Origin of the sequence: Christiangramia portivictoriae DSM 23547 (assembly GCF_000423045.1) — a bacterium.
In the GTDB taxonomy this organism is placed as follows: domain Bacteria; phylum Bacteroidota; class Bacteroidia; order Flavobacteriales; family Flavobacteriaceae; genus Christiangramia; species Christiangramia portivictoriae.
In genome coordinates, this window is sequence record NZ_KE383972.1 from 1 (window position 1) to 57,671 (window position 57,671).

Annotated in this window: 58 protein-coding genes, 1 tRNA gene and 3 pseudogenes (1 of these 62 running past the window's edge); 14 read left to right on the plus strand and 48 right to left on the minus strand. The window is 38.2% G+C overall.

What is annotated here, in order from left to right; genetic code table 11:
• Both G529_RS16430 and G529_RS15890 read left to right on the plus strand, forming a co-directional pair.
• On the plus strand, positions 1–681 hold a 681-nt coding region (locus G529_RS16430; RefSeq protein WP_211220666.1), incomplete at its 5' end, for a T9SS type B sorting domain-containing protein.
• A gap of 11 nt (positions 682–692) precedes the next feature.
• The gene (locus tag G529_RS15890; protein ID WP_245566926.1) at positions 693–1,619 is read left to right on the plus strand and encodes a PorP/SprF family type IX secretion system membrane protein; all 927 of its coding nucleotides are present in this window, start codon (positions 693–695) and stop codon (positions 1,617–1,619) included.
• A gap of 85 nt (positions 1,620–1,704) precedes the next feature.
• Here G529_RS15890 and G529_RS0112470 read toward each other — a convergent pair whose 3' ends face one another.
• Positions 1,705–2,892, minus strand: a complete 1,188-nt coding sequence (locus tag G529_RS0112470) for a response regulator (protein ID WP_026915848.1) — start codon at positions 2,890–2,892, stop codon at positions 1,705–1,707.
• A gap of 174 nt (positions 2,893–3,066) precedes the next feature.
• Here G529_RS0112470 and G529_RS0112475 point away from each other — a divergent pair, with 174 nt between their 5' ends.
• The 3 genes from G529_RS0112475 to G529_RS0112485 are packed head-to-tail and all read left to right on the plus strand — an operon-like array spanning position 3,067 to position 8,870.
• Entirely contained in the window at positions 3,067–6,153 is a 3,087-nt protein-coding gene (locus tag G529_RS0112475; RefSeq protein ID WP_026915849.1) for a membrane protein, read from the plus strand.
• Positions 6,153–7,322 (plus strand): Ig-like domain-containing protein, encoded by a 1,170-nt coding sequence (locus tag G529_RS15895; RefSeq protein ID WP_051201444.1) that lies wholly within the window; start codon positions 6,153–6,155, stop codon positions 7,320–7,322. The genes G529_RS0112475 and G529_RS15895 overlap by 1 nt, the downstream gene beginning before the upstream one ends.
• On the plus strand, positions 7,323–8,870 hold the full coding sequence (locus G529_RS0112485) for a glycoside hydrolase family 2 TIM barrel-domain containing protein (protein WP_026915850.1): 1,548 nt from the start codon (positions 7,323–7,325) through the stop codon (positions 8,868–8,870).
• 200 nt (positions 8,871–9,070) lie between these two features.
• Here the strand turns inward: G529_RS0112485 and G529_RS0112490 are convergent, their stop codons facing one another.
• The 3 genes from G529_RS0112490 to G529_RS0112500 form a co-directional block, all read right to left on the minus strand.
• Positions 9,071–10,267 carry a glycosyltransferase gene (locus G529_RS0112490; protein ID WP_026915851.1) on the minus strand — a complete coding sequence of 399 codons (1,197 nt, stop codon included), beginning with the start codon at positions 10,265–10,267 and terminating at the stop codon, positions 9,071–9,073.
• 78 nt (positions 10,268–10,345) lie between these two features.
• Positions 10,346–11,596, minus strand: coding sequence for an oligosaccharide flippase family protein (locus G529_RS0112495; protein WP_026915852.1), 1,251 nt, complete (start codon positions 11,594–11,596; stop codon positions 10,346–10,348).
• 22 nt (positions 11,597–11,618) lie between these two features.
• A complete protein-coding gene (locus G529_RS0112500; RefSeq protein ID WP_026915853.1) occupies positions 11,619–11,930 on the minus strand; it encodes an STAS domain-containing protein in 312 nt (103 codons plus the stop codon).
• Positions 11,931–12,147: 217 nt separating this feature from the next.
• Between G529_RS0112500 and G529_RS0112505 the strand changes: the two genes are divergently transcribed.
• Entirely contained in the window at positions 12,148–14,133 is a 1,986-nt protein-coding gene (locus tag G529_RS0112505) for a tetratricopeptide repeat protein (protein WP_245566927.1), read from the plus strand.
• A 414-nt stretch (positions 14,134–14,547) separates the two neighbouring features.
• On the opposite strand, the gene G529_RS16555 is transcribed toward G529_RS0112505, so the two are convergent.
• The 11 genes from G529_RS16555 to G529_RS0112560 all read right to left on the minus strand — a co-directional run bounded on the left by G529_RS16555 (position 14,548) and on the right by G529_RS0112560 (position 25,827).
• Positions 14,548–14,715, minus strand: a complete 168-nt coding sequence (locus G529_RS16555) for a hypothetical protein (RefSeq protein WP_157514649.1) — start codon at positions 14,713–14,715, stop codon at positions 14,548–14,550.
• Positions 14,716–14,858: 143 nt separating this feature from the next.
• A complete protein-coding gene (locus G529_RS0112515) occupies positions 14,859–15,404 on the minus strand; it encodes an alpha/beta hydrolase family protein (RefSeq protein WP_026915855.1) in 546 nt (181 codons plus the stop codon).
• A 114-nt stretch (positions 15,405–15,518) separates the two neighbouring features.
• On the minus strand, positions 15,519–17,987 hold the full coding sequence (locus G529_RS0112520) for a DUF4114 domain-containing protein (protein ID WP_026915856.1): 2,469 nt from the start codon (positions 17,985–17,987) through the stop codon (positions 15,519–15,521).
• A 102-nt stretch (positions 17,988–18,089) separates the two neighbouring features.
• Positions 18,090–19,169 carry a mannose-1-phosphate guanylyltransferase gene (locus G529_RS0112525; RefSeq protein WP_026915857.1) on the minus strand — a complete coding sequence of 360 codons (1,080 nt, stop codon included), beginning with the start codon at positions 19,167–19,169 and terminating at the stop codon, positions 18,090–18,092.
• 126 nt (positions 19,170–19,295) lie between these two features.
• Positions 19,296–20,015 carry a LytR/AlgR family response regulator transcription factor gene (locus G529_RS0112530; protein WP_026915858.1) on the minus strand — a complete coding sequence of 240 codons (720 nt, stop codon included), beginning with the start codon at positions 20,013–20,015 and terminating at the stop codon, positions 19,296–19,298.
• A gap of 11 nt (positions 20,016–20,026) precedes the next feature.
• On the minus strand, positions 20,027–20,347 hold the full coding sequence (locus G529_RS0112535) for a histidine kinase (RefSeq protein WP_026915859.1): 321 nt from the start codon (positions 20,345–20,347) through the stop codon (positions 20,027–20,029).
• Positions 20,344–21,378 (minus strand): sensor histidine kinase, encoded by a 1,035-nt coding sequence (locus G529_RS0112540; protein ID WP_026915860.1) that lies wholly within the window; start codon positions 21,376–21,378, stop codon positions 20,344–20,346. The genes G529_RS0112535 and G529_RS0112540 overlap by 4 nt, the downstream gene beginning before the upstream one ends.
• Positions 21,375–22,502, minus strand: coding sequence for an FIST signal transduction protein (locus G529_RS0112545; RefSeq protein ID WP_026915861.1), 1,128 nt, complete (start codon positions 22,500–22,502; stop codon positions 21,375–21,377). The genes G529_RS0112540 and G529_RS0112545 overlap by 4 nt, the downstream gene beginning before the upstream one ends.
• Positions 22,499–24,871 (minus strand): PAS domain S-box protein, encoded by a 2,373-nt coding sequence (locus G529_RS0112550; protein WP_026915862.1) that lies wholly within the window; start codon positions 24,869–24,871, stop codon positions 22,499–22,501. Before G529_RS0112550 ends, G529_RS0112545 begins: the two co-directional genes overlap by 4 nt.
• A complete protein-coding gene (locus G529_RS0112555; protein ID WP_026915863.1) occupies positions 24,858–25,412 on the minus strand; it encodes a heme NO-binding domain-containing protein in 555 nt (184 codons plus the stop codon). The genes G529_RS0112550 and G529_RS0112555 overlap by 14 nt, the downstream gene beginning before the upstream one ends.
• A 1-nt stretch (position 25,413) precedes the next feature.
• Positions 25,414–25,827, minus strand: coding sequence for a response regulator (locus G529_RS0112560; protein WP_026915864.1), 414 nt, complete (start codon positions 25,825–25,827; stop codon positions 25,414–25,416).
• Between the two features lie 413 nt (positions 25,828–26,240).
• Between G529_RS0112560 and G529_RS0112565 the strand changes: the two genes are divergently transcribed.
• From G529_RS0112565 to G529_RS0112575, 3 genes are read left to right on the plus strand one after another with little or no spacing between them, the layout of a single operon-like run.
• Entirely contained in the window at positions 26,241–26,597 is a 357-nt protein-coding gene (locus G529_RS0112565) for a DNA-binding transcriptional response regulator (protein ID WP_026915865.1), read from the plus strand.
• The gene (locus G529_RS0112570) at positions 26,594–27,646 is read left to right on the plus strand and encodes a HEAT repeat domain-containing protein (RefSeq protein WP_026915866.1); all 1,053 of its coding nucleotides are present in this window, start codon (positions 26,594–26,596) and stop codon (positions 27,644–27,646) included. Before G529_RS0112565 ends, G529_RS0112570 begins: the two co-directional genes overlap by 4 nt.
• Positions 27,636–29,087 (plus strand): glycosyltransferase family 2 protein, encoded by a 1,452-nt coding sequence (locus G529_RS0112575; protein WP_051201445.1) that lies wholly within the window; start codon positions 27,636–27,638, stop codon positions 29,085–29,087. Before G529_RS0112570 ends, G529_RS0112575 begins: the two co-directional genes overlap by 11 nt.
• Here G529_RS0112575 and G529_RS0112580 read toward each other — a convergent pair.
• Entirely contained in the window at positions 29,084–30,328 is a 1,245-nt protein-coding gene (locus G529_RS0112580) for a YaiO family outer membrane beta-barrel protein (protein WP_026915868.1), read from the minus strand. The genes G529_RS0112575 and G529_RS0112580 overlap by 4 nt on opposite strands.
• A gap of 135 nt (positions 30,329–30,463) precedes the next feature.
• Between G529_RS0112580 and G529_RS0112585 the strand changes: the two genes are divergently transcribed.
• From G529_RS0112585 to G529_RS0112600, 4 genes are all read left to right on the plus strand, one after another.
• A complete protein-coding gene (locus G529_RS0112585) occupies positions 30,464–31,357 on the plus strand; it encodes an alpha/beta fold hydrolase (protein WP_026915869.1) in 894 nt (297 codons plus the stop codon).
• A 44-nt stretch (positions 31,358–31,401) separates the two neighbouring features.
• Positions 31,402–32,247, plus strand: a complete 846-nt coding sequence (locus tag G529_RS0112590; RefSeq protein ID WP_279324115.1) for an aldo/keto reductase — start codon at positions 31,402–31,404, stop codon at positions 32,245–32,247.
• A gap of 67 nt (positions 32,248–32,314) precedes the next feature.
• Positions 32,315–32,388, plus strand: a tRNA-Pro gene (locus G529_RS0112595).
• Between the two features lie 131 nt (positions 32,389–32,519).
• A complete protein-coding gene (locus G529_RS0112600; protein WP_026915871.1) occupies positions 32,520–33,236 on the plus strand; it encodes a glycosyltransferase in 717 nt (238 codons plus the stop codon).
• A 1-nt stretch (position 33,237) separates the two neighbouring features.
• Here G529_RS0112600 and G529_RS0112605 read toward each other — a convergent pair whose 3' ends face one another.
• From G529_RS0112605 to G529_RS16740, 16 genes and pseudogenes are all read right to left on the minus strand, one after another.
• The gene (locus G529_RS0112605) at positions 33,238–33,807 is read right to left on the minus strand and encodes a PepSY domain-containing protein (protein WP_026915872.1); all 570 of its coding nucleotides are present in this window, start codon (positions 33,805–33,807) and stop codon (positions 33,238–33,240) included.
• Between the two features lie 131 nt (positions 33,808–33,938).
• Positions 33,939–34,166 (minus strand): PLDc N-terminal domain-containing protein, encoded by a 228-nt coding sequence (locus G529_RS16860; RefSeq protein WP_035696114.1) that lies wholly within the window; start codon positions 34,164–34,166, stop codon positions 33,939–33,941.
• A gap of 58 nt (positions 34,167–34,224) precedes the next feature.
• Complete coding sequence (locus G529_RS0112620; RefSeq protein ID WP_084509788.1) at positions 34,225–35,163, minus strand: M23 family metallopeptidase; 939 nt, start codon at positions 35,161–35,163, stop codon at positions 34,225–34,227.
• A gap of 52 nt (positions 35,164–35,215) precedes the next feature.
• Positions 35,216–35,968 (minus strand): class I SAM-dependent methyltransferase, encoded by a 753-nt coding sequence (locus G529_RS0112625; RefSeq protein ID WP_026915875.1) that lies wholly within the window; start codon positions 35,966–35,968, stop codon positions 35,216–35,218.
• A gap of 76 nt (positions 35,969–36,044) precedes the next feature.
• Positions 36,045–36,695, minus strand: a complete 651-nt coding sequence (locus tag G529_RS0112630) for an ATP-binding cassette domain-containing protein (RefSeq protein WP_026915876.1) — start codon at positions 36,693–36,695, stop codon at positions 36,045–36,047.
• Positions 36,696–36,983: 288 nt separating this feature from the next.
• Positions 36,984–37,718, minus strand: coding sequence for a flavodoxin family protein (locus G529_RS0112640; protein WP_026915878.1), 735 nt, complete (start codon positions 37,716–37,718; stop codon positions 36,984–36,986).
• A 70-nt stretch (positions 37,719–37,788) separates the two neighbouring features.
• Positions 37,789–38,316 carry a hypothetical protein gene (locus tag G529_RS0112645; protein WP_157514651.1) on the minus strand — a complete coding sequence of 176 codons (528 nt, stop codon included), beginning with the start codon at positions 38,314–38,316 and terminating at the stop codon, positions 37,789–37,791.
• Positions 38,317–38,407: 91 nt separating this feature from the next.
• Positions 38,408–38,737, minus strand: a complete 330-nt coding sequence (locus G529_RS0112650) for a hypothetical protein (RefSeq protein ID WP_026915880.1) — start codon at positions 38,735–38,737, stop codon at positions 38,408–38,410.
• Positions 38,738–39,066: 329 nt separating this feature from the next.
• A complete protein-coding gene (locus tag G529_RS0112655) occupies positions 39,067–40,101 on the minus strand; it encodes a serine hydrolase domain-containing protein (protein WP_026915881.1) in 1,035 nt (344 codons plus the stop codon).
• Positions 40,102–40,212: 111 nt separating this feature from the next.
• Complete coding sequence (locus G529_RS15900) at positions 40,213–40,866, minus strand: DUF6624 domain-containing protein (RefSeq protein WP_157514653.1); 654 nt, start codon at positions 40,864–40,866, stop codon at positions 40,213–40,215.
• A 419-nt stretch (positions 40,867–41,285) separates the two neighbouring features.
• Positions 41,286–41,726, minus strand: a complete 441-nt coding sequence (locus tag G529_RS0112665; protein WP_026915882.1) for a hypothetical protein — start codon at positions 41,724–41,726, stop codon at positions 41,286–41,288.
• Entirely contained in the window at positions 41,726–42,307 is a 582-nt protein-coding gene (locus G529_RS0112670; protein ID WP_026915883.1) for a carboxypeptidase-like regulatory domain-containing protein, read from the minus strand. The genes G529_RS0112665 and G529_RS0112670 overlap by 1 nt, the downstream gene beginning before the upstream one ends.
• Before the next feature lie 97 nt (positions 42,308–42,404).
• Positions 42,405–43,703: a hypothetical protein gene (locus G529_RS0112675; RefSeq protein ID WP_157514655.1), complete on the minus strand. Its 1,299-nt coding sequence runs from the start codon at positions 43,701–43,703 to the stop codon at positions 42,405–42,407.
• Between the two features lie 193 nt (positions 43,704–43,896).
• A complete protein-coding gene (locus G529_RS15905; protein ID WP_051201448.1) occupies positions 43,897–44,565 on the minus strand; it encodes a hypothetical protein in 669 nt (222 codons plus the stop codon).
• A gap of 97 nt (positions 44,566–44,662) precedes the next feature.
• Positions 44,663–45,016, minus strand: a complete 354-nt coding sequence (locus G529_RS0112685; RefSeq protein WP_157514657.1) for a hypothetical protein — start codon at positions 45,014–45,016, stop codon at positions 44,663–44,665.
• Between the two features lie 385 nt (positions 45,017–45,401).
• Positions 45,402–46,469 (minus strand): annotated as a pseudogene (locus G529_RS16740) (serine hydrolase domain-containing protein).
• 481 nt (positions 46,470–46,950) lie between these two features.
• Here G529_RS16740 and G529_RS15915 point away from each other — a divergent pair.
• Positions 46,951–47,910: pseudogene (locus G529_RS15915) on the plus strand (IS110 family transposase); the annotation flags it as partial.
• 60 nt (positions 47,911–47,970) lie between these two features.
• On the opposite strand, the gene G529_RS0112700 reads toward G529_RS15915, so the two are convergent.
• The 16 genes and pseudogenes from G529_RS0112700 to G529_RS15930 all read right to left on the minus strand — a co-directional run.
• Complete coding sequence (locus tag G529_RS0112700) at positions 47,971–48,585, minus strand: hypothetical protein (protein ID WP_026915886.1); 615 nt, start codon at positions 48,583–48,585, stop codon at positions 47,971–47,973.
• Positions 48,586–48,745: 160 nt separating this feature from the next.
• On the minus strand, positions 48,746–49,147 hold the full coding sequence (locus G529_RS0112705) for a hypothetical protein (protein ID WP_026915887.1): 402 nt from the start codon (positions 49,145–49,147) through the stop codon (positions 48,746–48,748).
• Positions 49,148–49,403: 256 nt separating this feature from the next.
• Positions 49,404–49,985 (minus strand): outer membrane beta-barrel protein, encoded by a 582-nt coding sequence (locus G529_RS0112710; RefSeq protein ID WP_026915888.1) that lies wholly within the window; start codon positions 49,983–49,985, stop codon positions 49,404–49,406.
• Positions 49,986–50,190: 205 nt separating this feature from the next.
• On the minus strand, positions 50,191–50,622 hold the full coding sequence (locus G529_RS0112715; protein WP_026915889.1) for a DUF1801 domain-containing protein: 432 nt from the start codon (positions 50,620–50,622) through the stop codon (positions 50,191–50,193).
• Positions 50,623–50,923: 301 nt separating this feature from the next.
• Positions 50,924–51,280 carry a helix-turn-helix domain-containing protein gene (locus tag G529_RS0112720; RefSeq protein WP_026915890.1) on the minus strand — a complete coding sequence of 119 codons (357 nt, stop codon included), beginning with the start codon at positions 51,278–51,280 and terminating at the stop codon, positions 50,924–50,926.
• Positions 51,281–51,284: 4 nt separating this feature from the next.
• Positions 51,285–51,578: pseudogene (locus G529_RS16435) on the minus strand (type II toxin-antitoxin system HigB family toxin).
• A gap of 239 nt (positions 51,579–51,817) precedes the next feature.
• Complete coding sequence (locus G529_RS0112725; protein WP_157514588.1) at positions 51,818–52,315, minus strand: hypothetical protein; 498 nt, start codon at positions 52,313–52,315, stop codon at positions 51,818–51,820.
• A gap of 198 nt (positions 52,316–52,513) precedes the next feature.
• Entirely contained in the window at positions 52,514–52,987 is a 474-nt protein-coding gene (locus G529_RS0112730; protein WP_026915891.1) for a hypothetical protein, read from the minus strand.
• Between the two features lie 164 nt (positions 52,988–53,151).
• Positions 53,152–53,892: a DUF6090 family protein gene (locus tag G529_RS16270; protein ID WP_051201451.1), complete on the minus strand. Its 741-nt coding sequence runs from the start codon at positions 53,890–53,892 to the stop codon at positions 53,152–53,154.
• A gap of 229 nt (positions 53,893–54,121) precedes the next feature.
• Positions 54,122–54,592 carry a hypothetical protein gene (locus G529_RS0112740; protein ID WP_026915892.1) on the minus strand — a complete coding sequence of 157 codons (471 nt, stop codon included), beginning with the start codon at positions 54,590–54,592 and terminating at the stop codon, positions 54,122–54,124.
• Between the two features lie 730 nt (positions 54,593–55,322).
• Positions 55,323–55,469 carry a cytochrome c oxidase assembly factor Coa1 family protein gene (locus G529_RS16745; protein WP_245566943.1) on the minus strand — a complete coding sequence of 49 codons (147 nt, stop codon included), beginning with the start codon at positions 55,467–55,469 and terminating at the stop codon, positions 55,323–55,325.
• Positions 55,470–55,477: 8 nt separating this feature from the next.
• Entirely contained in the window at positions 55,478–55,735 is a 258-nt protein-coding gene (locus G529_RS16750) for a hypothetical protein (protein WP_245566928.1), read from the minus strand.
• A 28-nt stretch (positions 55,736–55,763) separates the two neighbouring features.
• Entirely contained in the window at positions 55,764–56,141 is a 378-nt protein-coding gene (locus G529_RS0112750; protein WP_169513794.1) for a hypothetical protein, read from the minus strand.
• A gap of 158 nt (positions 56,142–56,299) precedes the next feature.
• Positions 56,300–56,623 (minus strand): type II toxin-antitoxin system PemK/MazF family toxin, encoded by a 324-nt coding sequence (locus tag G529_RS0112755; protein WP_026915894.1) that lies wholly within the window; start codon positions 56,621–56,623, stop codon positions 56,300–56,302.
• The gene (locus G529_RS0112760; RefSeq protein ID WP_026915895.1) at positions 56,614–56,859 is read right to left on the minus strand and encodes an AbrB/MazE/SpoVT family DNA-binding domain-containing protein; all 246 of its coding nucleotides are present in this window, start codon (positions 56,857–56,859) and stop codon (positions 56,614–56,616) included. The genes G529_RS0112755 and G529_RS0112760 overlap by 10 nt, the downstream gene beginning before the upstream one ends.
• A gap of 317 nt (positions 56,860–57,176) precedes the next feature.
• Positions 57,177–57,671, minus strand: the 3' portion of a protein-coding gene (locus G529_RS15930; RefSeq protein ID WP_245566929.1) for a hypothetical protein. Its footprint extends 249 nt past the window's final position; 495 of the gene's 744 nt are visible here — the last part of the coding sequence; its start codon lies beyond the right edge, outside the window; its stop codon occupies positions 57,177–57,179.

Consider the following 57,671-nt stretch of genomic DNA (forward strand, 5'->3'; position numbering starts at 1 on the left):
TGTGATCCGACTTCAGATAGTGAGAATTGTATGCAGATGACTAACCTCAGTGTTTTAAAATCTGTAGATGATCAATTCCCAGCAATGACTCAGGAAATTGTATTCACCATAAAAATCACTAATAATGGTTCGGCAAGGGCCTCAGATATTGTGATCGATGAACAAATTCAAAGTGGATTCGAGTTCCTCGAAGCCATCACCACACATGGTAGTTATAATATGCTTCAGGGTGAATGGAGACTGGATGAATTGGATGTAAACGAATCGGCAGAGTTGATCATAAAGGTAAAGGTGAAAAATGCTGGGAGCTTTACAAACGTAGCTCGTTTGAAGAGCTTGCAACAGATGGATGAAAAATCTGATGATAATATGTCCATGGTCGAGATCGATCCTATGTGCGTGGAAATCTATAATCAATTCTCCCCGAACGGAGATGGTATGAACGATGTTTTTAAAATTAACTGTATAGAGAATTTTCCTAATAACGTGTTGAGAGTCTTCAACAGGTATGGTAACAAGGTATTCGAGAAACGTGGCTACAGGAATAGCTGGAACGCAACGAGTAATACCGGTTTTAGTATTGGCAGCGATAATAGTGTGCCAAATGGAACCTACTTCTACGTCCTGGAACTCGGTGATGATACGCCAACGCTTAAAGGATGGATACAAATAATCAGATAAAAAATACAGTTATGAAATCTCTATATATAAAATCAATACTTTTAATTATAAGCATGATGGCTCTAAGTCCTGTAATTGCACAGACTGAGCCACAGTTTAGCAACTATATGTACAATGTTCAGCAATTCAATCCTGCGATGGCAGGAGAGCTGGAGCAGGCAGAAATTACCGGGTTTTTCCGGAGTCAATGGACCGGATTGGAAGGGGCTCCGGAGTCACAGTGGTTATCTTTTGGAATGCCCATTTCAAACAATAAAATGGGCCTTGGTCTCAACCTTGTGAATGATAAAATTGGACCAGCTTCTTACAAGTCATTTTCATTAGTGTATGCATACAGGATTCGATTAAATGAAAGAATCTCTCTTTCACTGGGTGTAAATGCCGGTGGTTCCTTATTGGATATAGACTTTACAAGAGGAAATTTTGAGAATCCTGGAGAAATTGCGCAGAATAACTTTAGTAATGAGTTCTATGCTAGAGTAGGTGCAGGTGGAATAATCTCTGCGGAAGACTGGTTCCTTGGTTTTTCTGTTCCAAATTTCTTTGGTCAGGATTTCTATGATGATGAAGTACGAAACGTTGTGGCAGATAAAATACAGTATAATCTATTTGCAGGATATCACTACGATCTGAACAGGACAGTGACCCTCAGACCTTCATTGCTAGCGAATATTGTGGAAGGCAATCCGGTTACCTTAACGGCTAATGCAAATGTGCTGTTGTACGACCGCTTCAGCATTGGTCTTGGTTATCGTTATGACGAAGCGATGACCGGGATGCTGGGTTTTCAAATTCTTGATAACCTTTTTGCGGGCTATTCTTATGATTATGCGACGAATGATTTTAGCGAATATCACAATGGCTCACATGAAATAGTTTTAAAGTTTAAGTTCAACAGATCTGGATTTCAATCCAGCCGGGCGTTGAATTCATATTAAATTGAAAGTTTACAGTAGGGAAAATAGCCGTCCAAAATGCTACACACATCTGGGCGGCTATTTTATTTATGTTTACCACACGCATTTACGCGACTTGGTGATTTACGTCTCTCAACTTGCTTGTTTTTTGGCTACCTCCAAAATTATAACTCCAGTATATACTCATTAATTGAAAACCTATCTTTAATGAATCTTTCATGGACAATTTTGATCCATCTTCATGAACCCATCTTTTTAAAGGTTGTTCGCAAATGATTTGCTGAGCTTTGTTTTTACCAAAATGTTTCTTCATTCGCATGAATATCTCCACATCAAACAGCCATTTGGTAAGAAAAGGTTTATCGAAGGCGATCGGGATCAATTCTTTTCTCATGATCTTCGCTCCACACTGAGTATCCTTAAAGGGCATTCCCAGGATGGATACGATGATGAAATTGATCGTCATACTAATGATCTGTCTCGCGCTCTCTTTTGCGATCGTAGCGCCCATTCTGCTAATCCTTGAACCATTTACAATCTGAAAATCTGTAGTTTCGATGGTCTTTACCAGATCATCGAAATCCTGAAAATCTGTGGATAGGTCGGCGTCCAGAAAACCTACATAATCCAGGTCCTCGAAAGTTGAAAGATGCAATAAACCAGCTCTAACTGCTTCAGCCTTACCGCCATTCTCAGGGCAGTCATAGATACTAATATAATGTTCTCTGCCTTCCTGTAGTTTCTCCAGTACCTGCATGGTGTTATCTGTGCTTCCATCATTCACAAAACATAAATGATAACCTGAGGTTTTTTCAAGAAACGAGATAAATTCCGCAGATTTCAATCTGTTTTCTTCATTATAACACGGGATCACCACCCCAACACATCTATTCTGAATGATACTGTTTCCCAAAGTCTCTTTATGTGCAGATTCGCTATGACCAATCAATCTCTTTACTCTCGCGCAAACCTCTACAAGACTTAAAGGTTTTTTCATAAAATCCTGAATACCCAGTTCAAATCCCTGAACGATCATATTCTCGTCTGTATTTCCTGAAAGTACCATAATAGGTGTTTCATCTTTCATATCGTTTCTTAGCACATTTACGATGTCCAATCCGTTCGAATTGGGCATGTTGATGTCAATGATCAGAAGATCTGGCTGGAAACTTTTAAAGATCTCAATAGCCTTTTCAGCCTGAGTGGTCGTTCTAACCTCATATCCTTCATCCTTTAATCTTTTTTCAAGAGGCATCAGGACTAATTGCTGGTCGTCTACGGCTAAAATTTTCATGGTGATTGGTTTTAGATTATAGTTCAAATTTAAACCGTAACTGCTTTCATTTTCAGCATATTAGATAAGTCGGTTTATTGCCATAGACGAATGGTAAAAAACTATCGATGAATGAGTTTGACACTGCTGAAAGCTACAGTAATTTTATTTTGAATAAATTACCATGGTATTCGCATGAAAGAAACCACGAACAAATATCTGATCGCAGCTCTCATTATAGGAGTTGTATTTCATTGCTCGACCATATTCTTCACTTTGGAGAATACCTATGATGCTCTCATTCATTTATTTTTCGCAGAGCATTATGCTAATAACTGGTTTGAGCCCTGGAATTATAAATGGTATACTGGATTTACAGTGATGGGCTATCCGCCACTGGTACACCAGGCGATTGGTTTGTTTTCTTATGTTGGGGGATTAAAATTTGGAATGTTCCTGGTTGCCATTATTGGAGTCATTCTTTTTATAACCGGGATCTATCGCTTCGCACTGTTGATGACCGGTCACAGGAAAGTTGCGGGCTATGCAGCGCTACTGGCGGTTTTTTCCTCTTCATTTGTTGAAACCCTGCATATATTTGGTCAACTGCCCAGCATTATTGGGGTCTCCATATTGATGCATTCCCTGCCAGAGATATATCTCTACATCAAGACCGGAAGGCGAAAATATTTTCTAAGAGCATTGTCCTTATTAGCGGTTACCGTTACTTCTCATCATGTAACCCCTATCTTTGGGATGGTCTTTTTTATATTTCCATTAATAGGAATGGTCATCATGGATGTTTCTAAAGAAAAAGTGGGAGCGTTTAAAGAGATCACCTTTAAAGTGTTTCTGGATACATTTCTGAAACTGTTCTGGAGGATCGTAACATTTGGAATGTCTTCGCTGGCAGCCATTATTATCTGTATTCTGCCTTACTGGATAAATACCAAAAAGAACCCTATTACCCAGGTGCCCATCCCGCATGGGAGCCGAGACAATTTTATTGAAGTTACTTCCAGCGGACTCGTATTTTTCGTCATTCCCTGGGGAATTATCTTTTTTCTGTTTCCCTACATTTTCTACCGTTATTACTCCAAACGCTATCTTTTCTTCGGATTATCCTTTACCATATTATTTATACTAGGAACCGGAGGAACGACGCCCATTCCAAGAATGGTGCTGGGAGATACCGCCTTCAATATTCTTACGCTGGATAGATTTACACTTTGGGGATCTATCATGGCACTACCTGTATTTGGTGAATTTGCCTACAGATTTTCTGAAGGAGATCTGAAGGCATTGATACAACAAAAATTTGGTGCAGTGTATCACCGCGTTATTGGTGCTTTTTTAGTAGGCTTATTTTTGTTCATTTCTGTCTTTACGCTAAGCCTGGGATATTTCAGGCCCATGCAGCCACAGAGTATCAAGATGCTGCCCATCGTGAACTTCCTCAACCAGGATCAACATGACCACTGGCGATTCCTCACCCTTGGCTTTGGAGATCAAATGGCCTGGCTCTCTGCACAAACCAGGGCGCTTACCGTTGATGGGAATTATCATTCTGCCCGCAGATTACCTGAACTTACAACTCGTGCCGTGGAACGCCTTGAAAATTCAAAATTTCGTGGCGTGGAAGGGATTGGTTCTTTACAGCAGTTTCTGGCAGTTCCGGAAAAATACAATTTGAAGTATATTTTTTCCAACGATAAATTTTATGATCCCTTATTATATTTCAGCGGCTGGCAGCGTTTACAACAACTGGAGAATGGGATCATGGTATGGGAAAAACTGAATATTCCGCCACTTTCCAAGATCATAGGATACGAAGACGTTCCTAAGTTCTTAAAATTAATGTGGGGAATCATTCCTATACTTACCGTACTCATCGCGATTTTCATCAACTTGCAATTGATCTGGTTTCATACAATTAAGACCGGTAATCCCGGCAAACCAGATTTCCTGAATTTTAAAATTTCCTATAAAAGATTCAGACCAGCAGTTCTACATCTCAACCAGGTGTATGCTTTGGTCCTGAGTGTGGTCATCCTGGTCTCCCTGTATTATATTTATCTGGATAATCAGGATCAGTATTCGGAAAGGAATGTGGTACAAGCTTATTATGATGCGATAGACTTTAAGGAGTTTGAGCGTGTTCATTCTTACCTGGACCCTGCTGGAAATAAGACAATCGCCCAGTTTATGCTCGAGGTAGCGGTAAGTGACGGCATTCTAAGTAGTTATGCCAAACTTGATAGCATACATGTGGATGTAAACCGTATCAACGATTCTACAGCCGTTGCTAATGCATTTACCAGCTGGGTCACACCCATTGATATTATAGAGCAAACTGAAGTTCACCAGCTAAGGAAGATTGATGATCGATGGTTTATCGCCCCGAAGGAACAGGATAAGGATCTGCCACCAGACCAGTTATTTTCAGAAAATCAAACGAAGTTCTACAATCATGGCAGACGCAAGATAAGTACCCAGCAAACCTATCATGAGGATGTGCTGAAACAACCAGTGCTCGAGGTACTTTCCGCTAAACTGGTACGGTTTAAGAACAGGTATGCCATCGTGGGTGAAATCCAGAATGTAGATCATGTTCCTGCAGATGTAGTGATAAAAGGAACTTTGTACGACAAAAGTAATGTTGAACTCGCCAGTTATAATGCGCGACAGGTCTTGAAACATAAGTTGATGCCTAAGGAAATTAGTAGTTTCAGGGTGGATTTCGAAGGAATTGCTTGGCTGGCAAAGGACTCTAAAATTCCTGAAACTTTTGATCCAGACCAGTTTACACCCCTGGAACTGGACGATATTCCGGTGACCTTTAACCTGCAATGTGCGGGGAATGTTGCGATTACCGATCTCTATAAAAGTACCAGTATCAATGAAATGAAACTTAAAAATAACATGCTTAAAGGCAGTATTTTTAATTACGGAGTTCAGGAAGTGACCATTCCTCAAATGCTGATCTCATATTATAAGAATGATCAATTGATGTGGGTAGAGCATGTGTATCTTGAAAACGGTATCAGAGTGCAGCGAAAACAGGATTTTGATCTTGAACTTAAAGATATTTCTGGTCTGGAATTGATCGATGACTCCATGGACAATATCTTCGTGAATGGTTTGCCAAACCTGGATATTGCACGAAAGGTCGTACCCGAAAGAGTACAATCCCAGCAGCAATTATCAAATTTGAACATGAACGGGTCTGGCTTTACATCCATTAAGCTGGAAATGAATAATTATGTAGGAAATCCGAAATAATGAATGTAAAATCATTGCTTATTCTCCTTTTTTTCTTCGGAATCTCTTCTGAAAACGCTCCTGTGGTTACTTCGGAAGTCATTCCTGACCTAAGCACGGCTGGAGATGCAATACAGTTCACTTTTGATACAAATTCTGCTGAAGCATTGCTAATTCTGAAGAACGCCTACGGAAGTACAGCAATCAAAGCTGAAGCTACCGATAATTCAGTATTTAAAGTGCCGCAATTTATGGCTGATAAAAGCGGCATCCTGAAGTGGAAATTTTTAGATCAGAAAAATCTAAGGTCTGGAGAGATCAATATTATACCTCGCAACACTCCAAAGGTGATCGAGACTTATTTTGGTCCGCGTAGTATTCAGGCTGGTTATGATGACTTTTCGATGCTGGTTAGTATTCCAACAGATTCCCTGGACAATCCACTGGCAGATGGCACTGCAGTAAGTATTTCAGAGTATTTCCAGGGGAATTTGGTTGAGCAGGAGGTTAAAATGAACCATATGTTTGCCTGGAAGAATGTGACTACCCGGGAAAAAGCGGGTAAAATTACTGTAGCCACTTCCGCAGCAGGCGTCGCAGGTAAAGAGATGATTAGCAATGTATATCCTTCTCTGGCTTCAGATTTCAGTATTACTACAGTTTCAGAACATTTATTTGCCGATGGAAACCAGGTACTGCAATTAATAACGTCTACGATTACCGATGAATTCGGCAATATTGTTAGCGATGGTACTTCCGTAGAATTTGTGGCAGAGACCAGAAATGAGCTAAAATTGAAAACAAGTGCCAATACGGTGAATGGAGTGGCCACCGCACAATTACTTCATCCTGAAGTGCCTGGCACCTGGAAAATACAGGCGAACGTCACCGGTATGGCTATTTCCAATAAGGTGAGTGTCGAATTTAAACCTGTTTTAACCGAAATCCCATACAACATTAACGATCGCGAGATTAAAGTGGGACCGCTAAAAAGTTATATGAACCAGTTGCTACCAGATGGAGCAGATGTCTATTTACTACTGCAGCTGGAAAAAAATGGCAATTACCGGGAGAAATTACCCACCCGTGATGGGAAAGTTAGCTTTAGCATTCCAAAGACGATCGATCTTCACGATATTCGCGAAATTGTAGTGGAATCTATGGGAGTCCAACAAAAACTGGAACTTTAAATGCGTGCTAAACTGAACAAAAATTTATATCGTGCGATCCTGATCCTCACATTTCTGGCGGTCAACGCGATGATTATTTTTGGAATAAGCAGCGTGTGGGGTTTTCTAAATACCGGAGCCAGCAGGTCCAGCATGTTACATACTGAAATTAAGAGCAGACGTATGTATTTGCCTGAAGTGGTCTGGGATACCAGTGCATACAAAGGAAGAACCATGGAAGCCCAGAGTTTACAAGAGATCGAGCGAGACTATTTAAATGGATGGTATGTAAAGAATCTGGCTTTACAGTCCAATAAACCTTTTGGAATTGAAGATTATTATACAGATTCTGCGAGGGTAAATCTATATAACATTATTGATTTCAACGAAAGTCGTGAACTGTCCTTTACCACCACTACCACAAATCATTATCCCAGGCTTTTGTTTTACAGTGCAGACGGGCAACTGGTGGTTTTCAAAGACCGGAAAGTGAGAAGTTTTCGGCAAAGCTTTATAAGTGAGGAATTGATCGATGAGGAGGTTGATACTGCCAGCTACAAGGTAATGATGCTTCTGGAAGATGGATTCTGGAGGGTGCGGCATATTCAGCAAATCACCTCAGATTTTAAAAGTGAAGAGGTCGCAGCAACCCCGGGCTGGCATATTCAGGATGACGAGTTTTATGTACAAAACCAGAAATTCCAGATCAAGGGTATGAATTACTATCCTCAGGATACTCCGTGGGATATGTATGGAGATAATTTTAATCTTGAAGTAATTACCAGTGATTTTAAAGTCCTCAAGAATCAAGGCCTGAATACCCTACGACTTTTTGTGCCTTACGAAGATTTTGGAAAAGCAGGTATTCTTCCTGCAAAGCTTGATAAGCTGCGAAAGGTTATGGACGCTGCCAACTCCAACGATCTTAAAGTGATCCTGACACTTTTTGATTTTTATGGAGATTATTCAGTGTTGGATTGGACGCTTACACAAGAACATGCACGTCAGGTCATAAGGGCGACCAAAGATCATCCAGCTTTACTGGCCTGGGACCTTAAAAACGAGCCAGATCTGGATTTCGAAAGCAGGGGTGAGCAACTGGTCAAGGCATGGCTAAAGGAAATGGCTTCCCAGGTAAGGAGGATGGATCCCGGGCACCCTATAACCATAGGCTGGTCCAGCGCTAAGACAGCTGAAAATCTTTTAGAAACGGTCGACCTGGTTAGTTATCACTTCTATGAACCCATGGAAAATTTTGAAACGTCCTACCAGGCGTTACAGGAAAAGGTTTCCAAGCCTGTAGTGGTTCAGGAATATGGTCTGTCTTCTTATAATGGTCTCTGGAATCCATTGGGTGCAGATGAGACAGAGCAGGCCGACTATCACCAGTATATGCAGAAGCAGTTTGCCAGTTCAAACATTCATTATGTATCGTGGACCTTGTACGATTTTCCAGAAATTCCCAGCGATGTGGCTGGATCATTGCCATGGCGAAAGAAAAAACAAACGGCTTTCGGTTTTATTGATATAGATGGAAACAGGAAGCCATCGTTTGAATTTCTTCAGTAAAACTATTGTATGATTGTGGAGGTCACAAATCCTTCAGTTTAAGCCAAATCTGTAAATTTAAGTATCATATGATAATCATGAAAATTCAGCAGCCTTAGCGTAGCGGGAAACATGTTATTCCGAAGAAATAAAAAAAGGATAGAAATTGCTTCCTATCCTTTTTCATCTAACCAATAACCAATAACCAATAATCAACCTATTCAAACAAAATTTAAATTCATTTTAGAGCGAAAGAGCTTCTGGAATTCATCCAGATACAACTGGGCAATTTTCTCCATGGGTAAGCTGCAGGCCGCATCATAATTAACTTCTCCAATAGTTCTTCTATGCAAGTCGTTTTCGATGATATTTTCGATGGAGCTTGCCAATGAATCCACATCTCCCGGTTCAAAGAACTCTCCAACATAACCTTCTTCTTCTACTAGTAGTGCCAGATCTCCAAGATTGGGCATAACCACTGCTTTTCCATAGGAGCCTGCCTGGTGCAGTACTCCGGAACTACCGGTGGTGGAAGTATATGGGAAGGCTACCAGGGTGCTTTCGCCAAAGATTTTAGGAACATCTTCTTCTTCAACATAACCGGTAAACGTAAGATTTTCCACATGTTCATATTTTTTCATCACTCCGGCAAGATATCCTGGTGTATTCGGGCTATCTGTCCCGGCGATTACGATTTCCATTTCCTGGTCTGTTCTAGCTCTTAATTTCTCAACAGCTTCAATTAGGATGTCAACTTTTTTGTAGGTACCAAATTTGCCAAAGGTCATGATCTTTTTAGGTCCTGCAGGCAGATCAAAATTTGGCTGTGGCGGAGTTTCAAAAGAACCGTGTGGCACCTGTATCACATTTTCTGCTTTATATTTATCTCTGATCACATCTACATATTTTCCAATGGTAAGAGCTACGGTATCTGCCTGCAGCAGTACTTTAGTAAGCCCTGTTCCCATCATGTTATATATTTTCTGAAGAAACCTGTTCTGTGTGAAACCAGCATTACCAAGGTCTACCTGCTCCAAAATGTTATGTAATAGCACGATCGTAGGAATACCTTTGATTCTGAAAAGCATTGGCAATAATAATCCTAATGCTGCCGGGATCTTTTTGTCGCCGAATTTCATGAACTGAAGATTGAAAAGTATGGCATCAGGCTTCTGCTTTACCACATTTTTATAGATGGTATAAACATTTTTATAACTATTAAAAGTCCAGCTTTCCTTTACACTTACTTTGCATTGATCTGTATCAAAGTCTATTTGCTTTGGCTCCTCTGTATGATCTGTGATTAATACCAGTTCATCAACTTCAGGCTTTTGAGCAAATTGTTTAGCAAGATGATAACCATATTCATTTAAAGTTACTTTGCTGGGCGGGTAAGCGGTGATTAGTGCAAGTTTCATAATCGTGGTTTTAATTAGATTCTTTGTAAAGATCTCATCTTTATATCTTTACCTGTGAAATTTTCGTTCGGTTGAAGTTTAGTTTCGACGAACAGATCGTTTCATGTGATAAAGAAAATAGAGGCCCTGTACGATTAACAGTAGTGTCATTACCAGGATCTGTGCTTCCACAACCATTTCCAGGCTTTCATGTTGGATATAGATCGCAGTTAGCTGAAGCAATCCAAAAACTCCGGAGAGCAGTACTGGAAGGTATTTATCAAGTGAAAGAAAGTAATACACAAAAACGTTAGCAATGGCAAATAAAGAACTTGCCAGGGCGTACTTCCATAACAGGGAGGCTACTTCTACATACGCTTCCCCAAAAAGTAAATTGATGATTAGGCTTGGAAACAATGCATTTACAATTACGATCGCAAATGCCAGAAAAGTGATCATTCCCAGGTATTTGAAAAATAATTTGCTGGTGTCCAGCCCCTCCTTTTTTTGCTTTACAACCTCCGGCAGTAAAAGCATCACGAACATCCAGGCTACGAAATATACAGCTCTTCCAATAAGTGCGAGTGAAGAGTATAAACCTGCTTCATGAGCATCAAAAAAATGTTTTACCAGCAGGATATCGCCATTGTTGATAAGGATTTGGGTAAGCTCATAGAAAGCGGTCACTACAATGAATTTTCTAAGATGCTTAAGTTCGGCACTGCTAATGGCGGGAAGTACTTTTTCAGTAAGTCTTTTATAGGGTAATAGACCCGGTAGCAGGCTTATCAGTATTCCAAACGCCACCAATTCTGAACTGCGAAATGGTAACAATAGAATAAAAGCCAGCGTGAGAAGTAGCCTGCTTAGCATTTCCCCCTGGTAAGTGATCGATAATTTTATAAAATCCTGTGCTCCCTGGTAATAACCCCGGTTTACGCTCATTAAAAAATACACCGGAACTCCCATCCCAAAAATCCTGAACATTGCGGCAGATCCTGTATTGAAAAAAATTTGCAATTGTGGGGCTGCAAGAATGATGATTGCTCCCAGGATTGCCCCAAGAACGATACTCCATTTTCTACTGTATTTTAAAAATGCCTCCTTTTTAAGACCATCGAATGTACCTATAAACTTTGCGACGCTTAGTTGCAAGGTCATCGCCACGAAAGACAGGATCAATAAAAAAGTAATTAGGATCGCCGCATCGGCAAAGGCTTCAGGACCAAGCAATCTCCCCAAAATTAGGTTGTAAAGATAATTTCCAGCGTTGACGATCAACGCACTGATCATAAAAACCTGGGTGGGCTGCAGTGCGATGTTGAATTTGTATAATTTTAAGGTGATCATGGTGGTTGTGGTTTATTGGGTTCTAGGCGCTCAACTGGAAATAATTAAAGTCAAAAAGATTACAACCAGAATTTAGAAAGGCTACCTGTAGACTGGGATTGCTGGCTCCTTTAAAGGTTAGGTATTTTCCTTCAGCAGTGGCGTAAATTAGCAGTTCATAGAAAGCATAGACGCCGGTAACATCCAGTTTTTCCAGCAATGAAAGGTTAATGATTACTCTGGATTTTAGCTTCAGCATTATTTGAAAGTATTTCTTAACTTGTTCAGCGTTGTAGGATAAAACCTTGCCGTGTAGTTCAAATACTCCTTCGTTTTCATAGATATTCAGCGACATAATTTCAGATTTTCGGTTCTTAATAATAGCTAAGATCGCTTCTAAATCAGGGAAATAAGGTCTGGCTTCGATGAATGGCAGGTTGCTGTAGATGAATTATCGAAGATGTGTTTGTAACTTGCTTTTAAAGAATCTAACCACCCAGATCATGAATTTCAGATGTTTATTAGTTGCGCTTATAATGCTTTTTCTCCATTCAAATTCCAAAGCTCAGGAGATGGAGGAGGGGTTTGGTTACCTGGAAAATGGAGAATTTAGCGCGGCTGAAACTTTCTTTGCAAAGATTCTTAAATCTTATCCTGAAAATAAGACAGCCCGTCTATGTTATGCCAGGGCGGTAGGTCTTCATGATGATCCCTCCACGGCCAGGGATCTTTTCAGCGACTTACTCAAAGAATATCCAGATGATCTGGAGGTCCAGCTCAATTATGCCGAATCTTTACTCTGGAATAAGGACTACCAGGAGGCAGAAGTCTATTATAAGCAACTGGTACAGGAGCATCCTAATAATTTTGGAGTCTTGCTGGGTTATGCCAATACTCTTAGTAATTTAAAGAAGTATGAAAAGGCACTCGGGCTGGTTAATAAATCTCTGCAGGTATCGCCTCAGAATCCCAACGCTATGTTGTCCAGGAAGTACATCAGGCTGGGTTACGCCAATCAGTTTTTAACCAATAGAAATTATGAGACTGCGATTCGCTATCTGGATGAAAATCTTGATGAGAATGATCAGGATCAGGAAAGTCTGCTTAATAAGGCAAACGTTTATTTGATTCAGAAGGACGGAGCAGGAGCTAGGGAGGTTTATAAGAAACTGGCGCTTACAAAAAGCGACAGTATCATGGCCCTTAACGGGATATCCCTTTCCTACCATATTGATGGGGAAGAGAAGGAGGCTTTAATTTATGCTGAAAAAGCCTATGACCTGGCAGAAACTTCAGCAGAGCAGGAGCGTTTACTGGATGCTGAAGAGCGCTACGTTCAGGCTTTAATCTGGAATAGAAAATTTGCTCAGGCAGAAGATCTAATTTCAGAATTAAAACAAAAATATCCTGAAGAATCCCGAATTCTGGCCTTGGAAGCGAGCATGGGAATGTATACTGGAAATTTTAGAAACAGTATTGAAAATTATAAAGCCATTCTCGCCCTGGATTCTGCTTCTTTCGATGGAAACCTGGGAATTGCGAACGCGTATTTTGCGAATTCTGAAATTTTAAAAGCCAGAAATGCTGCTGAAAGAACACTTGAGTTTTATACGAATCAGCAGGATGCACAGCAGTTTCTTACCAAACTGAAGAATACTTACAGACCCTTAGTGGAAGAAAATATAAGTTACTCATTTGATAACGGGGATAACGAAGCGGTGGCTTCCATGACCAGCCTTGTCCTGCCTCTTAGCACGAAGCTGGAAGTATCTGGTGCCTACACTTTTAGAGAGACCATGAATTCAAATTCAGATCTCGAAGCGACCTCTAACCAGTTTAATCTTTCGGCACGGTATCGATGGAGTCCGGGACTCTTGCTAAGAGCCAATGCGGGTTTTGTAAAAGCGAATTCCTCCCAAACAGAATATACCAATGCCGTAGGCGAGATCGCTGCGGGTCTCAAACCCTTTGTAAGAGATGATCTGGAGATCGGTTATCGCCGGGATATACAGGACTTCAATGCTGAATTACTGAACAGGCAAATCGCCGGAAATCATTTCTTTCTAAACAATAATTACGCTACCAGATATGGACTTGGTTGGTACTTACAATATCTGCATACCGAGCAAAGTGACGATAATACTCGCGACCTTCTTTTTACCTCTTTCTATTACAGTTTTTTAAAGAAGCCTGTACTCAAGGGCGGACTCAATTATCAGTTTATACAATTTAAGAACCAGGTGCCCACTATTTACTTTAGTCCGGAGCAATTTCACGCTACAGAAGTCTTCCTTAATTTTTTAAGCAATGATCCAGAGTCAAGGCTCTCGTACGATTTAACTGCCGCAACCGGGTTTCAGTTTATAGAAGATGATGAAAAGCAGGGCACCTATAGATTGCAGGGAAAGCTTGGATATAACATAAGCGATCGGTTTATCGCTGGTATCTATGGAAATCACAGTAATATTGCATCTGCCACCGCGGCCGGTTTTACATATACTGAATTTGGTATCAACTTAAAGTGGAATTTTAAGAAGGCCCCATTATTCGCTCTCTAATTTGGTACAACCTCTGAAGTATAGGTTTATAGCTACACTAAAAATTATCTTCAGGATACCATTTAGCTTGTATCTATTATCCAGCTGAGTATGTTGCTATTTTATAACTTATGTAAAGTATTTCATACTCTTTGCCCGGTTCATGTTGAATCATTAGTTGTGGTGATCATATTCATAGCGATAGCAGGCATTATCGAAGGCCTGATTTTATATAGCAGCGCCAATCCAGCTGAAATTTATTTTTTCGGGAGCGTAACTTTAATTTCGCAAGTCTACCTATGATTAGCTATTAAACCCAGGAAAATTTCAGGGTTATTAGATGGACTGGTATGAACAATGGCTGTTCAGACAAGTTTAGTTCTTTATTGCCTACAACAAATAGATAGCAAAGGAATTGCACTTTCAGCTTTCAATCTAAGACCGTCTATTTGCTGTTTTGGTCGCTATGAATTTTCCAGTGATCAGCCAGCCAATCGAAAGTCCAGCCAGAATTCCGAAGAGCAATCCGTATCCATCTGTATTTAGTAATCCAATTATGGAGAGAATCAATACAACCAGACCCAAAAGTTTAATCTTGTTCATTTTTTATTTTTTCAAAGGAATTACAAGGTAATTATAACAGAACGCTGAGTTTATGAAAAGTAGGCGATTTCGAAGCACTAAACTTTCAATTCAAATACAAAGTTTGATACGAACCATATTCCTTAATTTTAGTTCTATTCTGTCTACTTTTTATATACATTGTTGTGGTGTCCTTTTATTATTTTTTCACTTAACTCTTCCGCAAATTGAGTTTCGCAATAGACTTGATGTCCTTTATCTGATAAAATTTCATATTCAAGTCTCATATTTTCAAACCATTCTACAGTAGGCTTATATTCGTCATTTTCCCCAAAGTAAAGCTCTAATTTTCCTACAGGTCTTTCAGTTTCATTTCTGAGTCTTGTTGATGAGACACACACTAATGATTTAATGTTATCACTTCTGAGTCCAAAATTCCAGGCAAGTGTTCCACCAATGCTAAATGCTAGAATATTTACTTTGTGTTTTTCTTTCTCTACTAGTTTGTCTATTGCTTTTTCTATTCCACCATTTATAAACTGTTTGTGTAAGATTTCTTGAGAATAATTTGATACATCAATTTGTCCCAGTTCGCAACTATCATAGAAAGAAATACTAAATTTTGTTTCTAAAATTCGAGTATAATTAATCACCCATTCTGATTTTTCTCTGCCCCACAAATCTGAAATTATTAATAATCTTTCTTTCATCAACGACTTTTTTCAAATGCACCACAACAATCACATAAAGAAACTAAAAAAAATAGATATAAAACAATAAGCCAGGGACCCCTCCCTGGCTTATCAACCTAACCACCTAAAAACTTAGTGAGTAACCAACAAACTAAGTGTAAATTTATGCCTTCCGTTCAAGATAAGCACCCCTTTGTAAATTCCGGGATTTACAGCTCTTAATCTTACAGGCAATTCATTCTTTGTTCGAACATCGTCGTGTATCTTGGAATAGATGATCTTCCCGGTAAGATCATAGATATACACTTCAGCCGTTGCAGCTTCCATGGGAAGAACTATACTTGTTTCCGTTTTGAATGGATTGGGATAATTATATGCTTTTTTCTGAACAAGGCTGTCAACTTCTGCGATATCGATCACAGGCTCCGGTAATGGTTCCGGCTCATTTACGGTTACGCTTGCTGAAAACACCAGATTCTGAATATTCAGACTGAATTCCTGAAATGTACTGTAATCACCCTGTACCGAAAATACGATCGCTTTCAGGTCTTCGCCATTATAATTACCTGAAGCATTTGCAAAATCTGTAAGGGCGATGCTTTGTGCCGTAAGTTCCTGGTTCGCGTCGATCTTTAATCTGTATCGCTCATTCCAGTCCTCCAGTTCGCTGGTCACTAAAATCAACTCTATTTCCCGATCGTTTTGCATTTCGAAATTAATGGCATTAAAACCTTCCGTTCGAAATTCCTGATCTCCTGGCCTTAGACTTCTGAAGATATTTGCTGTACCAAGAATGCTACCTCTGGCTTTTACATTTCTTTCAATAAGATGTTCTCCAGTAGTAACGCCTATGGTCGAATTGCTAATTTCAAACTCATCTACTTTTGTTTCGGTTTCCAGATAGTCGATTCCCCATGGTCCATCAGCAAGATACAGGGCATCTGCCTGCGGTGAATTTGCACCTCGTATCTGCATGCCAATGTCAAATAGTCCACCGGTTTCTACAGTAATTTCTTCTTCGTAAGCTTCGTCCAGATTCACAGTTTTTGAATAATCTGTTTCTGAAGATGTTTCTGTTTCTCTAATTTTTCCGTCGATCGTAAAGGCTGCATCTCCTTCCTTGTTTTTCACGATAAGATGAAGCCGGCTGCCCTCATAAAAACCACGTTTTACAAAGACAGTAGGGTACCTGCCGACTATCTTATCGCTTTCCAATTTCTGGAATGCATTTATTTTATCAATCACATGACCGGCAATACTGCTTACCTGTCCCATATTGGATCCCCAAACCTGGAAGTTCAGATAATCGCCAACGGGATAGTCGGCAATATTCCAGTAAGAGTGCAGTTTAAGACTCCCATTTAGATGTATGGAGAAGTTAACAGCATATTCCAATTGCCCTGAAGATCTTAGCATTTTGATCATGATAAGCTCATGTCCCTTTAATTCGATAGTCCGAATATCCTCAAGGCTGGAGCTGTTCAACCGATCACATATTACCTTGGAATGATCGTAAATTCCATTGGAAGTACTGGTCATCAGCGCAGCTGCAACTCTTTTCTCTCCCTCATAGTAATCTGCGGAAAATACTGCGCTGGCATTGGTAATGCCCATTAGATCCTCTGGACTGGAGATTCGCGCATTCTCTGTGCCGAACATGCCGGTTTCAGGAATTAGAGATGAAAGGTCTATTCCTTCCGCATTTTTTTGAACTGAATATTTCTGATGGAATTTTTGCTGACTACTTTTCTGAAATTTATTGTAATTCGATTTGAGCCTTTTGAAGTTTCTTTCAGCAATTAAACCTGCTAGTTTTCCATTGCTTTCCAATCCTCCTTTATTTGCCGAGCTTACATCTGTAGCGCTTTTAACATCGGCTACGTTATTCACCTTAATGGCAGAGTATGGATTGGCAGTCACATAGAAGATAGCATCATTGAAATCCTGGTCACAGGATGCATAGTCCCTTCTAATATCTTCAAAACCCAGATAGATTCTTTCGTTTTCCGGATCTGCCAGTAAAACGGCGTGATGTCTTAATTCTTCCTGCTGCTCAGGATTAAATTGCGGATCTGAAAATACCTGCCATAATCCCCAGCCAACATTGGAACCGTTCCAGGCATTGGCCAGCAATACCCAGCCAATTCCCGTACCAGCCTTGAAATCACCCAGTTTAACTTTGTTTCCTTCTCTTAACCCGCCACCGGAATTTTCCCTGGAAGCATTTGGAAAGATGATCGTGATATCACGATCTGTAGGTTTTGTACGTTCCTGGTCATTAACGTCGTAAGTGTAAAACCCCAGCACATTCTTATAACCAGCACCTTCTTTTACAAAACTTACCCAAACTGCAGCATCCTTTTCCAGCTCAATATTGGTATCATAACCGGCAGAAATGTAATGCGGATTAAAATCTGGAACCGGGTAACTTTCCGGTAGGGCGGCATCTATCATTGCCATACTTTCAGCAGAGATATAATCGTCTACCGGCTCCAGATAATCTGGTACTCCCTGGCCATCATAGCCACCAAGATATTGGTACTGCTGTGCAGCAACCTGTTGTATTAAGATGAGACAAAAAAAATGTAGTAGTGTTTTCATAACCTGGGAGTAAAATTAATTCTTGCTTTCGCTCTTTCAGTACTTTTTCGCTTGCTGTAGACGTGCAAGCGATAAAATTGCATTTAGTGTCGTTGAACTGTTTTAGGCAAAATGAACCCCATAGCGCTCTATAACCTCGTTCCGTATATTTTTGATCTCCTGTTCTTTTTCCTTCGGAACGATTAGCAACACTTCATCATTTTCGAGGATCATATAATCCTTTAGTCCATCGACCAGCACCACCTTATTGCTTTCAGTCCTAACGATATTTCCTGTAGCTTCCACCGGAATGAATCTTGAATTCACCACTGTATTGGAGGTAGCGTCCCCTGGAAGTTCATCTTCCAATGAACACCAGGTCCCAAGATCGTTCCATGAAAAAGAAGCAGGAATCACCATTACTTCTTCTGAATTTTCAATGATCGCATAATCGATACTTATATTTTCTGCATACTGGTAATGGGTATTCAGAAAATTTGTTTCATGTGCTTCATTATAAAATTCCTGACCTGTTTGAAATAATCTGAACATTTCCGGGAGCAATTTTTCAAACTTATGCAGGATTGTTCGAGCCTTCCAAACGAATATCCCACTGTTCCATAAATAGTTCCCCTGATTTAGAAAACTTTGCGCAGTCTGGAAATCTGGTTTTTCTGTAAATCGGTGTACTTCATATACCTCGGCTGTTCTCTTATGATCATATTGTATGTAACCATATCCGGTATTGGGAAAATGTGGTTTGATCCCAAAAGTGATAAGTCGCTCTCCTTTTTCGGCTTGCTCAAAGGCCATTTTCATATCACTTTCAAAAATATCTTCTTCCTGGATCCAGTGATCACTTGGCGCCACCAGCATCCTGGCTTCAGGATCCATCTTATGAATTTTCATGGCGGCCAGTAAAATGCAGGGTGCTGTATTTCTCATGACTGGTTCAAGTACCACCTGCGTAGCAGCAATTTGTGGTAATTGCACCATGACGATGTCTTTGTAGATCGCATTGGTAAGAACAAGTATGTTTTCAGCCGGAATGAATCGGTTCAAACGATCAAATGTATTCTGTATAAGCGTTTTTCCACTGCCCAGAATATCCTGAAATTGCTTAGGATTGCTTTGTTTGGATACTGGCCAGAATCTGCTGCCAACTCCACCTGCCATGATTACTGCGTAGTTATGATTTTTCATCGCTTATGTGTTTAGATGTTAGGTACTTGTTTGATGTAAAGATACCGGCATCTTGCGATGTATGTGGGAATATTCGTCTAAGCAGAATCTAGTAGCGACGAATGGAAACTATGTAAGGATAAGTCGTTAAAGCAGGTTCAGTCTTTTCATGAGTTCCGGGCGATTACTGCGGCTAACCGGTACCACATCTTTTTCAATGAGTACGCTATTATCTTCTATATCAATAATATGTTTGGTATTGATCACGTAAGACCGGTGAATTTTAAGAAACAGGTCATCAGGTAATTTATTCTCGATTTTTTTAAGGGTAGAGTGTACCGTGTAGTTTTTTTCGAAGGTTTTGATCTGTATATAATCACCTTTAGCCTCTATCAGGTAAATACTCGGAATGTCGATCTTAATGAGTCTGCGATCAATATTTACGTATAGATCATTTTCAGTTTTATTAATGTCCGAATTCTTTTCGCCAGGAACTTCCGCAGAGACTTTCGAGAGTTTTGCGTTTTCAGCTTTTTGTACTGCTTTCTTAAAGCGTTCCGGAGTAATAGGTTTTACCATATAATCCACGATACAATCATATTCAAAAGCTTCTATGGCAAAGCTTCTGTCTGAAGTGGTAAGTATGACATTTGGCGGATTTTTTAATGTTTGAATAAAGTCAAAACCGGTAAACTCAGGCATGTGGATGTCGAGAAAGATAAGATCCACTTCATGTTGGTTCAGATATTTGATCGCTTGCAGGGCATTGCTGAAATCACCAACGAGCTGCAGTTCTTTATGAGTATCAATAAGCTGACTTATGATCATTCTGGCCGTAGCCTCATCATCAATAACTAAACATTTCATGAATTGGTAGTTTAAGACTTAGTAATGAAATCGCGCATATTCTGAAGGATCTCGGTGAAGCGTTGGTGCTTACCGGGATCATTCTCACGGAGCTCTTCTTCATAGATTTCCGCAAAGCGATAACTTTCTTCAAGGCCTAAAATACTAATTTTGTGTTTAAGTTTATGAACATTTGAAGCAGCTTCCACAAAATTATCCTGTTTAATATTCTCGTGGTAGACAGCTTCTTCCTCTGGAAATTCCTTTTTAACGACGGCAAGGAGTTTGTTTTCAAATTCTTTATCGCCGCCTGATAGTTGGTGCAGGTAGTTTAGGTTTGGTTGTTCTTTCATTTGGGTAAGGTAAAATAAAAACTGGTGCCCAGGTTTTCCTCGCTCTCAAGGCTAATCTGGCCTCCATAGAAATCCACTACTTTTTTGGCAATGGAAAGTCCGATCCCGGTAGAATTATGGTTTGTATCGATCTTTTCAAAAATCTTAAAAATCTTATGGTGATGCCGTTGCGGTATTCCTTTTCCTGTATCCTTCACTTCGAATTTCCAAAAATCTCCGGCTTCCTTAGCATTTATTTCTATCTTACCTTCTTTTTCAATGCTCTTGACAGCGTTATGAATAATATTCTCGAATAACTGTTGTATTCTGAACTTATCTGCTTTGACCACTGGAAGTTCTTCTGAAATTTTTACCTGAATACCATCAGGGATCACTAGTAGCTCAACAATTTCCTGTACCAGGTATCTGGTATCCACCTCGTACTTGCTATGGTCTGCCATTTCGATTGTGGAATAGTTCAGAATTCCTTCAATAAGCGCGTCCATTTTTTCAACGTTCTTCAGGATCATATCAAAATGTTCTTTCCCTTCTTCGCTCAAACTATCATAATTGTCTGTTTTAATCCAGGAAATTAACGTGTTAACACTTCTAAGAGGAGACTTGAGATCATGAGATATCATATGAGCATAATCTGTAAGTACCTGGTTTTTGTTTTCAAGATTTTTTAATAGCTGCTCCTGTTTTCTGGCAGCTTTTTGCAGTTCTTCACTCTGCTCACGTATATGCTCCGCGAGGTCTTTTATCTCGAATTCGCCGTTCGCTTTCTTGAATTCCTTCAAATTTAAAGCCTGGATAGCGGTAGTGATACTATCAAGAATGTCTTTTTGATACATCACATCTGTACGAAGTTGCTGGTTTGCTTCAAAAAGTTCATCAGAGCTTATACGCATTGCCCGCTGCAGCATATTGAACTGCTCTTCTTTATCATTGTACGAATCATCAATAGCAGTTAGAAAGGCCTTCATTTTAGGGTCTTCCAGGGCCTTTTTGTCCAGGTACCTGTTTACCTGGCGTTGCAACAAACTATTCATTCGCTTAGTAGGGTTAGAGTCATGGTTTGATTATGTAGGGAACCGAGGCTTTCGCCATAGAATGGTGCGATTTCACCGTAAGAATAGAAGCCACCAACAGTGACATCCTTACCTATGACGTTGATAACTTCTTCGATCTCTTCTTCTGCGCGCTGGCTTAAAACAAGTTTACGACCTATACAGCTCACAAGAATAGCCAGTTCGGGGGACTTTTTCCTGTCTTGATTGGCTAGCGCTGCGGCTTCCTGAGCTCCGTTCAGCAGGGCATCAGCAGAGGCCATCATCAATTGAACCCTGGAACCCTGAGGCACATCACCGGCCAGGATCATGGAATTATTCTCCCGGTTAATGTTTAAAATCGTGCGTACTACCGGATGTTTTTTACCTTCTTCCCGAACGTAGAGAGGATAGAAGAGAGAAGACTGAGGTAGCTCGGCAGACTTTTCTCCCAGATATTTTGAATACAGATCAAGGGCAGGTTGTCCATCCAGTTCAAACAGGATGTTCTTTTCAGATCTTGTAATAAGTCTTTCCGGACCAAATGGGATCCATCCACCCACACTGGCAAATGAAACTTCAAGGTTATCACCGTAAAATCCAATGGCGACCACTTCTCCTTCTTTCGCGGCGTTTAAACCCGCCAGCGTTTTTTCGAAACGAGGACCATCACCACACATCCCGCCTGTAACACAAAATTGTTTACTTTCTTCATGTTCCAGACCACGCAGGAGGTCGCTGCCGTTTATAAAACTTCCTTCAGAAATAACAAAAACATGGCGAAGGTTATTTTGATCCAGGCTGGAGATAAGATGTTTGCCTAGCGCCACACCATCCATGTTAAACTCATGGATGTTTGCAGTTTTTATATTGAAATGTGATTTTTTTAGATCTATAAAAGTGGCAACTGCTTCATTCTCACTAATTCTGTCACCAAGGATTTCTCCGGCCGCAGTTCCAAAAACAAGGTTGTTATAAGGAAACTGTATTTTACAATCTTCGATAAAAGCTGACTCCTCAAGAAGATGCCTATCACCAAAAATCAGCACGATGGGATTTACTAGCTCTGAGGGTTCTTTCCTGAATTTCCAGACTCCGGCTTCATATTTTGCCTGTACTACTTTCATGATGACTTTTTAATACTGAAATTGAACGTGGTACCAACTCCTGGAGTGCTTTCCAGCCAGACCCTGCCTTTATAAAGATCAATGATCTTGCGTACGATACTCAGGCCAATGCCGGTTGATTTTTTATGGTCTGATGCGGTATTAAAGATCTGGAAAATCCGGTCATGCTGATCTTCCGGAATACCTATTCCATTATCTTTTACTGAAAATATATATTCTCTGGAATTTTCTTCAACATCAACTTCAACGATTCCCTTTTCTTTGTCTATATAGTTTACAGCATTTGAAATAATATTCTGAAACAATTGCTGGATCCTGGTAGTATCTGCATTAATAACCGGTAACTTATTTTTGATGGTTATCTTGATATGCTCAGGAATATAAATCATCGCAATGATGTCTTCCACCAGAGCCTGAACATCCACAACTTCCACGCTGGCAGAGCTGCGATCTATACTGGAATATTTCAGAATGTTTTCGATAAGGTGGTCCATCTTCTCTATCTTATCCTGCATAAGATCAAGATTTACCAGGCTGTCTTTTCCCAGCTGGTGCTTGAAATCTTCCCTGGTCCAGCTAAGAAGCGCTGAAATATTCCGTAGAGGTGATTTTAAATCATGGGAAACAATATGTGCGTAATCGTTTAATTCCTGGTTTTGGGTTTCAAGGTCTTTGAGTAGCTCAACCTGTTTGTCTTCGAGGTTTTTACGATCTGTGATATCCAGATGGATCACAATAGATCCTACCATTTCACCTTTCATATTGTAGTTGGGAGTACCACTTATGATCCAGGTACGTTCTTCTCCCTGTTTATTTATGATATTTACTTCATAGCTGTTGGAAATACTGGTTTCCCGGATATCTGAATCGCTTCCAAATTGAGCTTTGGACTCTTCAGTTAAAAGTAGTTCTCCAGGATTTTTACCTAATAGTTCCTTTTCGGTATAGCCGCTTATATTCTGAAAGCTCTGGTTGGCCATTAGAACCTTGTCTTCAGTGTCCACTTCAACCAGACCAAGATTCATATTAGCGATGATATTACTGTATTTATCTTTCTGAGCTTTAAGGGATTCTTTATAGCGTTTTCTAATGGTAATATCATCATAGCTCCATAAATGACCTTTATATACACCATCACTGAAAATAGGGATATAGCTACGCTCCAGGTAGCGTCCATCAGCCATGGCCAGCTCTTCACCAATAACTGTTTTACGATCTCTAACTCGCATTTCCACATGTTTTACAAACTTCTCAGGTTCTGCAAACAGATTTTTGGACTGTTCAGCAGCACTGGAACAATCGGCACCAGTTAGAGCTGCAGGAGGAGCTGGGATTTCGAACAGATCGCAAAATCGTTGATTGGTAAGACTTATTTTTCTATTCTCATCTTCCAGTAAGACCGCACTCTGCATGTTCATGATAAGCGTGGACATTCTATTTTCAGACTGCTTCAGTTTATTGCTGGCTTCCTTACGCTCTGTAATGTCTTCCAAGGTGGCTACCAGGTATTCGGTATCACCATTTTCATCTGGTACGGCTGTTACGGTAGTATTTGCCCAAAGCAGAGAGCCATTTTTTCTGAAATAGCGTTTTTCGATCTGGTATGTGTTGATTTCACCGGCGAAAAGTTTTTTTCTCAATTCCAGTGTTTCTTCACGATGGTCTGGATGGGTGATCTGGCCTACATCGATCTTCTCAAATTCTTCAGGCGTGTATCCAAACATCCTGCTCATTGCCGAATTGACCATTAATAGTCCACCATCAATCGACCTGGACAGCGAAACACCAATGGGGGAATTTCCGAAGATGATGTCCAGCTGTCTCTTTTGATGCTGCATTTGTCGCTTGATAGCGGTTTCCTGGGTGATATCCCTGGCAATACCTTGCGCAGCAATTGGTTCACCTTTAGTATTGTAAATGATGCTGGCATTGATCTGGACGATCTTTTCTTCACCCTTTTTAGTCATGATGACCGCACGATAATTGTTAAACTTGCCGTGGATAGTAAGTTCTCGAAAGGCTTCGAATGTATATTCTTTGTACTGGTCCTTTACAAGCCCAATCAGGTTCACCGCCTCTTCATCTGGATCAAAACCAAGAAGATCCTTGGCTGCCTGGTTCATTCTAATCACATCGCCTGAAAGTTCCATGACGATAAAGGCATCGATCAAAGTTTCAAAAACACCCTCGAGCTCAGATGTTTTCCTATTCAGTGTTTCCTCGAGTCGTAAATTAGATTGCCGTAAGGCTTCAGAAACATTATAGAGCTCCAGAGATTTCTGCTCCAATATGGCTTCAGCGGCCTTTCGGGCAGCTCTTTCGCGCATGAGGGCACGCTCCAGGATTTCAACGTTTTTAACTGACTGCATATCCCGCTTTGTGGATTTTAAATCTTACCTGGGTACCATCCTCCTGGACTTTTTCCAGATTTATCCGGGAATTTTCGTGGTAATGTTCGAAAGTTTTTTCCATAAGAGCTTTCGCAAACATATACATCGATCTATCTGAATAATACATCATTTCGAGTGAATGCTCATCCTGATGTATGATCCGAAAAGTAGGCAACTCAGCTCCGGGATATAATTTTCTAACCTCTACATGAATATGATTTTCAATAGATGCAAGCATTTCCAGGGGGCCGCTGTACAGGTTGAAAATGTTTTTATGATTCTTTTCCAGCATCGCGAAAAAAGTTTTTCCGTAGGCGTATAAAAGCTCATCAACACTCAGTTTCGTTTTTTCTGAAAGCTTTACAATGAGACTTTGCATTTCTATAAAATCATAGGTCCCAACTGAAGTATAAATTCCTCCTGAAGCCAGGTTGGATTCATTGATGATTTCATCCAGAACTTCAAAGCCAAACTCTCTTTCGACCATTTCCAGAAATTCAGTAAAAACAATTCCTTTCATATTATACTTTAATTAGTTCATTAATGCTCCAGTAATCCAGTACACTTTTTAACTTATAAACATAGTCATCATACTTCAAGGGCTTGATGATATAACCCGCGATTCCAATATTAAAACATTCCAGTAGGTCCTTCCTGTTATTTGAAGTCGTTAAAATCACAGTAGGAATATATTTTAGCGTTTCGTCCTGTTTTAAGATACTAAGAAATTCGATACCATTCATTTTAGGCATATTCAAGTCCAGCAGAATGATCTCGGGTAAACGATCCTTTTGTTTCAAAAACTCCAATGCCTCTTCACCATCTCTGGCATTATGAACCACATGCTTTAATTCTACTGAATTCAGAGTGCGGTTGAGTTTCATCACCTCAATTTCATCATCTTCGATAAAAAGGATATTTAACTTACGTTTCATAGGGAATTAGTTTAGACAATCAAAGATGACATAATAGTTGAGTATTACGTCCTTAATTCGATTAAGCATGCGTTAGCTTCGCTCAACTACATTTAAGTGTAGACCAATAGACCTAATTCGAAAAAAGCCGGTCGAAATACCTATTCCACGCTGATTGTTATAGGAACGTCGTCAGCATACCTGTATAACGAAGATTACGGTTCCCCCGATTGCACCATTTTGATAATTAAATGTATGGAACTTGAAATTATGCTTGTTCCATCTTCTGATTACTGAAAAACGCTCTAAAGTTACATGTAATATAGAAAGATTTTTCTTACTCTATTTTTAGATTCATCAAATTTATCAATTGAAATGTATAATTATTTACTGTTTAACGACCTATTGCGTATATTTCAGTTTAAATCTAGGGCATGCGAAAAGTGCTGGTGATCCAGGAGGATCTTATAATTTTAAAGATTTTAGAAAGGCTTGTAACCGTGAATCATTTTGATTGCAAGGCTATTAGGTCTCTGGATGCTCTTACAATAGAAGATCAGCAAAGTGATTTTGAATTCATCATCACAGACATACTTTTCGAAGGGATCGCGCCTTTGGAGTTCGTCGCCCAGGTGCAGGAGATTATTCCACATAAAAATTTACTGGTAGTAACGAACATGGGTCAGGATAAGATTAAGAAGGAAATTTTCGCACTGAAGGATATTACAGGATTTTATGCCGTGCCCATAGATCTAGACGAAATTGAAGCTACAATCCAGGCCTACTCATGACCGAAGCAGGAGTCTTACTATTCATACAATGCGTGCTGGCGATCCTGGTGATCTACTGGATCTCCATTGCGATAACCATGGTATACAGGAAGAATCGTATGCGCGCTCTTGAGCGTATCGAACATACTTTTGCTGATATTGTTAGTCGTTATCTTTATAACAATGAAGATGATCCCTTACTTATAAGTGAGATCAATGATCGTCTTAAAGCCGTTGGAATTCGTAAGGGTAATCGAAATAACGTGCAATATCTTATTCGTTTAATGATTCGTACACAACGCACCATTCTGGGAGAGAATTACTACAAACTAAAAAAGTTGTATGCTCAAATTCCTCCTTACAACGCCTCTTTTACAAAGATTTCCAAATGGGGATGGTATTCCAGAGCTCGAGGGATTCGCGAGATATACGAAATGAATCAGTCCCAGTATATGAATGAGGTTTTTAAGTTTCAGAATAACAAAAACGTTTTTGTACGTAGGGAAGCACAGATTGCGATGGTTGTATTCATGGGATGGGAATCTCTGCGATTTCTGCCATACCTTAAACGGAATATAACCCTCTGGCAACAAATCAAGATCGTTGAGAAATTATACGACCTGTATCCTAAACCAGAAATGAAATGGTTAAAAAGAGCTTATAAGACCGATAAGCTCTTTGGTAAGAAATTGCTCATGCGTATCATAAGAAAATTTGAACTGCATACTGAAATTCCTTTTATTATGGAACATCTTGAACATCCAGATTATGAGGTCCGTGAAACGGCAATCTACTGTATCCAGACCTTTGCCTTGTCTACGGAAAGAATGGACTATATCAAGGATGTTTATGAAAGAGTAGCCAATCCTGTACAGCAGGCCCAGCTTTTAAACTATATATATGAAAATTCTGATATTGATGTGGACTTCTACCTAAGACAGCTTCATGGAGATAATGATGAACTTAAACTAAACGTCGCTGAAATTTTATGGAATAACGGGCATAAGGAGAAAGTCCAGGAATTCTATTACCAGCAATACCCTGAAAATTCAAATTTAAATGTTGAATAATATAGAGAAGTTTTTTAGCGGGGAATATGTTTTCCTGGCTACAAACTATTTTTTCTTTTTTTACGGGATCGCCCTTATGACGATGTATTTCGCCGGAGTGATTCTGGCTAGTCGTGCCATTAGCCGTAATAAAAAGAAATCCCGGTTCTTACAGGTAAACGATATCGTGAGTGCGACAGATATTCCTTCGGTATCCCTTATCGCACCGGCTTATAATGAAGGTCTGACTATTATCGAAAATGTAAAAAGTTTATTATCCATACAATATCCCTATTATGAATTGATCCTGGTGAACGATGGCAGCAAGGATGATTCCCTGGAAAAGCTAATTAAGGAATTCAAGCTGGAGAGGAGAGATGCAACCTTTATCACACAGCCAATTCCAACCGCCACGGTGAAATACGTTTACAAAAGCACGCTCTCTAAATACACTCACCTTACGGTACTTGATAAAAATAACGGAGGACGTGCAGATGCATTGAATGCGGGAATCAACTTCGCAACGTCTGAACTGGTGGTATGTACAGATGCCGATTGTATCATCGAGCAGGACGCATTGCTAAAAATGGTTCGACCTTACCTGGAAGAATATCATAGCGAAATCATCGCATGTGGTGGTGGTATTGGAATCGCGAACGACTCGGTCGTGAAAAATGGGGTGATGAAAGAGCTTCGACTGCCCAATAACCTGGTGCCTATGGTGCAGGTGGTGGAATACATTCGTGCATTCCTGCTGGGTAGAATGGCCTGGAGTGAAATTAACGGTCTCATGCTGGTCTCTGGAGCTTTCGGGATGTATCCAAGAAAACGGGTGATCGAGGTAAGCGGATTTGACGCTAAAACCGTTGGAGAGGATCTTGAGCTATGTATACGTCTAAGGCGTTTGATGGAAGAAAAAGAATTACCCTACAAGGTGGTATACTTGCCAGAAACCTTGTGCTGGACAGAGGGTCCGCCAGATTACGATATTTTGATCAAACAGCGAGACCGCTGGGCCCGGGGACTTTGGGAGACTTTGAAGATCCACAGGAAACTGTTCTTCAATCCCAAGTATCGGTATATGGGCTTTTTATATTATCCTTACTGGCTTTTCTTTGAATTTGGAGCGCCTATTGTAGAATTCCTGGGGATCATTTGTATCATCGCTTTTGCTTTCTTCGGAATGATCAACTGGACGATGGCAGTATTGTTATTTACGGCTGCATATATCGTTGGTTGTATCTTTTCTACTGCTGCGATATTTATGTATGTCAAGAACTTTAACCATTATAATAAACCGAAGCAGGTCATTGAACTGTTACTCGCCGCTTATCTTGAGCCGTTTTTATACCATCCCATACTCGTTTACGGACAAATGAAGGGTTATTACAAGAAAATCTTCCGCATTAAATCTGGATGGGGGACCATGACCAGAAAAGGCTTTAAGGTTTCAGATACTTAAAATCTGTAACGGTATCCCACATTCCCGATAAATTGATCACCTTGCCGGTTTGATGTAATATCTTCGAACAAGTAACCGCCACCCACCTGGAAGATATGATGTGGTCCAATAGTGAAGTTAACACCGAGATTGGAATAATAGGCTTCCAGAGACGGATTCTCCTGAACCTGGGTGAAGATAGTCGTTTCATCTGGAGAAATCCCTGTACCAAGTCTTGCAAAAAAGAAATTATCTGCATTATTGAGGTAATAGCGCACATTCAGCTGGTAGTTCTGCGTCAACTGCTCGTTAATCTCCGGTCCCAGGAATACTCTGGTATTGATATAAAATTTTCCTTTATACATGGTTAATCCCAGAATTCCGGAGTAATAATCCTCATCAGAAAAATGTAATAATCTTGCGCCGGTTTCCAGCTCAAAGATCGAAAATAGATTTACGAATAAAGAGGCGCTGGTTCGAAGATCTGGAAATAAGGTGCCGTCTGAAATCCCCAGGTTTACAAATGCATACACTTTATTGCTAAAAACAGGATAGGATTCCAGTTCGTAGAGAGTACTCTGGTCATCACCACGATCTGTATAATTTACCCGGGCGATCACCGCACTGCTGTTAAAATAATGCTGAAACTCCGGGCTAATAGTTTGCCAGTTTTCGCGATTGTATTCATCGCTAAAATGTATGTATTGATAATTAACCCCAATCTCATCTCTAATGGTTCTTTTTAGTATATTCTGAAGAACGTATCGCTTGTTCTGGTCCAGATCACGGTTGTTGAATAGGTCCAGCGCGATTTCCCTAGAAGCTTTTTTGTCTTTATTCTGAAGTAATAGTTCAGACTTCAGGATGAGCATGTTTGCACTTAGAGGTTGCGTTTTTTCCAGTTGTTCCAGGTATGCCAGTGCATCCTCAGGATCCTTCAATAGCTTGGTGTGTCGCAGGGTAAGTTCCCGAACTCCAGGGTAATCCTGGGCATTTTGCATCAGGAATTCAAGATCTGCCGTAGCCCGATCGATGCTGTCCAGTGCCCATAAATTGCGTACCCTGAGAATTCGTATATCATGATATTCCGGAGCTAGTTCCAGACCCCTGTTGGTATATTGCAGCGACTGTTGATATTGCTTTTCCTGGTAGAGTTCCAGTCCCTGGAAGTACAGGCTGTCTGTGTTCTTTTCGGTAATTTGCTGTGCAGCCAGTTTGAAAAAACTAAGGACTAAAAGCCAAAATAAAAGAGATCTTTTCATAAAATTGATTTGGGCAAAACCGGGGTCAAGATAAGCATATTAGCCGATTTGGAATGTAACTGAACTAAATTTGTAAAGACTACGTTTTAGATTCAGATCGTTATTACAGAAATATTTAATTAATTCAGAAGCTCCATGAAAATTCTGGTTCATATCATTACCCTGCTCGCATTTTCCAGTATTTTACAGGCGCAGTCTAAAGCCAGCATCCCTTACAAGGATGGTGTTCTGAGTTATACTACCTATGGAAAAGGTGACCCTGTGCTTATCATCAATGGTGGTCCCGGTATTGACAGCGCAGGTTTTGGGGAACTGGCACAAATACTTTCAGAAAACAACCGCAGCATCCTTTATGACCAGAGAGGCACTGGTGCTTCCAGACTTAATAGTGATGCCAGCATGACCATCGACCTCATGGTGGAGGATATTGAAATACTTCGAGAACACCTTGGGTACGAGAAGTGGTTTGTATTGGGACATTCCTTTGGAGGAATGCTCGCATATGCCTACGCCGCCAAATACCCACAAAGGATACGCGGAATGATCCAGTCACACTCGGGCGGTATAGATCTTCAACTAAGGAATTATCCTGGTCTACGCGATAGACTAAATAGATCACAGCGTGATGAACTAAATCGATTGGTGCAAAAAATCAGTTTTGGTGATACTTTGCAGGAAACCCGGTTCAAGCGAGCAAAACTAATGGCGATCGCTTATCTACATGATACCACCAGGACTTCAGAAGTTGCAGAAAGGCTTATGACCGTAGACCGCAACATCAATGCTCAGGTTTGGTCAGATTTTAATCTTATTCATTTTGATGTTTCCGAAGAAATGAAAAATTTTGAAAAACCAGTGTTAATCCTGAATGGGCTGGATGAAATCGTTCATAAGAATATAGCCATCCATGCAGATAACATTCTGCCAAATTCCAGGTTGGTCCTGATGGAAAACTGCGGTCATTACGGGTGGCTGGAAAGACCCGAAATTTATCTTAAAGAGGTTAAAGAATTTTTAAAGTCTGACTAGAGCTTACGGTGTTGCATTTATACTCTTAACTTAGTTCAAAAAAGATGATGATAGATAATATTCAGCATAAGATGCAACTACATAATGGCTACAAAATGCCGGGTCTTGGTCTCGGAGTTTATAAGGCCGATAATGGAGAGGAGATTAATAATGCCATCCAGGTTGCACTGCAAACAGGTTACAGATTGATCGATACTGCTACTTTTTATGGAAACGAAAAAGGTGTGGGAGAAGCGGTAAGGAAAAGCAATATTCCCAGAGAAGAGATCTTTATAGCATCCAAACTTTGGATAGACGACCAGGGAGCTGAAACTACAAGAGAGGCATTTGAAGAAACCCTGAATCGAATGGAACTGGAATATCTCGATCTCTATTTGATCCACTGGCCAAAACCTAGCAAATATCTGGAATCGTGGAAAATTTTACAGGAGCTTTATCGGGAAGGAAAGATCAAAGCCATTGGCGTATGCAACTGTATGATCCATCACCTTGAAAGTATCAGGGAGCTAGGCGGCGTTCAGCCCATGGTATTACAGAATGAATTTCATCCAAAACTCATACAACAGGACATTCTGGATTACTGCAAGGAGAACGGAATCCAGTATCAGGCCTGGTCACCGCTCATGCGAGGAGAAATACTCGATAATGAGCTTATAAAGGAAATAGCTGATAAATACGGGAAATCTGTAGCACAGATCGTTATTCGCTGGGATTTACAAAAAGGGGTGGCGACGATTCCTAAAAGTGTACATGAGAGCCGTATTAAGGAAAATGCCGATGTATTCGATTTTGAGCTTACGCAGGAAGAAGTGAATGAAATTGATGAGCTGGAGGATCATACCAGAACCGGTGCGCATCCAGATACGTTTATGGAGGAAATGGATCTCTAAACAATCTGCCGATTTTTAAATTTTATTTTGAATTCTCTACCAAACCAACTTATTTTTGCGAAGTGATCGAGATGTGGCGCAGTCTGGTAGCGTATACGCCTGGGGGGCGTGGGGTCGCAGGTTCAAATCCTGTCATCTCGACGAAATAGACCGGTAGCTTAATGCTGCCGGTTTTTTTATGCTTCGGAAGCATTCGGGAAAAGTGGAATAGCGCAATATTTATATATTTGCCGCAGTTTAAGATTTTATATTTCATTTTATCCAAATTCTGAATGCACCAGCTAACCATCATAGTTCCTTTATTCAATGAAGAAGAGAACCTGCTCAGGGTAGAGCAAAAACTGGGGGAGTACGCTGAAAATTCCAGCATACCTGTAAAAGTCCTTCTGGTAAATGATGGTTCTACAGATGATAGTTTGAGGATGGTGAAAGAGATCTGTGAAAGATCATCTCATTTTAATTACCTCTCTTTTACAAAAAATGCGGGCTTGAGCGCAGCGATAAAAGCAGGGATCGATCACGTAACTACCAGCCTTACTGGTTATATTGATTCAGATTTGCAAACAGATCCAGATGATTTCGAGGTATTGCTGAAGGAGATCGATAGTTATCAGCTGGTGAACGGTTATCGAAACCAACGCAAGGATTCCTTCAAAAAGAATCTATCATCGACCATAGCTAATAATGTTCGAAATCTATTTACCAGGGACGGAATGTATGATACCGGCTGTCCTTTAAAAGTCATGCATACAGATTATGCGCAGCGCATTCCGTTTTTCAAGGGACTGCACAGGTTTCTACCGGCGATGATCATGTTACAGGGAGGTAAAGTAATACAGATACCAATTCGTCATTATCCTAGAGTAGCTGGAACAGCAAAATTTGGTTTGCGTAACAGGTTGATCAAACCTTTGATAGATTGTTTTGGCTATTTATGGATGAAGCGTAATTATATCCATTACGAAGTGGGAGAAAAGCGTCTGGATTAGTTCACCTTCCGGACTTCCGAAGTTTTTTGGGACCATACCAGAGCCAAAAGCCAGTGATGGTAAATAGGAGCAAAGCGATGCCCATGCTTACAGAATAGATGAGTTTAAAGTAGCCACCAGTGTCCAGATAATCGTCTACAATGGAACCATCATGGATATTTTCAATCACGTCTGACCTTCTCTGGCCAATACTTAGCACATTGCCAGTAGCTCCATCCAGTTGAATTTCATAGATATGCTCTTTGAAGAGAAACTTTACGATGCCTTTTTCCTTTCGAATATCTATCCTGTCTATCTCAGTAGATAAACTGGAAGCAACAGAATCTCGTAATGTTTTGCGTGCGATTAGTTCAAGTTGAGCTACAGATTTCCATTGATTAAAGTTGGAAGTAGTACCGCTCGTTGTTTCCGGGAGGATAAATCCATTAGAATTTTTTTTGGCTCCCAGCAGTATTCCGGATGTTGATACCACAAAGAAGAAAATGAATAAGAACGCTCCCATACTGCGATGAATCTTTCTGAAAATTCTTAAAGTGCGGGCCTGCTTTATTCGAGATTTCTGTTTGTTCATAGGGAGCTTCAGCTTCCCACGAAAATAGGAAAATGTTTCATAAAACCATCATTTTCCTCAGTATTACCATTCTGTCCAAATACGGGTTCTTCCGAAGAAATTATAACAGGGAAGAAATGCAACACATCTAACTAGTTTCTGCTTTTAAATGCGGGCGCAAACTTTCGTCCAGGTTCTGTAAATCTTCGTTTGAACTGGAAATAAACAAGCGGACCAATTACCGGAAATAAAAGGACCATAAGAATGAGCAGCACCTGCATTGCAGCGGAATCAAAGCTGGTTTTTGAAATATCAACCAGGGCCCATATCCACAGCACTAGTACTAGAATACTTATTAAAATGACCATGATACTCCACATAACATTTATATTAAATCCAATTTTATATGCTTATCTGGTTCTAATATAAGAAGGCTGATTAATTTGACCAGTTAAATTGCTGCGGATCTTTCCTGAATTTTCTTAGATCCCTGCGGGAAAAATCCTGTGTAAAGACCTCCTCGGTCACCTCCATTATGTATTCTTTACCAGAATCGATGGTTCCGGTATAATTTTCAGTATAAAATACGGGCTTCAGGAATTTAAAGTTTGCTTCGTCATTTTTGAGCGCATTCTTGCGATTGCCTTCAAACTTCTCACTATAGATGTAATTAATGTAAAAATCAAGACGATACTTCTGGTTTCCGAAGCTCTGTGCATTTCCAAGATGCTGGCCTGGAAAGACTTTCTCTCCGGGAGCGACCTGCATTGCTTTAACACCCTGGTAGTTCGCATAGGTTCCATCTATATGCTCGATCATAATACTGTTTCGATGATCAGGAGAAAGACTATCCTTGGTAGCGTCACTTACTTCCACCACCACACCTTTTCTCATTGCATGTACGGAAAAACTTTCTCCTTTCGTTATAATGTAGGAGATCCAGTTGGTCACAGATGTGGACTGAGCAGTAATCGCATTCTGTTGGGTAGTTTCAACAATTCTGGCCGTTTGTGAAGGCTTTATTGGTAAAAGATATTTGAATGTGGTGTGTACTTCAGGATTCGGCACTCCACGTATGTAGGAAAACGTATACGAATAGCCAACTTCTTCTTCCCGGTTGATTGGACGCAATACAGTTAGATTGCCAAAATCATGATCCAGGATCTGCTGATAGTCGCCATGATTCGCATTTTTAAGGTCTGGAAATTCTAAATTCAGATAATAAGTTCCGGGTTTATTTTTGCGGTAAGTGAAGGAGATACTTTTGTCACCTCTGCGCTCGTGCATGATCTCGACATCCGGTAGCTGAGCATTTAAATTGGGCGCGTACAACATCAAACTTACTATTGTACTTAAAAACAGGTGTTTAAAGGTCATTAAAATATCAATTTTCTAGTGGCAGGATGATAAATGGTCGCAATTATAGAAGTCATTCGTTAAGAGGATGAAACTCATTCATTTTTTTTGTAAAGATGAGGCAATGTTGCCATGGTAAATTTTCAATATTCGTTACAAATTTAAAACCAGAAGCCTCGAATTCATTAATGGCTTGCTTTTCAGTCATTTTATGTATCCTTTTGATGGGAATCTCAGGATCTTCTGCTTTATACTCGATCAAATAAATTTTACCATCTGCAGTCAAGGCATCATGCATGGATTCGATCATTTCCTTCGGAAAATTAAATTCATGATAGACATCCACCAGCAAAATTTTGGATACCGAATTCGCTTTTAAGTTGATACTTTTTTCTGAACCCTGTACGGTTTGAATATTATCTACCTGTTGCTCCAGCTGTTTTTTTGATATCGCCTGAAGCATTTCCGGTTGTATGTCTATGGCATAAACAAAACCATCTTTAGCAAGTCTGGCCATCTTAAACACATGATAACCACTGCCCGCACCAACATCGGCAATTGTATCACCAGGCTGAATGTTCATGTTTTTGAGTAACTGACTCGTATTTTCTTCTTTTTCACGTTCAGATCTTTCCAGCCAGTTGATGCCCTGGTAGCCCATGACCTGTGCGATCTCTCTGCCCATATACCATTTTCCAATGCCGTTTGGGTCGCCGTTCTTAAAAGTATAGTTCTGCGTTTCCTTCGGTTTCTTTTCTGACTGTCCACATGCGGTCAGGGTCAAAGTAAATAAGAATATCAGGAAGAGATGGAAACGAGATGTCATTGGTTCTTTTTTCTAAAATAAGGATTTGAGAGCTATTGTGAAATTAAAATGTAGAAATGCCAGGCTATTGAAAATTTCAGGTAAGATAACCGTAATGTGCTAAATGATCCGGATCGTGGATCTCCCGAAGGTTTCCATGGTCCATCAACATAATCCTATCTGAAAGAGAAATTACATTGCGATAGTCATGATCTGTTATAATGATGCCTTTATGCTTCTTTCTATCCTGGATAAGTTGTGATATCACTTCTCTGCTGGTAGGACTGAGCCCATTAAAAGGTTCGTCCAGCAGTAGAAATCTGGATTCTGAGTAAAGTAGGAGCAAGACTTCCAAGGTTCTTTTCTGCCCCAAACTAAGATGACCAACGCGCTCACTTAATAGTGGACGTATTAAAGGTAAATCCAGAACAATTCTGCTACATCTTCTGCTAAGAAATAGTTTGATGGTATTCTTTACGTTGATACTCTGAATTAGAAAGCTGTCCTGAGGCAAATATTTAATATCACTAACAATTTTTGACTCTCTAAAAACCCGGTCATCTATTTTTAGAAACCGACTATCTGCATCCAAAGTGCCAAAAATGATCTTCAATAAGGTCGATTTTCCGCTTCCGTTTCTTCCCAGCAAACCAACCACTTCCCCGGTTGAACACTGCAGGTAAACATCATTTAGGATCTTATTTCCATCATATGTTTTCTGTACACTATCCAGTTGAAGTTTACTCAAGGAGCTGTGAGATTAAGATCATGAATATTGAAACAAAAAGGGTGCTAAGAAAAAGATGAAGTTTGGTAATCCCATTATTTAGATAAAAATATAATTCTTCAGGAGCTTTGATGCTATACACGCTAATATGAATCAAGAGGCTGCTAAGCATATAAAAGAACCCGAAATTTGAACTTTCCGCAGTTAATGCAGCTATTATAATGGAAATAGGTAAAGCAGTGAAGATGATATTTCTTTGAAAGAGCAAAAAGTTCAAAAAGATCCTCATAAAAAGCTTTTCAAATTAAATTATCGGTATTCCGGATTTTCAAAGTTCCAGCGTTCACCATCCTCCCAACCTTCAGCAGAATTTCCGAAGGCAGGATAACCTTGTTGATTTTTCAGGCTGGATGCTAAGTGCATGAGATTGTAGGTCATGAAAGTGGTATTCTTATTGGTGAAATTAGAATCAAAACCCGCTGGAGGGTCAAGTTTTTCTCCCTTCCATTTAGTATCGCCATAGCTGGGACCTGGGCCTACTTCGCCAATCCAACCAGCATCTGCCTGTGGTGGAATGCTAAAACCTACATGTTGCAGGGAGTACAGGATTCCCATCGCGCAGTGTTTGATCCCGTCCTCATTACCAGTAATGAGCGTGCCACCAACCTTGCCATAAAAAATGTACTGTCCCTTCTCATTTTGAACTCCGCTCATGCCGTACAATCTTTCAATAAGTTTCGTGGCAATAGACGATTTCTCGCCCAGCCAGATGGGAGTTCCAATAACTAGGATATCTGCGGCCATGATCTTGTCATAAATAGCCGGCCATTCATCATTCTCCCAGCCATGTTCTTTCATATCTGGATAGACACCGGTGGCAATATCATGATCGATGAACCTGATCTCTTCCACCTTTACCTTTTCGCGTTTCATGATCTCTGCGGAAAGTTCAATTAATTTTGAAGTATGACTTTCTGCTGGAGATCGCTTCAGGGTACAATTAATATAAATACAACTTAAATTATTGAAGTCTGGTTTTTCCATGGTCTGAGATTTATCATTTTAGTAAATAACTAAAAGTTCTGTGGTTTTGGATTGTTACCTGGATAACATGTCAAATACCGCTTGCTTTAAGCTGAATTTTTACGATACCTTCTATGTCTTTATTGGTGTATTTTGAGATGGAATCCTGATCTTTTAATACATGAATTTTCGCGATCTTATCCGGATCCAAATTTCTTACTTTAGAGCTATGTGCGGTCTCGCCATCAATTAGATACAGAATGTTCTCATTAGCCAGATAATCCTTATCGTTTACGGTATCCTGGTAAGATTTAGTTTTGATTATGAGAACACCATTTGATCCCTGCTTTCCAAATTTATCTTCGACATCTTCCTGATTTTTCTTTAGAACGGCATAAGAGGTTATTTCAAATCTTGAAATGCTGAGGGTGTCCAGAACCTCGGAGGTGAGCAGTTTTTCATTCAAAATGACGACCGGATGGCCGGTGATTTCATTCTTCTTAACCAGATCTGCGATGAGTTCATCCAGGTAATTCTCCTGTTGTTGCTTTTCTGAACTTTCCTGAGCATATAAACCAAGACTGAAAATAATCAATAAACTGGATACTATTTTTTTCATTATGTTCTTCATTTTTATAGTCGTAAGATATGATTTAGAAAGCAGAAAACACGGTTATATAAATACTACTTGTTTGAAACTGGTCTGATGATTAGTGCAATAGATCGGTTGCTGCAGATTCCACAATGCTGAATCTTTGATCCAGTTTATATTTTAAGAACAACATGATAAGTACAGAAATGACCATGGAAAGCGACATGAGTTTATACTGCTGCTGCAGTTCTCTCGCCGCATTTAACTTGATATCAGTAAGCACCTGCTCAAGCTCTTCTGGAGTGTGATTTCTGAATTTTACACCATCAATTCGTAAACGATCACTATTAATCGGGTCCCGGAGATCTTCCTTGAACTTTGGTTTCTGCGAATGCAGTAATGATCTATTATGCTCGTGTAAACTTTTTGGACCGCGTTCTACAGACATTGTAAGGAAATTTGGTAAAACATTCATTTTCAATGATCTTCAAGTTAAACAATTATTTGATATGGACCGAATCAAATTAATTCAATCGACCTGAACATATTTCACGGTTTCCATTAAAATCAATACAAAAAGTGATCAAATTTGATCATTCAGTAGAAATCATTTCAGAAATAGTGGAAATTTGAGAAATACAGAGCCTGTATGAAACCATTGCAAAACCAACGCAATTGGATGTTTACAAATCGTTGGAGATAGAGGCGCAGCAGGTTATTGAATGATATTTTATTTGAAGTATTTAAATAAAATTGATTCTGAAGACTTCTTACGATTTAGTCACGCTTATTCAGGATCTTTATAATTCTGTCATATACAATCTCGAAAATACTCCAGGTATAGCCATCAAAATTGGAGGTGTTTGCGAACAGGATCACTACCATGTCTTTATCTTTATGATACCGGGCAATACTCTGATACCCAGGAATCAAGCCAGTATGATCAAAAACATATATAGAAGAATATATTTCTGTTTCTTTTTTAGTAAGTAAGTCACCTGTATTCAAAGCCTTGATAAATACGCCCACATCCTGCGCGGTAGCAATCATCGAATTGTAATTGGTTAACTTAATATCCTCTTCAACCCCAACGTAATACCCGCTCATTAATTGATCCTGGTCAATATCATCCAGACTGAAATAGGTGTTTTCAAGCTTTAAAGGTTTCAGTATTCTTTCCTGGATTACTTTTTCTTTCGAGTTCCTGGTCACTTTCTCCATCAAAAGACCCAGGAGAAAATAATTGGAGTTTGAATAAGCATAATCTGATCCTGGTTTGAAATCAGCCGGTTTATCCAGGAAAAGGTCCAGGGTTTGCTCGCTATTTTGCGGAGGATACATCCAGAAATCAGTAGTATTAGTGAAATTTGGAATACCACTACGGTGCTGTACAAGCATTCTTATGGTAATATTTTCAGCATTTTCTATGCGTCCTTTCAACTCGGGGAAATAGTAAAGCAAGGTTTTATCCAGAGTTATAAGATCTTCAGCTACCAGTTTTGTAATCGCCACCGCATCATACAGTTTACCAATACTCGCAATTTTAAAATAAGCTTCGGGATAGGCTTTTATCATACGGTCCCGGTCATGCCATCCTGCAGCATATAATTCTACCGCTTGATCTCCCTGCTGAATATATAAAATGCTTCCGTCTAAACCATGCTCGATGCTCTCATGCAATTGTTCCTGCACGGTATCTGGCAAAGGCAGTATCCAGGCCCAGATTAAAATCCATGGTACAAAAAAAAGCGATATCACAGTACCAGCTAAAAGTATGCTGCGAATAATAATCTTACTTTTTGTAGCAGGCATTTGATGCGTTATCTTTTAATGTTCTTGCAAAGATAACTTAAAACGACTTTTGGAATTGACCGAATGAAATTTCAAGTTTTCAAGTGTTTACTTCTATTCGTATTATTCACTTTATTTTGCCGACTTCCTTGCTTCCAGTAGTTTTTCAATTTCTGGCAGATCTTTGTAGTAGTTATCTAAGCTCCAATTCATTTGAAAGGACTGCTGCAAATAAGTTTCCATAGTGGGTAAACCAACTTCTGCGCGTAATTCGTCAACATTCTCTGGATCCTGGAGAGGCTGTACATATTTCTTACCAGTTTTAGAATCGATGAAGATCTGACTACCATAAATTTGTTTCTTTCCTTCACGTAGAGCCATTCGATCTTTTAAAAGAGCCAGGTTCGCTGGGAATGTTTTGTTGTCCTGCACCGCTTTTTCAATTACCGGAAGATATTTTTGCTGAGTTTGAAAATCGGCATGCTGGATCACCAGGAATATGGTCTGGTTGCCCTGCATGTTCAGATCTTCTGGCCAGCCGTCCTGAAGTATAATTTCAACCTTTTTCAGATTTAATGAGTCCTGCATTTTCATTTGCTGAGCCAGTTCCTTCACTTCATCTGAATTCATTTTCCCATCCTGCTGAAGCTGAATTAGCTTAAATCGAATTTCCTGGTCGGTTTTCCAGACAGAGTCCAGTTGTGATTGAATGCTTTGTGACTGATTCTGCGAACTGGCGATACTGCCTACTAACAGCATGGCAAGGCTTACGATAATTTTGATCATGAATGATAATTTTGATGGTATACTAGTACAACGATCAGGATAAGGAATTGTTACAGACTTTTTTCCGAAAATTTCACCTTGCATAGTTAGTTCAGTCATAACTGTCTAAATTGTAGAGTTTAAGTATATAAATACTTTAAATCCGTATTTCTGAAAAACCTAAAATCAAAACTCATTTAGCGGAAATATCGGTATAACGGTTTACTCTACATTAATTAGTTATCGTTTAAATGGCCGAATGAATACATTATTACGGTTTTAAGTACAAAACTTACGATCCTACGGTATCGGAAATTTGATCAGTACAATATAAAAATTGTGTTATTGAAAACTACACAGCAAACGTCGCATGAAACAAGTATCGGTTTATGCCAGCTACATCGAGATATTTTCTAAATTTTTCATAAGCAAAGATACTTTCAATTTATCTTATAGTCCAGAGGAAGAAGTTCTGAAATTCGTTTTTCAGACATGATTCCCTTCAGTAGAATCGCTTCCGGGGGCGAAGGATTACCAAATAGATCTATGGTAAATGAATGTTTTGCAACAATGGCAGACTGCTCTATCTTATCGTAGAGAATGCTCAACTCATCTGCAAGTAAACTTATTCTTCGATTTTTTCCTTCTTCGGTAATATCGAAAAATTTATAGGTTGGCACCTGGAAACGTTTATGATAGATCGCGAAATTGTTTTCATCCAGCTTGCGTTTATAAAGTGAGCGCATAAAATGTAGAGAGGATCCGTAATAGCTGCGATCCCTGTTTCGTAGCACCTTTCTGCTTGTTTTTTTCTGTAGTGGTTGAAAGTAGGCTGAACCTGCAAAGTAGGTGGAATAGGGCAGTAGCAACCCCTTATTCATTAAAAACCCAATTCAAAGTCGGCAAGCTGGTACCTTATGGCATAGCCCAGATAATTGTTGTGGATGATTATTGGCTCATTTGCAGTAGCGATCATCGTTTTTTTAGACGGCGAATATCTAAGCTTTATCACGTCTTCATTCACGATCTTACAGTCATACATGGCATAGTTCCTTCCCAGAAACTCTTTTTTAAAATGCTGAAGTTTTCGCATCCTGCTCCAGGGATCGGTTTCAAGATACACTGTTTCCAGCTCTTCACGTTTTATGGGTAGATAAAAGGCTGAATTTGATCCAAGCTTTTTTATTTCTGAAGGATCAAAGGCAAGCGTTTCATAACCAAGGGAGGTAATAATAAGTGCTGAATTATTATCCTGATAAGAAATTTTGAAATCTCCATCCTGGCCAGAAGATACTCCAATACTGGTGCCATCAAAATAGATGGATGCACCTGTGATCGCAGTAGAATCTTCAGCGCTAAGCACGGTTCCGGAGATGGTATTCTGAGAATGTACTGTACCGGCAGTTAGCATTAAGACATAAAAAGCATTTAAGAATTTACTTCGGAAGAAAAATTTGACCATATGAACTCGTTATAACGCTCTAATATAAAATAATAAAACCATTAAAATAAAAAGCCATCCGATAACGGATGGCTTGATCATGGTATTTACAAAATTCTTACTGTACCAGGTGTTCAAACTTTTTATATTCATACTGAATGATCTCAGGTTCGGCATCAATAAAATCCTGAGCAGCCGATTCATAATCATCATTAGATTCCAACACAATTCCATTTCTCTGGTTTTTATAGGTGGAAAATAATTTGACCTCAAACCATACTTTTTGCAGTATTTCCATTTCATCATCACTTACCAGGCTAGAACCGCTTAAAATATCATTCATTCTCTTTTCTGCGATCTTATTCACCTGATCTACTGCTGTTACATCTGTAGGCATATTACGCAATGCACCAACCACCACAAGATTTTTTCCGTAATGTATTTTATCTACATACTGGTCTCCATATTTAAGTGCAAATAATTCAGGGTTTTCAAGCCTTTCAGCATCAATAGCCAGCTTTTCGTCTCTGCTAACGTCTATTAGTCCTGCCCGCCCTTCAGATTCTTTATATCCAACGATTAAAACCTGATCTTCGGTATAAGGGTACTGTTCGATAATAGACTGATACATCTCAAAATTTACCGCATGCTGCACAGCAAACTTGGAGTGGCTTGGGTTCATTTCTGCATACTTTCTGTAAGCGATGACATCATCTTTAGGGTCTGCATCGAATTGCCAGATTGGACTATGGTTAAAAGATGTTCCTGTAGCTAAGTAGCCGTTTTGAGGATCATCGAAAGGATTGGCCTTTGGAGCGTGGTTACTTGTTAGAATACCCGAACCAAAATCATCCTGACCATGGAATTCCTCTTCGAGAATCACTTCCGAATTTTCGATGATCTTTAGGGTTTTTGTACCTGTTTCCAGGTCATAGGTAGTAATGCTTTTATCCACGCCATTCGAACTTACAAATTCAATGGAAGTGACCTCTCCATTGGTATAAGTATGTGTTGAAGTTCCCCGTTCGCTGTAGACGATTTTTTCTGAAACCAAACCATTTTCATACGCCGTTTCGAACCATACATCGCCCTCGGGAGTATAGTATTTAGACCATAGCGGTCGGTTTTGTTCATCTCTTCTCACCTCCATATATAATTCCCGGTCCTGATAGAAGTTATATACCTTCGCCGATTTGATGAATCCATTTTCATGGTAGGTAACTTCATGTATAGGCAGACCTTCTGCCTCTACATGTTTTGCTTCTTTGATCCAGCCGTTGTCATACTGACTCAGAATTTTTAAATAATCGTCAGATTTGATAGAATAATCGATTGATGGAGCACTGTCATCTGAAGTGCAGGAGGAAAATAGAACTGCCATTGCTAAAAGCAGAGACAGGCAAAATTTGTGATGCATTGTAGTAGTTTTTTGATTTGCCTCAAATGTAAAAAATCCAGTGATATCTGCAAACCTTAGCATACACAGACAGTTACGCCTTAGTAATTATTTCTGAATACGTAATTGGTGTTAAGAAGTTAATCTTTTGATATACTAACCCTTAGGTTTAAAATTTCGAAAATTAATAGGTTGCCTAAGTTTTCAAATTAATTTATTGATTTGCGTCAAAAAACTCAATCTCGATCAGGTAATAATGCGGAATATTGAAAGTTGTACCGAATAATTCCGGAGCAATTTCAGATTGTGCAACCCGACAATAAGAACCAGAGCCATCAGGATTTCTGTTGGGAGTGATGATGGCCATTAAATGAAATGGTTTATTGATATCTTCTTCAAGCTTTTTTTTACTTCCGAAGAAATCTTTGGCGACATACCTGCCATTGTCATTGGTAAGTGCAAAGTGAGATTGCTTGCTGCCAAATTGTTGACCCCTTAGCCAGATCTTAAGATCACCCTGATCGATTTTGCTAATCAATTTAAAAGAAGTGCTGCTGGAGTCGATCTTAAACATTTTGTTTCCACGTTCGTCAAAAAGACTGCTGGTTTCGATCAATTTTCCATCCAGAAATTCTTTCATTCGTAAAACATAGTAACGTCCTTTAATAGACTCGCCATCGAAAGTAAATTCATATTTGTTTATATTCTCAAAGTCATATAGCAGTTGCATTTCCTCGGTCTTTGCCCCACTGTTCAGCGTTACATCGATCATGGCGGTTTCAGCCGTAATCTGTTTTCCCTCGATTGTCAAATTCTCGATAGTTTCTGTTTGTGCCTGAAGAATTAGCGGAAATAGCAATAAAGCAAGAATCACATTTTTCATAGAATGCTTTTTAAATGGTACTAGTTATTTGACAACAAAGAAGGAATCTGAGAATTTTATCAACTGAAAATAGCTAAAATGAAGCTGTCGTTTTAGATCAATGCAGATTTTCCTGAAGTTTTAAGATCAATTTCTGAGCTCTTATTTTTAAGGAATCAAGTTCAGATGTTTTTCCGGAAACCACAAATTTGATATTATCCACTTCTGTAGTGTTTAAACGGAGTTTTCGATTTATTTCGAAAATAAGATCAATTTCTGTGTCTGGAGAATTATTTATAAAAATGCTGTCGAGCGAACTCCACTCGAATTCTGTTAATTCCTTGAATTTCTTGGTCTGGAATTTAAGTTCTGTAACCGCATATGGTTTTTTTAGATCGGATTTCTGTTCCTGGGCATGCATGCTGCTCACAGTGAAAAATAACATGATAAGAACTACAAATTTAGTTTTCATTGTTGATTGTTTAGAATTAGGAGGTCTTTTAACTATAGCAGTTGAATACTTCAGTTAGGTTAAATATATGTAATTACCAGGTGATTATACATTAAATCTATAAAACTTTCCGAAGAGTTCATTAAAAACAACATCGTCCTGTATAAGATTTTCTTCAGTAAGAATGCAAATTGAAGCTTCGGCAATTTTGCTACTTACGGCCTCTTATAAAAAGTCAATTATTGCAACTTTCTGTTGAATCGCACTAACATGCATTGCGCGTAATAAGCCCGCTTAAACAAAAGTTGAATAGTAATCGTTTAGTAAATCTTTTAAATCAATCAATTCAGATTTTGCAATGAATTCCAATAATGGGTAAAATCCTGTAATAAGTTTTAGTTGGCTACTATTTCCCTTTTATATCCAAAGCTAAGTCTTCCAGCTTATCATCTATTCCTTTTGATAGCAATCCACCATCAAAACTAGCATTGGACAGTACGGCGATTCCAAAATCAGACTCTGGAAAGATCATAAGCCAATTCTGCATTCCCCAAATTCCGCCGTGATGACGATAACATACTTCATCTTCAATTTCAACGATATTCCAATGGTATCCAATATCAAAATCATAAGGAGTTGAGAAAAAGTTCTTATGAGATTCTCGAACTTCAGGGATGGAATCGTTCAAGTGATATCTTATATATTTAATTAAGTCTCTTGTGTTTGAGTGAAGTCCGGCGATCCCGCCCCAAAGATTGTTTTGATAATGTTCCTGCGGTTCCTTCTCTCCATTGTAACCCTGTATTAAGAGAGTTTGGTCGTTTGGATTGAGGACAAACCTGGTATTTGTCATTTCGTTTGGCATTAAGATATATTGCTCGATAAGTTTTTGGTAGGGAATTCCATAAGTTTTTTCAAGAATGTATGCAGTAATTTCAGGCGCAGGATTCGAATAATGAAATTCTGTTCCAGGTTTCGAAGTAATTTCTATTTGATGCAATCCATTCCAGAATGCTTTCTTGCTTTCATCCGCCGGTGGGAAATTTGGAAAACCACCTGTGTGAGTGATCAGATCTTTAATGGTAATTCATTCTCCATCGTATTGAAGGTTGGGATATTCTTCCGGCAAATATTTACGAATATCATCATCAAGCGATATTTTACCATCTAGAACTGCCTTTGCAACCATGGTACCGGTAAAAGTTTTGGTTACTGAAGCCAGTTCATAGAGTGTAGAGTCGGTTGGAGGATTGTTGCTGCCTGGGTTTTGTTCTCCAAAATGAAAGGTTGATTCTTTTCCATTATAGTAAATAGCGATGGAAACAGAATGAATCCGGTCATCATCTAAAAAGTGGGTAGCAAATTGTTCGACTATTTCCTCTGGACCTGTATTCCGGGAAGGTCTATAGCGATTGCAACTAAATACTGAAAAAACAACAAATCCAAGGAGTATAGTTTTCAGGATGCTTCTCATGGTTAGTTTTTATTCCATTTTTTGTGCTAACAACAGTTTGAAATTTTCAATCAATGAATTCCTATGACTTATAAGTGCTCATCAATTCTTGATTTACAAGATATAGAATTCCGTAAATATGTTGTTTTCAATTTTATAGAATAGTAGTTCTTCAAGAAACCTCTTTTGGTTTAACCGTGATTATTTAAATCATGCCTTAAACTGAGCGAGATTTTAGGAAAGTACAGTTAATTATTTTCTTACTAACGGTGCCGTATATTGGCGATTAACCGTCTTAAGTTTAATTTTTTTAAATTTTGATAGTTAATCAGAAAGAACCAAAGAGAGGAATAAGATTAAACGAACCGTGGGAACTCGTAATTCCGTCAACAATGATAATCCCCTCTCTTTACTACTTGAATTTCGTTTAGTTCTGTGAGACCTGGATCTCGTTTTTAAGTCGATGAAAACCAAAGTAGCTGTTCTTTCCAATCATTCTCTTATGGATAAAATTAAACATTTTTGTGGAGTGGACATTAGTAAATCATTCTTTGATGTAGTAGATCAAGATGGAAAGCATGATCAATTCTCTAATGATGTAAAAGGCTTTAAAGGCCTACTGAAGTTCATTTAAAGAGACAGCCTGGTAGTTATGGAAGCCACTGGCTACTATCACTACAGATTAGCTCAGTATTTATATGAGAAAGGTATAACGGTGTCGGTTGTGAATCCACTTTCGGTGAAGCGCTTTATTCAGATGAAACTCTCCAAGATCAAGACCGATAAGAGCGATGCTAAGGCGATCTGTGAATATGCACAGGCTACAAAAGTTCCATTGTATACGGCCAGGAATGCTGTTCAGGCGGAATGTCTGCAGCTGCTCAGTCTTCAGGATCTTTATTTGAAACAACGCACTGCGGTGAAGAATAAGATACAGGGAGAGAAAGCTCTTGGTACACCTTCAAAGACTGTAAGTCGCTCCCTTGTGCGTATGTTGGAGCAACTGGAGAAGGAACTGGCTCAGCTAGAAACAAAGCTGGAATCCTTAGTCAGAACAACCCAGGAAGAGCAACTGGAGCAATTGACTAGTATTCCGGGAGTGGGAAAGAAAACGGCGATGCTCCTAATAGTTCTCACAAATGGATTCAGCAGTTTTGAGAATGCTAGACAGCTATGTTGTTTTACCGGACTTACTCCAACGATCAGACAGTCAGGAACCAGTGTAAGGGGACGTAGCCGGATAAGTAAGGTAGGCAATCGAAAGCTTCGGAATCTACTATTCATGTGCAGCTTTACTGCTTGTAGAAACAACAAGGCCTTCAGGGAAATTTATGAGCGCATAGTCGAGAAAGGTAAGAGTAAGAAACTGGCACTAATAGCGGTTTGTAATAAGCTCCTGAAGCAGGCATTTGCCATCGCCAAATCAGGAAGCTTTTACCAGGAAAATTATATGCAGAAATTAGCTTCAAAGAACTTGGATTTTACCTTAGTTCTTTGTTGTGCTTTGTTTTTCGTAGTATTTTTATTTCTTTATTTGAAATACCGAAATTGAGTCAGAGTTATATATATGAATTGATAGATCATTTGATATATGTCTCCACCTGTTGAATCCTTTAAAAATGCCTTTTTCTCTCCATTTATTTTTATGGTAAAATAAAAGTTCTATCTCATTTTCATAATCATTTTCAATATCCCTAACAATTTTCTTCCCTCTAAATATAACAGTCCTTTTTTCATTAGGTGCAAGTGTGTCAATTTCTGATTTAGCATTTCTTCCAATTATTTTAATATTAGCGATTCCTTCAGAAGTTCGATTCTGAATCTCTACTAACATTTTATTATTTCTATATTCGAAATTACTTCTCAAATGTTTACCGATAAAAAAGCAGAATATTAATGTTAATATTTTTATACTTGACTGTTTAATCCCATATATAAATCCAAAAATATAGAAATTATATAGGAGCAAGAATAATAAACTTAGGATAATTAATGGAAGAATTATATATATGAAAGTGTAACCAATAAGCAATCCATTTTTAATGATCTCCAATCCAAAATAAGCGATTATTAGTATCAAGGAAATAAATAAGAGCGAGTAAAAAGTCCAATGTAAAATAGTTATAAATTTCTTCATCTATTTTTTTTTGAAAAATAAAGCACAACGGTCTCGGCTATCGCCAGTTGCGGGAGTTGGGACGCGGAGTTGTCGGCTTTGTATTTTGTTGTTTATCAAGATAATTATTTTCTTACTAACGCTACCGCTTATTGGCGATTAACCGTTGTTGTTGCAAGTTTTATTTCACGGATATTTTTTGATCTCTTTTATAAACTATGATTTTACCTTGATTTTTAGTCATCAATGAGAAAATTCCATTGTTATCATAATTTATACCTTCAATGTAGGCACAGGAGGAAATCCCATTTTCACCTATTATTTTTAAAAAGAAATTTTTATTGGAAAGCTTCTCTCCATTACAGTCTTTAGTTATTTCATATTTGTCGGCAGATATCGATCCATTTTCATCAGATCTTTTTACAGTGCCGTCTTTGAAAAAAATGATTCTGTCTTCAGCACTATTTTCTAGATGCCAAGACCCGATAATTTGATTCTCTAATTCATCTTTTGTTTGATAATCTTGTGCGCAAGCAGTGTGGGTAATAAATAACAATAGAACTGCAAGTTTGAGATATTTCATAAGTAATTTAGAATTAAATAAATGAATAAATTTTATTGTTCAGATTAATTGGAGCCTGGTTTTTAAATTTTGTAATAGGAATACCACTAATAAAATTTGCTACAACGGTTACGGTTATCGCCAGTTGGCGGAGTAATGGACGCGGATTTGTCGGCTTAGTATTGGTTTGTTGGTTAAGATAATTATTTTAGTTTCTAAAGTGCCGCTTATTGGCGATTAACCGTTGTTGGCTATAGTTATTTGTAACTTTTTCTAATTAGAATTTATAACCTAAACCAATTTGAATTCCAAGTTCTGTCAATTTTTGATGGTTATTCGATTTCTCAAATGGGATTAAAGAATGTTTTTTAAAGTTCGGATTGATAAATATCGTGAAATCTTGAATACCATATTGTCCACCAATACCGAAAACGTAACAAATTCCGTCCTGAGAGTCAATACTATTTTGAGTGATTTGAAAATCTATCAGAGCGCCACCATTGATGAAAAAGTATTTCCACATTGTATAATTAACCATTAGCGGAACTGAAACTAATTCAAAGTTTTCATCTCTAACCTCTCTGGTTACACCAGTGAATGCTGGTTTAATCAATATCGTAGAATTGTGGTAATTAACACCCGTTTCAAGAGCAATATTTTCGTTTAAATGCTTCAAGTATTTTATTCCGAATTCGGATAGATCCTTAATTTCTGAACTTCCAGATCCAACTAGAATTTCATTTCGTAAAAACTCGCTATTAGAAGCTCCGTAGTAAATTCTTAATTCATTTTGCGCTTGACCGAAGGAGTCTAGAGAAAGGATTAGTAGTGAACAGATTAATAGATATTTATTGATCATCTAAACGGTGTTAATTCTTTGTTGCGTTAAGTTATTGAACTCAGGATCTCGTTAAATAATTATAGCCAACGGTTTGCGATTATCGCAAGTTGCGGGAGTAGGGATGCGGACTTGTCGGCTTAATCATTTTCTTTCTTGGTTTCTAAAATTACACTTTTTCTACAATACCCGGAATTTGAGATGAATCGCTGTTAGCCACTGGCATTTATGATATTCCTAATGTTTCTAGATGTTTTACGTTATGATATCTTAAACAAGCCTTTATACATTCTTTTAATTCTAATTCTAGAATTTTTTGATCTAAATGAAATATAATTGCTCTATTTCCTTCATATTGAAACTTTTTGCCGAAAACTAAGCGAAATGTATCAACTAATCGACTTGTGCATTGAAAGTATAACCCATATTGGTTAGGTCTTTTTTCTTTCCAATCCATTCTTAAGGTGCTTCCAACATTAGTCACAAAACTAGGTTCACTCCATTTCACTGTTATATCTAAATTTGATACTCCTGGAGTTTCATAAGCCGTTTCTATAACTAAATCTCGTAAGTAATTCATCTTTTCTTTAACAACATCAGGATATGAATTGAAAATTGCTTCTACCTTAGGATTTATATTAGTAGTTAATTTATTCATCTGATAATTTCTAAGAAGAACATAAAGATTTTATTTACTCAAGCAGAAAATTAATGTTTTTCAAATTAACTTTTTACTCAATTATAAGATTTTAAATTCTTAAGTTTTTGTCTCGTTTTCTTCTTTACTGAAATTTTTGTGATGCTTATGGCTAACGGTCTCGGTTATCGCCAGTTGGCGGAGTAAGGAACGCGTATTTGTCGGCTTAGTATTGGTTTGTTGGTTTAGATAATTATTTTAGTTTCTAAAGTGCCGCTTATTGGCGATTAACCGTTATTAGCTCCTGTATTTTTTGTTCGAATTAGTAATCCTGGACGAGAACTTCTGTCGGAATATGTAGAGTAGTATTTAATTTTCTTACCATTTCCAGAGTTAGTTTTCTCTTCTTACTCAAAATTTCGCTCACTCTACTTTTGAATCCAAAAATTTCTGCAAGATCTTTTTGTTTCATACCCATTTGTTCCATTCTAAATTTTATGGCTTCTATGGGATCCGGCATTCCAATTGGGAAATTCTCATTTTCATAATTGTCAATGAGAATTGCTAAGATTTCCAATTCATCTCCTTCATCAGTTCCTCTTTTTGCATCAAATATCTCATCAATTCTTTGAAGAGCATTCTGATAGTCTTCTTCGTTTCTAATCGGTTTAATTCTCATTTTATTAAATATTGTTAGCGTCTATTTTATCATATTCTGCGTGAGTTCCAACAAATCTTATGTAACAGATCTGATATTCAAAGTTGAATTTTACAATTAATCTATAAGAGTTCCCCTTAATGTTGAAAACGATTCTATTTTCCTGCTAAATGCTTGCGCTTGGATAATCTTTTTTAAGATCATTTATATTATTCCAATTTGTTTTTTCAGTTTCTCGGTACCAAAATTTTAATTGTTGTTCACTGTCAGCGTGTTTTAACCAAAAATCACGTAAAGTTCGTTTCGCAATAATTCTCACATCAAATTATTTTAAAACAAAGATAAATTAAAATTCCCAAATTGGTAACTAAAATCATGTAAAAATATTGGTGCTAACGGTTCGCGGTTATCGCAAGTTGCGGGAGTAGGGACGCGGACTTGTCGGCTTAGTTGTTTTCATAATTGGTCTCTAAAATTACAATTTTTCCCCGATACCCGGAATTTGAGATGAACCGCTGTTGGCAACTGAGCTTTAACTAAATAACTCTAATATTAATCTTAGTCACCAGGGACTTGAAATCGATTTTTTGAGCAATTATAATCAACCCATTCTGAATTTTTAGGATATGTATCTACATCTAGTAATTTACACTTCCACAATGGAAGATTCTTAACTTTATTTGGTGATAAAAATGATGTCATTAAAATAGTATCTCCAGCTATATCTGTAGTAAAAGCATAAGCTCTTAAGTCTTTATTGAACTTGTTTTTATATTTCAATTTTAACTTCCTTTCAAATTCCATTATTTCTTCTGCTCTATCCATTTCTACTATAAATGGTTTAACAGCGTAGCCAATTGTTGCTTGGTTACTTTTGACTTCATAACTTCCACATATTGTTAACTCAGTTGTAATTTGATCAGGGATCTGATCTATAATCATTGATTTACAAGAAGCTATTAATCCACAAATTGAAGGAATTAATAATATCATTTTTAACTTTCTCAAAAGTCGGGAAGATGTGGTCTGAATATTTTGAGAATTATTATTTTTCAATAAGAAAAGTTTTCAGTCGATTAATTATTTCTAGCACCTCAATTTTTATAAGCTTTGTTGCCAACGGTCTCGGTTATCGCCAGTTGGCGGAGTAGGGAAAGCGGCATTGTCGGCTTAGTATTGGTTTGTTGGTCAAGTTGATTATTTTCTTTCTTACGGTGCCGGCTATTGGCGATTAACCGTTGTTGTGCACAGTATTTAGTACAGAATAACTGTTTTAAGTACTAAATCCTTTTCACTTATATATTTACTTATAGAATCATTGTTATCAAGTGTCAAAAGTGATTCTCCTAATTTGAAGCTCACTATAGAATCCTTTTGAATTTCACTTTCTATCAACACATTATATTTTCCAAACCCACCCTGAATGTAAGCTAACCGCCAGGTATTATTTTTTGAGGATAGTAACGTTAGTTTTTGGCGCGGAAGAGAGTCGGAAATAACATCCGTTGCATTAAACGGCTCATTCGGATCTGCTAATTCAAAGTTGTCATTACTGACTTTTATCAGTGCATTTTGCAGAATATCAGGTATAGAATCTTTCGAGTTATATTCGGTCCATTTTTGCTCGCTTTGAGATTCTTCATCCCTCGCAATATCTCTCTTTTCCGATTTATTGTCGGAGCAGCTGCAAACTATTAAAACAAGCGGTATTAATAATTCTTTTCTCATTTTCCTGGTTTAAATATTGTGCACAACGGTCTCGGTTATCGCCAGTTGGCGGAGTAAGGGAAGCGGATTTGTCGGCTTAGTATTGGTTTGTTGGTCAAGTTAATTATTTTCTTTCTAAAGCTGCCGCTTATTGGCGATGAACCGTTGTTGTGCTTGCGTTATTTTTACAGTTCATTTTTTAGTTTCTTCTCTATAAGATTTATTGTCTGATCACCTTGCGTTCTAACATTTTTGATATAATCTCTTACTTTAAAAGCGTAGGAAAGTTCAAGATCGACCAATTTTCTGAATTCTGGAGAATTGAATGATTGTAACATTTCAAACTGGTCAAATTTGGATATATAATTCGGATTTTCTGTATCAAATGGTCTTAATTCTGAGGTGTAGCTTGAAAAACGACTTGAATGTACTTTTGCTCGGTCCTTAACTGCATTTAAATAACCATAATAATTTGCAATAGAATTTTTTATAGAATCATTATTAATGAGCTGTATATTTCCTGTATTTATAAGTTCATCATAGGAATTTCTCTCTCCAAAAATATGGCCGCCTGAAAAAACGCCGCCGTAGGAAACGGTATTTAAGAATGCTAGGGTATCCTTTACTGTCAATTCATTTTCACAGAATTTCTTTGCTAATTTTAGACTTTCTATTTTCTTGTCCAATCTATTAATTACCAATGCTTCATTCAATTCATTATTTCTTGCTAACTCCTTTTTAAGATTTTTTAAAATTTTATTTTCGTGAATTGCATTAAGTCTATTTTGGTTCCAATTATTTATTTGAAGTGCGATCAATATTCCTAATACGACAAGTACAATTTCTCCTAAGGCGTAAATTATATATTTTTTAAACCTATTTTCTTCAAGTAATTTTTGACGAATCTTTCTAAAGAAATTTATCATGTTGATACTTTCCTTAAAGATATGATTTTTAGCAAATATCTTTATAAAATAATGAAGCACAACGGTCTCGGTTATCGCCAGTTGGCGGAGTGCGGGACGCGGATTTGTCGGCTTAGTATTGGTTTGTTGGTCAAGTGAATTATTTTCTTTCTAACGGTGCCGCTTATTGGCGATTAACCGTTGTTGTGAAAAGTGGTGTTCTCAAATCGTCAAATTTTTAATCAGTACTTCAATGCAAGTTGAGAACCTCGATATTCTTTTGGGTTCCTTGATAATTTAAAGGGTAGGAATAGTATATTATTGAATTCATTTTGTTTTTTGACCTTTTGGTTTTCTGTTTAGTTATTAAATAAATTTTGCGTCTTTTACTTAGGAAATTATGTATTTCCCAATTGGTCATTTCTTTAGATAAATCTTTAACATCTGTAGTATTTATAGAATCGATGTATATCTTCTCTTTCATCTCGTGCACACTGTAATACTCATCAAAACCTTTTTGATTTGGAATGATAAATTTATATGAGTCCCATTGAAAATCAGGGTTTTTACTTTCTATTTTAAACAAATAATATAATTTTCCATTTATATCAGACGTGATAATCGCATTTTCATCTAAAATTTTTAAAGTATCCTCTTGTGCTACACATATTTTAAATGATAACAGAATACTTAATATTATTACACTTCTTAGAAGTTCCATTTTACATTGTTTATTAACTTAATTTAGAATTAGCGATTTGATTAAAAAACTGATCATAATCTAAAGCAGGATCTTGTGCACCATTTTTCACAACGGTTTCGAATAATCGTCAGTTGTGGTTGAAGGTATTCGGATTAGTCCGCTTAGGTTTTTGTTTCCTGGTTTCTAAAAGTACTATTTTATTTCAAATGGCCACAATTGCGAATATTCGTTGTTATACACTGGTGCGACACAGCCGAGTGAGAACCTCTGATATGCCGCAGTCGGGAATAATCTCACAATCAATTAAGGATCTTGCTCGTTTTGTTACAATTCTTGCATCCGAGTAAGTGTCCGTTTCTTGGTACTAAGCTTGTTTTTGATGAAGTTCTTAGTAGTTGATTTGTGTTTGAGTAGCTACCAAAAGATTCTTTTTGATAATAACCTTCCTGAGCGATTCTCTTGAATTTTCAATAGAACCAGGATTTTGAAAGTTATCGATGAACAAAAGATTTTTAGTTCAAAATTATCAATTGAAGGCTTCAAAAACTCAAATTTTTCAGATTGGATTCTAATAGTTTTTAGTAGCTAAAATCGTTGCGGAGCACTTGTGTATAACGGTCTCGGTTATCGCCAGTTGGCGGAGTAGGGGACGTGGATTTGTCGGCTTAGTATTAGTTTGTTGGTCAAGTTAATTATTTTCTTTCTAACGGTGCCGCTTATTGGCGATGAACCGTTGTTGCCTGCAGTTTTAGTGTAGGTTTATTATTTCAATTGTTTTTTTATTCTTTTCGGAATCTTTAAATCGGATATTTATCTTCTCGTAGCGCCAGCTTTCATTTTCTCTTTCTGCTGTTAAATCTAATTTTCCATTTCCTTTTGAACCAGTAACTTTTATAGTTGAATTTACTGTTTATTATCATATGAAAAATCGACTTCTCCATTTAAAATAGCCATTTTATCTATTGGTTGTATTTCTCCGATTTTCTCTAAAACTCTTTGATTGTAGTTAGCCTTCTCTATAGCATTTTCGTATAATTCTTCATCTGCATATGCCTGGGTTAGATCGGTTGCAACTTTTCCCATTCCGGACGATGAAAACAAATAAAAGGCAACTGCTAAAACGACTATTATCGGGATTATCCATTTTAGGCTTCTTCTCATATTTTCTTATTTAATTTGAGTAAATGTTTTATTCGCTTTTTTTTCTAGCTTCTTCGAAAGATTCTTTTCTAAACCTTGGATCCACATATCCAAAGAAACTAATCGTGCTATCTTTTTTATGTACTAAAACAATAAATTTCTCGCCTTTTTTAAGACTAACTCTAATCCCTTTTTCATAACCTTCTAAAGGTTTTTCTTTTTCAAGAAAGTACTCGTAAAATAGAATATTGGTTCTTGGTAATTGGTAACTAAATCTATTTTTCTTTACTCTTCCAATTACTGCATAAAATTCCTCTGGATCGTAATATTCATATTTTAATCCCTTGTTATTCTTGGAATTTGAACAACTAAGAAATGAATTACCAGCTATTATTAAAAAAATTAAAGTCAGTATTCTTTTAGTCAAAATCATTGTAAAAATTGCTGGCAACGGTCTCGGTTATCGCCAGTTGGCGGAGTAGGGAACGCGGATTTGTCGGCTTAGTATTGGTTTGTTGGTTAAGTTAATTATTTTCATACTAACGGTGCCGCGTATTGGCGATGAACCGTTGTTGGCATTAGTACTTAATCCACAAATGTTTCTTTAAGCACCTCTTTACACTTTTTAATTTCCGAGTTGGATAATGATTCGAAGATTTTTACAATTCTCTGTTTATCAATCGTTCTAATCTGGTCAATTGCGATCATTCCTTTTTTTTCATTTGATTTCACCGGAATTCTTGTCGGATATTTTTTCGTATTTGTTGTCATTGGAGCAACAATAATTGTCCTTAAGTATTTATTCATCTCATTTGGAGAAATTATTACACAAGGTCTGGTTTTCTTAATTTCACTTCCAACTGTTGGATCTAGATTAACTAAAACTATATCGTATTGATTTAAATCCATTCATCAAAGTTTTCATCATCAAACACATCATTCATCAGAAGCTGGTCATCCTCATTTTTGGCCATTTTCTTGAATTTCTCTTCCCAATTTTTTCTAGGCGAATCAATTGGTCTGAGTATAATTTGACCTTTTTCTAAAATGAGTTCTACCTTATCTTTTATGTGATATTTTTCAAGAATCGTTTTGCTTAAACGAAGTCCTTTTGAATTCCCAATTTGTATAATTGAAGTTTCCATAACTTTTAATTTTGTAAATACAAAGTTATTACTTTAAATCAGATTTCAAAATTAAATTTTCTCTGTTGAAGTATTAATGCCAGCGGTCTCGGTTATCGCCAGTTGGCGGAGTGCGGGACGCGGATTTGTCGGCTTAGTATTGGTTTGTTGGTCAAGTTAATTATTTTCTTTCTAACGGTGCCGCCTATTGGCGATTAACCGTTGTTAGCTACCGTATTTTTTCTCGGTCATTTTATAATGCAGTTTCAAAAAGTTCATACCGTAAAAGTTCAAAATATGATCAGCTCTCAAAACGTTCTCTTCATCTTCATAAACTTTTATCCATTGTGCATTGCTTTTACAAACTTAGCCCAATACTGTCCTTTATGATCCGTTAAAGTGAAGTAGAATCCATTATCTCCAAACTTCTTTCCATCTGAACTAAGAAGTAGCGAACCGTCTTCCAGGACTTCTTCTTTCATTACTACAGATGCATTCCCATTTGGTAAAGGGAAAACTACTTTTAATAATGGGTTTTTATAATTTGGGTTTTCGCATGTGGTATAAACTCCTGAGTAAATTACATGACCAGAACTCTTTAGTTTTCTATACCAAATTGTCCATTTAGTTTTTTGATCTTCTTTTGACTTTAATTTGATTATTTGGCTGTTTAATCCTTTAGCAGAATCTAAAGAACTTAAAGGTAAGTTTAATTGTTGTAACCTCTTGCTGAATAATATTGATAATAGACCACCGAAAGGTTTAAAAAATCCTTTCCATTCTGACCAAATTTCAAAATCATAATTAGATGTATTTTCGTAAAAATCAGCAAC

What these genes read in the sequence shown, in the direction of transcription:
- G529_RS15890 (WP_245566926.1), top strand. Translation starts at nt 693, where the DNA reads ATGAAATCTCTATATATAAAATCAATACTTTTAATTATAAGCATGATG.
- G529_RS0112470 (WP_026915848.1), bottom strand. Translation starts at nt 2,892, where the DNA reads ATGAAAATTTTAGCCGTAGACGACCAGCAATTAGTCCTGATGCCTCTT.
- G529_RS0112475 (WP_026915849.1), top strand. Translation starts at nt 3,067, where the DNA reads ATGAAAGAAACCACGAACAAATATCTGATCGCAGCTCTCATTATAGGA.
- G529_RS15895 (WP_051201444.1), top strand. Translation starts at nt 6,153, where the DNA reads ATGAATGTAAAATCATTGCTTATTCTCCTTTTTTTCTTCGGAATCTCT.
- G529_RS0112485 (WP_026915850.1), top strand. Translation starts at nt 7,323, where the DNA reads ATGCGTGCTAAACTGAACAAAAATTTATATCGTGCGATCCTGATCCTC.
- G529_RS0112490 (WP_026915851.1), bottom strand. Translation starts at nt 10,267, where the DNA reads ATGAAACTTGCACTAATCACCGCTTACCCGCCCAGCAAAGTAACTTTA.
- G529_RS0112495 (WP_026915852.1), bottom strand. Translation starts at nt 11,596, where the DNA reads ATGATCACCTTAAAATTATACAAATTCAACATCGCACTGCAGCCCACC.
- G529_RS0112500 (WP_026915853.1), bottom strand. Translation starts at nt 11,930, where the DNA reads ATGTCGCTGAATATCTATGAAAACGAAGGAGTATTTGAACTACACGGC.
- G529_RS0112505 (WP_245566927.1), top strand. Translation starts at nt 12,148, where the DNA reads ATGGAGGAGGGGTTTGGTTACCTGGAAAATGGAGAATTTAGCGCGGCT.
- G529_RS16555 (WP_157514649.1), bottom strand. Translation starts at nt 14,715, where the DNA reads ATGAACAAGATTAAACTTTTGGGTCTGGTTGTATTGATTCTCTCCATA.
- G529_RS0112515 (WP_026915855.1), bottom strand. Translation starts at nt 15,404, where the DNA reads ATGAAAGAAAGATTATTAATAATTTCAGATTTGTGGGGCAGAGAAAAA.
- G529_RS0112520 (WP_026915856.1), bottom strand. Translation starts at nt 17,987, where the DNA reads ATGAAAACACTACTACATTTTTTTTGTCTCATCTTAATACAACAGGTT.
- G529_RS0112525 (WP_026915857.1), bottom strand. Translation starts at nt 19,169, where the DNA reads ATGAAAAATCATAACTACGCAGTAATCATGGCAGGTGGAGTTGGCAGC.
- G529_RS0112530 (WP_026915858.1), bottom strand. Translation starts at nt 20,015, where the DNA reads ATGAAATGTTTAGTTATTGATGATGAGGCTACGGCCAGAATGATCATA.
- G529_RS0112535 (WP_026915859.1), bottom strand. Translation starts at nt 20,347, where the DNA reads ATGAAAGAACAACCAAACCTAAACTACCTGCACCAACTATCAGGCGGC.
- G529_RS0112540 (WP_026915860.1), bottom strand. Translation starts at nt 21,378, where the DNA reads ATGAATAGTTTGTTGCAACGCCAGGTAAACAGGTACCTGGACAAAAAG.
- G529_RS0112545 (WP_026915861.1), bottom strand. Translation starts at nt 22,502, where the DNA reads ATGAAAGTAGTACAGGCAAAATATGAAGCCGGAGTCTGGAAATTCAGG.
- G529_RS0112550 (WP_026915862.1), bottom strand. Translation starts at nt 24,871, where the DNA reads ATGCAGTCAGTTAAAAACGTTGAAATCCTGGAGCGTGCCCTCATGCGC.
- G529_RS0112555 (WP_026915863.1), bottom strand. Translation starts at nt 25,412, where the DNA reads ATGAAAGGAATTGTTTTTACTGAATTTCTGGAAATGGTCGAAAGAGAG.
- G529_RS0112560 (WP_026915864.1), bottom strand. Translation starts at nt 25,827, where the DNA reads ATGAAACGTAAGTTAAATATCCTTTTTATCGAAGATGATGAAATTGAG.
- G529_RS0112565 (WP_026915865.1), top strand. Translation starts at nt 26,241, where the DNA reads ATGCGAAAAGTGCTGGTGATCCAGGAGGATCTTATAATTTTAAAGATT.
- G529_RS0112570 (WP_026915866.1), top strand. Translation starts at nt 26,594, where the DNA reads ATGACCGAAGCAGGAGTCTTACTATTCATACAATGCGTGCTGGCGATC.
- G529_RS0112575 (WP_051201445.1), top strand. Translation starts at nt 27,636, where the DNA reads ATGTTGAATAATATAGAGAAGTTTTTTAGCGGGGAATATGTTTTCCTG.
- G529_RS0112580 (WP_026915868.1), bottom strand. Translation starts at nt 30,328, where the DNA reads ATGAAAAGATCTCTTTTATTTTGGCTTTTAGTCCTTAGTTTTTTCAAA.
- G529_RS0112585 (WP_026915869.1), top strand. Translation starts at nt 30,464, where the DNA reads ATGAAAATTCTGGTTCATATCATTACCCTGCTCGCATTTTCCAGTATT.
- G529_RS0112590 (WP_279324115.1), top strand. Translation starts at nt 31,402, where the DNA reads ATGATGATAGATAATATTCAGCATAAGATGCAACTACATAATGGCTAC.
- G529_RS0112600 (WP_026915871.1), top strand. Translation starts at nt 32,520, where the DNA reads ATGCACCAGCTAACCATCATAGTTCCTTTATTCAATGAAGAAGAGAAC.
- G529_RS0112605 (WP_026915872.1), bottom strand. Translation starts at nt 33,807, where the DNA reads ATGAACAAACAGAAATCTCGAATAAAGCAGGCCCGCACTTTAAGAATT.
- G529_RS16860 (WP_035696114.1), bottom strand. Translation starts at nt 34,166, where the DNA reads ATGTGGAGTATCATGGTCATTTTAATAAGTATTCTAGTACTAGTGCTG.
- G529_RS0112620 (WP_084509788.1), bottom strand. Translation starts at nt 35,163, where the DNA reads ATGACCTTTAAACACCTGTTTTTAAGTACAATAGTAAGTTTGATGTTG.
- G529_RS0112625 (WP_026915875.1), bottom strand. Translation starts at nt 35,968, where the DNA reads ATGACATCTCGTTTCCATCTCTTCCTGATATTCTTATTTACTTTGACC.
- G529_RS0112640 (WP_026915878.1), bottom strand. Translation starts at nt 37,718, where the DNA reads ATGGAAAAACCAGACTTCAATAATTTAAGTTGTATTTATATTAATTGT.
- G529_RS0112645 (WP_157514651.1), bottom strand. Translation starts at nt 38,316, where the DNA reads ATGAAAAAAATAGTATCCAGTTTATTGATTATTTTCAGTCTTGGTTTA.
- G529_RS0112650 (WP_026915880.1), bottom strand. Translation starts at nt 38,737, where the DNA reads ATGTCTGTAGAACGCGGTCCAAAAAGTTTACACGAGCATAATAGATCA.
- G529_RS0112655 (WP_026915881.1), bottom strand. Translation starts at nt 40,101, where the DNA reads ATGCCTGCTACAAAAAGTAAGATTATTATTCGCAGCATACTTTTAGCT.
- G529_RS15900 (WP_157514653.1), bottom strand. Translation starts at nt 40,866, where the DNA reads ATGATCAAAATTATCGTAAGCCTTGCCATGCTGTTAGTAGGCAGTATC.
- G529_RS0112665 (WP_026915882.1), bottom strand. Translation starts at nt 41,726, where the DNA reads ATGAATAAGGGGTTGCTACTGCCCTATTCCACCTACTTTGCAGGTTCA.
- G529_RS0112670 (WP_026915883.1), bottom strand. Translation starts at nt 42,307, where the DNA reads ATGGTCAAATTTTTCTTCCGAAGTAAATTCTTAAATGCTTTTTATGTC.
- G529_RS0112675 (WP_157514655.1), bottom strand. Translation starts at nt 43,703, where the DNA reads ATGCATCACAAATTTTGCCTGTCTCTGCTTTTAGCAATGGCAGTTCTA.
- G529_RS15905 (WP_051201448.1), bottom strand. Translation starts at nt 44,565, where the DNA reads ATGAAAAATGTGATTCTTGCTTTATTGCTATTTCCGCTAATTCTTCAG.
- G529_RS0112685 (WP_157514657.1), bottom strand. Translation starts at nt 45,016, where the DNA reads ATGAAAACTAAATTTGTAGTTCTTATCATGTTATTTTTCACTGTGAGC.
- G529_RS0112700 (WP_026915886.1), bottom strand. Translation starts at nt 48,585, where the DNA reads ATGAAGAAATTTATAACTATTTTACATTGGACTTTTTACTCGCTCTTA.
- G529_RS0112705 (WP_026915887.1), bottom strand. Translation starts at nt 49,147, where the DNA reads ATGAAATATCTCAAACTTGCAGTTCTATTGTTATTTATTACCCACACT.
- G529_RS0112710 (WP_026915888.1), bottom strand. Translation starts at nt 49,985, where the DNA reads ATGATCAATAAATATCTATTAATCTGTTCACTACTAATCCTTTCTCTA.
- G529_RS0112715 (WP_026915889.1), bottom strand. Translation starts at nt 50,622, where the DNA reads ATGAATAAATTAACTACTAATATAAATCCTAAGGTAGAAGCAATTTTC.
- G529_RS0112720 (WP_026915890.1), bottom strand. Translation starts at nt 51,280, where the DNA reads ATGAGAATTAAACCGATTAGAAACGAAGAAGACTATCAGAATGCTCTT.
- G529_RS0112730 (WP_026915891.1), bottom strand. Translation starts at nt 52,987, where the DNA reads ATGAGAAAAGAATTATTAATACCGCTTGTTTTAATAGTTTGCAGCTGC.
- G529_RS16270 (WP_051201451.1), bottom strand. Translation starts at nt 53,892, where the DNA reads ATGATAAATTTCTTTAGAAAGATTCGTCAAAAATTACTTGAAGAAAAT.
- G529_RS0112740 (WP_026915892.1), bottom strand. Translation starts at nt 54,592, where the DNA reads ATGGAACTTCTAAGAAGTGTAATAATATTAAGTATTCTGTTATCATTT.
- G529_RS16750 (WP_245566928.1), bottom strand. Translation starts at nt 55,735, where the DNA reads ATGAGAAGAAGCCTAAAATGGATAATCCCGATAATAGTCGTTTTAGCA.
- G529_RS0112755 (WP_026915894.1), bottom strand. Translation starts at nt 56,623, where the DNA reads ATGGATTTAAATCAATACGATATAGTTTTAGTTAATCTAGATCCAACA.
- G529_RS0112760 (WP_026915895.1), bottom strand. Translation starts at nt 56,859, where the DNA reads ATGGAAACTTCAATTATACAAATTGGGAATTCAAAAGGACTTCGTTTA.